The sequence below is a fragment of the Pseudomonas tremae genome (assembly GCF_001401155.1).
In the GTDB taxonomy this organism is placed as follows: Bacteria; Pseudomonadota; Gammaproteobacteria; order Pseudomonadales; family Pseudomonadaceae; genus Aquipseudomonas; species Aquipseudomonas tremae.
This window is the reverse complement of record NZ_LJRO01000079.1, coordinates 135,591-193,261: the sequence shown is the minus strand read 5'-3', so window position 1 is coordinate 193,261 and position 57,671 is coordinate 135,591. Positions and strand designations below refer to the sequence as shown.

Here is a 57,671-nt window from a genome sequence, read left to right as displayed (position 1 = left end):
ATTACCTGCTGGCGGCGCTGCGCGGCAGCAAACAGAAAATCATCGTGTTTCTGGTCACCGTCTCAACGCTGGTCACGGTGTTCGGCACGCTGATGTACGTAATCGAAGGCCCGGAGCACGGCTTCACCAGCATCCCCAAAGGCATTTACTGGGCTATCGTGACTCTCACCACTGTCGGCTTTGGCGACATCGTGCCCAAGACGCCGGTGGGTCAGATGCTCTCGTCGCTGGTGATGATCATCGGCTACTCGATCATAGCCGTGCCCACCGGGATATTCACCGCAGAGCTGGCCAACGCCATGCGCGGCGAGCAGTTGAAGCATGATTGCCCGGTCTGCTCGAAGAACTTCCACGAGCATGGCGCTGCGTTCTGTTCGCGCTGCGGTAATCAATTGTTTCCAAAAGTAGAGCACAAGGCATAAGCAAAGACGTTTTCAGTCTTTAAACAGCAGGCGCGATACTGATAGTGTCGCGGCATTACGCCATCAAGCTTCATCAAGACAATCTCAAGGACCCTGCAGTGAACAGACTCTTCGCCGCTTCGCTACTGGCCGCCAGCCTGGCTTTTGCCAGTGCTGCCCAGGCAGCCCCGACGCTGCTCAACGTCTCTTACGACGTGATGCGTGATTTCTACAAGGACTACAACAGCGCCTTCCAGAAACACTGGAAAGCCGAGAAGAACGAAGACGTGACAGTGCAGATGTCGTTTGGCGGTTCCAGCAAGCAGGCGCGCTCGGTCATCGACGGTCTGCCGGCCGACGTGATCACCATGAACATGGCCACCGATATCAATGCGTTGGCCGACAACGGCAAACTGGTGCCCGATGACTGGGTCACGCGCCTGCCGAACAACAGTGCGCCTTTCACTTCAGCGACTGTGTTCATTGTTCGAAAAGGCAACCCCAAAGCCCTGAAAGACTGGCCCGATCTGATCAAGGACGGGGTCGAAGTCATCGTGCCTAACCCGAAGACTTCAGGTAATGGCCGCTATACGTACCTGTCGGCCTGGGGTTACACCCTGAAAAACGGTGGTGACGAAGCCGCAGCGAAGAAGTTCGTCGGGGACCTGTTTCGCCATGTGCCGGTGCTCGACACCGGCGGTCGTGGCGCGACCACCACGTTCATGACCAACCAGATCGGCGATGTACTGGTTACCTTCGAGAACGAGGCAGAGATGATCGCTCGCGAATTCGGGCGCGATCAGTTCGAAGTGGTCTATCCGTCCGTGTCGGCAGAAGCCGAGCCGCCGGTGAGCGTGGTCGACAAGGTGGTGGACAGGAAAAAATCCCGCCCACTGGCCGAGGAATACTTGAAGTACCTGTGGTCGCCGGAAGGCCAGGAAATTGCTGCCAACAATTACTTGCGCCCGCGCGATCCGCAAGTTCTCGCCAGGTTTCAGGATCGTTTCCCTAAAGTAGACTTCCTCTCAGTCGAGAAAACCTTCGGGGACTGGCGCACCGTACAGAAGACACACTTCATCGACGGTGGTGTGTTCGACCAGATTTATCCGGGCAAATAAACCGCCCACGCGATGCAAAAACGGCGACCCATCAGGTCGCCGTTTTCATTTGCAGGCTTGAATCAGTTGCTGAACTGTTTGCCCAGCCCGGCCGGAACGCCGCTGGCGTCGGTCGCCTGCCAAGGGCCGTTGGGGCTGGTTGCCCAGCTCCAGCCATTGTTCCACTGATAATAAGTGCGCTGGCGATAGAACGTATTGGGCTGACCATCCATCACGTACACGCCCAGGCGCGCATCCCAATGGCTCCCACCGCCCGGAGGCGGCGCGAAGCTGGCCGAGGTTTTAGGGGCGGCAGGCGGCGCCTGGACAGGCTCCTGCGGTGCAGTGGCTGGACGCGGTGCGCCAGGCTGCTGAGCGCCCGGCATAGTCGGAATCGGTTCCTGGCTATGGGGCGGTGCCGGATGCTGGACTGCGCAGGCACTCAGGCCAACGACCAGACCCAACAAGGTAATGCGTGCGGTACGGTACATAAGCGATTTCTCTAGTTATCCGGACTGTCGATGGTCAACACCTGCTGTGCCTCGGTACTGCTGGCCAGAGGCTGACTGCGGCCGACCCACTCACCGGTAGTTGGCTGGCCTGCGCGAGACACCCGCGCAACCAGTTGGACTTGCGGAAAGTTAGACAGTTTCAGTGACGACAACATTGCGTCGGAATCACTCAGCTCGACCTCGGCAGGCAGGTCGGCCACCGTGATGCGCTTGACCGCCAATGGCGCGGGCGGACCATTGATTGCCCGGGCAAAAATGAACACGCTGTCACCTGGCTGCACCTTGCCCTCAAGCGATGCGGCCAGCCTGACGCGTACCCTGAGCGAGTGTGCCTTGACCGGCGTGCCTTGTTCGGCAAGGTTTTGTCTGGCGCGAGCAATACCACCTTCCAGCGCCGAGCGCGATGCATCGTCTGCGGGTAACGCTGCCAGCAGCCGGGTCCAGTAATCCGCTGCCACTTGATAGCGCTGCGTTTCAAACGCGGCGATCCCCAGCAGGCCGAGGCTGATGACTTCGTTGGGATCGGCCTGCAGCGCCTCGTCGGTCAGTGCCTGCACCTGCGGAGTGAAGTGTTTGTCGCTGGCGAAATAAAGTGCCTGCGCCCACTGACCGAGCAGCTCTGGCGATCTTCCGGCCAGCGCAACTGTCCGCTCGAATACCCGCGCAGCGTCACCGGGACGATTTTGCGCAAGGTAGCTGCGCGCCAGAAAATACAGGTTCTCGGCAGAGTCCGGCTGCGCCTGCACGCTACGCTCCAGGCGCCGGGTCATGTCGGCCAGCGAGGTCGGTGGCCTGGCGAATTCACGGCTCAACTCGACCCGGTCACTGGCCCCCAGGCTCAGGTAAACCGCCAGGCCGAGCACAGGCACCAGCGCGGAAGCCAGCAACAACGGCGGCCTGCCCAGGCTCTGCGTGCGCACGGGTTCTGCGCCTTCGGTATCGGCCAGCAGCTCGCGAGCGGCCTCGGCACGTGCATCCTGGCATTGCTCGAGCGACAAAACGCCCTGCTCGTGCTGAGCCTGCGACTCGGCCAAACGCTCCTGATAAAGCGCGACGTTCAGCGCGGTGCGATCTTCTTCACGCTGCGCGCGCTGGCCGTGCAGCACAGGAATCAGCAGAACGCCCAGCGCCACCAGCAAGAGCAACGCGATTGCTACCCAGAAATCTATCATGAGCGGTGCTCGTCGAGCAGTCTGGCAAGCCGCTGCTGCTCGTCTTCGGACAACGCCGTCCCTTGCGCAGGGCGCTGATTGCGACGACGCACGACGATAAAGCCGATCACCACAACGCCGCCGAGCAGAAGAACGGCAGGGCCGAACCAGAGCAGCCACGTGCGTGCACTGAGGCCCGGTTTATAGCGCACGAAATCGCCGTAGCGTTCGACCATGAAATCGATGATCTGCTGGTTGCTCTGCCCTTCGCCGAGCATGCGGTAGATCTGCTTGCGCAAATCAGCGGCAATCGGCGCATTGGAGTCGGCAATGTCCTGATTCTGGCATTTGGGGCAACGCAGCTCTCGGGTCAACTCGCTGTAGCGCGTGCGCTCGGCGTCGTCACGGAAGGTGTAGGCGTCAATCGCTGCCTGGACAACACCGCAAAACAACAGGCTGAGCAGAACCACAGGCAGGCAGCGTTTCATGGCTTTGCCTCATCAACCAGCGCCTGATAACGGGCAGCCAGTTTTTCACGCCAGACCACGTCATCGATAACGCCGACATGCTTGTAACGAATGATGCCCTGACGGTCGATCAGAAAGGTTTCCGGCGCCCCGTACACCCCAAGATTCACGCCCAAAGTGCCGTCCTGGTCACGAATATCGAGCTGATAAGGGTCGTGAAAGTCCTTGAGCCATTTGATCGCATCGGCATTTACGTCCTTGTAGTTGATGCCATAAATCAGCACGCCCTGCTGCGCAAGACGCTTGAGCAGCGGATGCTCGACACGACAGGCCACGCACCAGGTGCCCCAAACGTTAACCAGCGCGGGTTTGCCCAGCAGGTCCGCACGCGTCAGCATTTTTTCGCTCTGCACTTGCGGCAACGAGAACGACGGGAAAGGCTTGCCGATCAGCGCCGAAGGCAGCTCGGCGGGGTCGAGATACAGACCGCGATACAGAAGCGCTGCCACGCCAAGAAACAATGCCAGTGGCAATAACATGATCCAGCGTTTCATAGTGCCGCTCCCGACAGGCCCAGTGCCTCGCGCACCTTGCTTTTGACCCGGGTGCGATAACGCCTGTCCAGCGCTGCCAGCACCCCGCCCAACCCGGTCAACAGTCCGCCGAGCCAGATCCAGCGCACGAACGGCTTGACGTGAACCCGCACAGCCCAGGCACCGTTGCCCAGCGGTTCACCCAATGCCACGTAAAGATCACGGCTGAAACCGGCGTCGATGCCCGCTTCGGTCATCACCGACTGCTGGACGCTGTACAGGCGCTTTTCCGGGTGCAGCTCGGTCAGCGGCACACCGTTGCGCAACACGCGAACCGTGCCGCGATCCGAGGTGAAATTCGGCCCTTCATAATGCGTCGCGCCCTCGAACACAAAAACGTAACCGCCCAGTTGCGTAGACTCGCCAGGGGCCATGCGCAGGTCGCGCTCGGCGCTGTTCTGGCTGGATAACACCACGCCCAGCGCGCACACCACGATGCCCAGGTGCGCCAGTTGCATGCCCCAATAACTGCGGGTCAGGCTGCGCGCGCCCTTGAGCAGCCCCTTGTGGCGCGTCTTGTCGAACAGATCGCGAAGCCCGGCCAGCAGCACCCACGCGGCAAGCATGAAGGTCGCCAGCACCGCCCACCGGAAATCGCCCATGAGCAGCCCGGCGATCACAGCCAGCAGCGCACTGCCGATCAGCACCGGGGCAAGCATGCCCAGCAGCCATTTCAGCGGCGTGTCCTTCCAGCGCACCAGCACGCCGACGGCCATGACCGCCAGCAACAAGCCCATCAAGGGCACGAACAGGGCGTTGAAATACGGCGGACCGACCGACATCTTTGCGCCACTCATGGCATCGATCACCAGCGGATAAAGAGTGCCGAGCAAAATCATCGACGCCGCAACCACCAGTAACAGGTTATTGCCAAGCAGCAATGTCTCCCGCGACCACAGGCCGAAGCCGACATGGCTTTTTACCACTGGCGCACGCACCGCGAACAGGGTCAACGAACCGCCTACCACGATCAGCAAAAACATGAGGATGAACACACCACGCGCCGGGTCAGAGGCAAACGCATGCACCGAAGTCAGCACACCGGAGCGAACCAGAAAAGTACCCAGCAGGCTCAGGGAAAACGCCGCAATCGCCAGCAGCACCGTCCAGCTCTTGAACACCCCGCGTTTTTCCGTGACCGCCAGCGAGTGGATCAGCGCCGTGCCGACCAGCCAGGGCATGAACGAGGCATTCTCTACCGGGTCCCAGAACCACCAGCCGCCCCAGCCCAATTCGTAATAAGCCCACCATGAGCCCAGGCTGATACCGACGCCGAGAAAGGCCCAGGCGACCAGCGTCCACGGTCGCGACCAGCGTGCCCAGGCGGCATCGAGGCGACCGCCGAGCAGCGCAGCGATGGCAAATGCAAAGGCGACCGAAAACCCCACATAGCCCATGTACAGCATCGGCGGATGCACGATCAGGCCGATATCCTGTAGTAACGGGTTGAGATCGCGGCCGTTGGCGGGCATTTGCGGCAACAGACGCGCGAACGGGTTGGACGTGAAGATCAGAAACGACAAAAAGCCCAGACTGATCATGCCCATCACCGCCAGCACCCGCGCCAGCATTACTTGCGGCAACTGTCGGGAAAACACCGACACGGCGAAGGTCCAGCCGCCGAGAATCAGCGCCCAGAGCAGCAGTGAGCCCTCATGCGCGCCCCATACGGCGCTGAACTTGTAGTACCACGGCAGCGCAGTGTTGGAATTCTGCGCAACATAGGCGACGGAAAAATCGTCGGCCATGAACGCGTAGGTCAGACAACCGAAGGCAAAAATCAGAAAGCCGAACTGGCCCCACGCTGCCGGACGCGCCAGGCTCATCCATAACCTGTCGCCACGCCATGCACCGATCAGCGGAATGATCGCCTGCACCAGCGCAAAGCAAAGCGCCAGAATCATCGCCAGATGGCCGAGCTCGGGAATCATCGGTCTGCCTGCCTTGCGGGCGCATATGCTGCTGGCGCCTGACCGTTCTCGCGCAAAGCTTTGGTCACCTCGGGAGGCATGTACTTCTCGTCATGCTTGGCCAGTACTTCGTCGGCAACTACCACGCCTTGTGCATCGAGCTTGCCCAGCGCCACGATGCCCTGCCCTTCGCGAAACAGGTCGGGGAGGATGCCGCGATAGGTAATGGTCACCGACTTGCTGAAATCGGTGACTACAAAACGCACGTCCAGCGAATCCGCCGAGCGCTGCAACGAGCCCTTTTCCACCATGCCACCGGCACGGATACGTGTATTCAGTGGCGCCTCGCCATTGGCGATCTGACTCGGCGTATAAAACAAATTGATGTTTTCCTTCAGCGCGCTGAGGGCCAGGCTCAGGCCCAGGCCAACACCGATGAGCACGGCGAAGATAATCAGCAGACGCTTTCTGCGCAGCGGGTTCACGGTCGGCGCTCCCGTTTCAAACGATGCGCCTGTTGCTTCAGATAACGCTGCCGCGCCAGAACCGGCAGCAGCACGTTGATCAGCAGCACCAACGCACACAAGCCGTAGGCCGACCAGACGAACAGCCCGTGCCGACCCATGGCGAGAAAGTCGCTGAATGACTCGAAATTCAAGGCGTGTGCTCCGGCTGCGCGGTGGGCTGCCCCAGACTACGCATTACCTCAGCCCTGGCCCATTGGGTCCGTGACTCGCGACGCAGCACTTCAAGCCGCATGCGCAACAGCAGCACTACGCCGAAGAAACAGTAGAAACCTAATGTGGTGAATAGCAGCGGCAGCCACATCTGCGCAGGCATGGCCGGTTTTTCAGTGAGGCTGAACGTGGCGCCCTGATGCAGGGTATTCCACCACTCCACCGAGTACTTGATGATCGGGATATTCACCACGCCGACAATGGCCAGCACTGCGCAGGCCTTGCCGGCGCTGTCGCGATTACCGATGGCATTGCCCAACGCAATCAGGCCGAAATAGAGAAACAGCAGAATCAGCATCGACGTCAGCCGCGCATCCCAGACCCACCAGGCGCCCCACGTCGGCTTGCCCCAGATCGCTCCGGTGGCCAATGCCAGCGCGGTCATCCATGCACCGACGGGCGCGGCGGATTGCAGCGCAACATCAGCCAGTTTCATCTTCCACACCAGCCCTACCACACCACACACTGCAAGCAACACATAGCAGGACTGGGCCAGCATTGCGGCAGGCACATGGATGTAGATGATCCTGAAGCTATTGCCCTGCTGGTAGTCCGGTGGTGCGAACGCCAGACCCCAGATGATGCCGATGCCAAGCAACAGGCAGGCGGATACGCTCAGCCACGGCAGCAGGCGTGTGCTGATCCGGTAGAACCCTTTCGGCGAGCCGAGCGTATGAAACCAGGCCCAGCCGATGCTGCTTTTAGTGACGTCGCTTTTCATCAGGTGTTTCCAGGGTTTTGCAGGGCATCGGCAGTAACGATACCGAAACCTTGATTATTCACCGACGCTGATCTTCAGGCCGGCAGCTATTGCAAAGGGTGTCAGGGTAATCGCCAGCACGGTGAGGCTGCCCAGCCATAGCAGATAGCCAGTTGCGGGCATGCCTTGCATGGCAGCTTGCAGGGCGCCGCTGCCCAGAATCAACACCGGGATGTACAGCGGCAGGATCAACAAGGCGAGCAACAGCCCGCCGCGCTTCAACCCTACTGTCAATGCGGCACCGACAGCGCCCAGCAGACTGAGGACCAGCGTACCCAGTAGCAGCGAAAGCATCAGCACCGGCAGGCAATCGCCCGGCAAACCAAGCATCAAAGCCAGCACGGGCGACAACAGTACCAGCGCCAGCCCGGAAAAAACCCAGTGTGCCAGCACTTTGCTCAGCACCAGAAGCGCCAGAGGGTGCGGCGAAAGGACCCACTGCTCCAGCGAGCCGTCCTCGAAATCACTGCGAAACAGCCCGTCCAGCGAGAGCAGCACGGCCAGCAGTGCCGCGACCCAGACCAGTCCGGGCGACAAGGTTTGCAACAATTGCATCTGCGGGCCAATGGCCAGCGGAAACAGGGCGATCACCAGCGCGAAGAATACCAAAGGGTTGGCCAGTTCGGCCGGGCGACGCGCCAGCAGTCGGGCCTCTCGGACCATCAACAGAACAAAGACGCTGTTCATGCGGACCACTTCGCCAGATCCAGACTGCGATAGCCAGCAGGCACGTGGCTCAGCACGTGGTGGGTGGTGATTACAACCATGCCGCCCTGTTCACAGTGTTTTGCCAGAAGCGTCTCAAGCTGGAGGATGCCCTCACGGTCGAGCGCGGTGAACGGTTCATCAAGTACCCACAACGCAGGACCGGGCAGATACAGCCGTGCCAGCGCCACCCGACGCTGCTGCCCGGCCGACAACGTGTGACAGGGAGCGTCCTCGAAACCTGTCAGCCCGACCGAAGCCAGCGCCTGCAGAATGTCGTCGGCACTGGCCGACCGATGCAATGCACACAGCCATGTGAGGTTCTCTAGCGGCGTGAGCAGTTCCTTGAGCGCGGGGGCATGGCCAATCCACAACAGATTGCCTGCCGCTGCTGCCCGCTGCCGGTGCAGCGGCTGGCCATCGAGCAGCACCTGCCCGGCGGTCGGCAACATCAACCCGCACAACACCCGCAACAGGCTGGTCTTGCCGCTGCCGTTGGGGCCGCTGACCTGCAGCATCTCACCGGCACGCAATTGCAGATCAAGGTGCTCGAACAGCACTCTCCAGTCCCGCTCACACGCCAGCGCCGTTGCTTGCAAAAATGGGGGGACCGGGATCATCAAGCGCTTCCAGTGCTGTTGCGTCGCGAGATGTACCAAAACAGGCACATACGGAGTGAAAGAGGGTTCAAGTCGGGATTGATGCAGCCGTTACATGAAGAGAAGTTAATGGCGGCCAGCCCGGTTTTGGCCGGTATTATACATGCGAGTCCTGTTATCAAAGGGGCAATTTCCTCAGGTCGATATTTCAATGACAGGCGACATCACCAGCGTTCCGGCGACAACCCCCATTACGACATTACTGCGCGCCGGCGTCTCGCCTGCGCAAGTGCTGACCCTGTTGCATTCTTCGGAAAACCTGATCCCCAAGGGCGAAACTGTCGATGCCGAGGTGTTGACCCTCAAGCAGGTCAACCAGAACTTCCAGCTGCTGCTGCGCCTGGTGCTGGCCAACGGCACCCAGACCAACCTGCCGGTCAGCAGCAGCGTACCGTTCACTCCCGGCAGCATGTTGCAAGTGGCGCAGGCGTCGTCCAACGAATTGACCCTGAGCCTGCAACAGATCAACAACGCGCTGAAAAACTCGATGACCAGTATCGATACTCAGCGATTGCCCGCTGGCACGCTGGTGCAGGGCAAGGTACTGACCAGTCAGGAACTCAGCCAGGCGGTCACTCAGGCCACCATACCCAACCCGGCCACGGCGACGCCCGTTTACCGTTCCATCGTCATGCTGCTCAACACTGCGCTGGCAGGGTCCAGCCTGACCATAGAAAGCCCGCAGCCATTGACGGTCGGCAGTCTGCTCAGCGCTCAGGTGCAAGGCAGCCAGGCGTTGAATTTCGTCGCCCTGCCCAGCCGCTTCGATCAACTGGCGCTGGCTCAGCAACTGACCACTCAACAAAACCGCCAGGGCTCTCTGGAAAACCTGATCAGCACCTTGCAAAACCTGCAGTCAGCCAGCCCGGCCAATGCCGGCGGCACTGGTAACTCGGGAATCAGCGCCCCACTTCAGGCCAGCATCAACCAACTGCTGAACGACCTCCCCGACATCGAGCAGATGAGCACCCCGAAAGGCGTCGCTCAGGCACTCCACGCCAGCGGCGTGTTCATGGAAGCGAAACTGCTGGCCGGACTGAACCCGATGCAAGCCCCGGACATGAAGGCCAATCTGATGCGCCTGATTGGCCAGATCCTGCCGGGTCTGCCGGAAAACCAGTCTTATGGCGCAGCGGCGGCCTCCAATACCCTGGCCCGGGCCATGCCCAATGCGATTCGCTATGCGCTCGGCACCTTGGGGATGGTCGCGGCGCGCACTCAGCCAAGCAGCTTTCCCCTGCCGTCGCGCATTGTCGGTGGCGGCGAGAAGGAAGACGATCTTGAAATACTCCTCAAGCTGGCTGCCGCGGCTGTTTCACGACTGCAAAGCCATCAGTTGGGCGGTCTGGAACAGACTCGCACCAACGCCGATGGCACTCAAGTGACCACCTGGCAGCTGGAAGTGCCGATGCGCAATGCCCATGACATCGTGCCGTTGCAGGTCAAGGTACAGCGTGAAGACAAACCTGACCCGGAAACCGGCGAAGAGCGCGAGGGCATCGAGATCACGGATAGCCGTGAAAAGCTCTGGAAAGTCGACCTGGCTTTCGACCTCGAACCGCTGGGGCCGATGCAGGTAAACGCGCAGTTGCTGCGCGGTACGCTGTCCAGCCAGCTATGGGCCGAGCGCCCGGAGAGCGCAGCCTTGATCGAACACGAATTGGGCCATTTGCGTGAGCGTCTTGTTGCCTGCGGTCTTGCCGTCGGCGAGCTGGCTTGCAGCCATGGCGTTCCGCCACAAGGCCCGCGCACCGCCCTTGAACAACGCTGGATCGACGAGAACGCCTGATGTCCCTACCCGATCATGTCCCGCGCCAGGCTATTGCCCTCACCTATGACGGCCAGCAGGCACCAACCCTAAGCGCCAAGGGCGACGACCAGCTAGCCGAAGCCATCCTGGCAATCGCCCGGGAATACGAAGTGCCGATTTACGAAAACGCCGAGCTGGTCAAACTGCTGGCCCGCATGGAGCTGGGCGACAGCATTCCCGAGCCGCTGTATCGAACAATCGCCGAAATCATTGCCTTCGCCTGGCACCTGAAAGGCAAGTTTCCGGCTGGTCAGGACCCCGACGCACCGCCTGTGGAGCGGGATATTACGGCGCGCTATTGATCAGCAGATCAACTGAGCCGCATCACAATGCGATCGGCTTGCGCCCGGCAAACGAGTGCGCAAGGGTGCCGCCGTCAACCAGATCCAGCTCGCCACCCAGCGGCACGCCATGAGCAATGCGCGAGGCAACCAGGCCCTTGTCATTGAGCAACTGCGCAATGTAATGCGCAGTTGCTTCGCCTTCCACAGTCGGGTTGGTGGCCAGGATCACTTCGGTGAAAGTGCCTTGGCCGGCAATGCGCTCCATCAATTGCGGAATGCCGATGGCCTCGGGGCCAAGACCATCAAGCGGCGACAAATGGCCCTTGAGCACAAAATAGCGACCTCGATACCCCGTCTGCTCCACCGCGTAGACATCGGTCGGCCCTTCGACAACGCACAGCAGCGTATCGTCGCGACGCGGATCGGCGCATTGCGGGCAGAATTCCTCCTCGGTCAAGGTACGGCAAGAGCGACAGTGGCCGACGCCATCCATCGCCTGCCCCAGCGCCAGCGCCAGCCGGGAGCCGCCGCTGCGGTCGCGCTCCAGCAGCTGCAACGCCATGCGTTGCGCGGTTTTCTGACCGACGCCCGGCAGCACGCGGAAGGCATCGATCAACTGGCGAATCAGGGGGCTGAAGCTCATGGAGAAAAATCCGACAAAAACACAAGACGCGGTTTATACCCGCGCGTTGCTGTGAGCGTCAATTGAGGTATTCGATACTGCGACCAACAGCGCATAACCTATGGCGTTGATTGGCCTTTCAAAGCAGTCTCCAGAAACTCCGTCAGAGTCTGCACGCGAGCGCTGCGATGCTTGCGCAACGGCACCAGCAGGTTGATCGGAGCACTGGCCAATTGCCAATCGGCAAGGACACGTATCAGGTCGCCTCTGGCAATCGCATCGCTGACATCCCACTGCGAACGCAGCACGATCCCCTGCCCCTGCTCGGCCCAGCGTCGGGCAACCGAACCATCGTTGCTGAGCAACGCAGGCTGGACGCGCAGGGTCTTTTTCATCTGCCCCTTGCTCAGGTGCCAGAGGGTCACGTCCTCGTCGTTTTCGCGGATGCAGATGCAGCGATGAGCAGACAACTCTTCAGGCGTCGAGGGAGCGCCATGCTGTTCGAGATAAGCAGGGCTGGCGCACAGCCAGCGGTGGTTCTGGGCCAGAGGCCTGGCGATCCACAAGCTGTCATTCAGGTTGCCGATGTGAATGACCGCGTCGCTGTCATGACGATCCGGCCACGGCGTTTCGCGCAGGTCGAGGTGCAGACACAGCTGCGGATGCAGTTTGGCGAAGCGCGACAACAACGGCGCAATGCGTTGCCGACCATAACCGAACGGCGCCGCCAGGCGCAGGGTGCCCACCAGACGATCATCGCGCTGCCTGAAGGACTCGGGCAACGCCTCCAGTTGCTCCAGCAGGTGCGCGCTCTCCCGGGCAAACCGCTCGCCATCGGCCGTCAGGCTCAGCCGTCTGGCGTCGCGATTGGCCAGGGTGATGCCCAATTGCGTCTCCAGTTTGCGCAAGCGCATCGACAGCGCAGGTGGCGATACGTTGAGAACCCGGGCAGCAGCGCTGAGGGATTCACAACGCGACAGAGTCACAGCCAGGCGCAAGTCTTCGATGGCAATCATTCAGTTCAGCTTAAGGATTGATGAAGCCTCATTGAAGCACAGCTTCATTCCCAACACGTAAAGTGCTGCTCGTACCCAGTCACACGAGCCTCGCCCATGTCAGCCTTTCTGTCCTCTGTGTCCTCTCTTGATACGCCGGTTGCGCTGCTTGATGTGCCGCGCATGCAGCGCAATATCCAGCGCATGCAGCAACGCATGAATGAACTGGGCGTGCGTCTGCGCCCCCACGTCAAGACCAGCAAGTCGCTGCCGGTCATTCAGGCGCAGATCGCCGCAGGCGCCAGTGGCGTGACGGTTTCGACGCTGAAGGAAGCGGCGCATTGCTTCGCCGAAGGCATCAATGACGTGTTCTACGCCGTCGCCATCGCGCCCGGCAAGCTGCATCAGGCACTCAAATTGCGAAGCGACGGTTGCCGGCTGAGCATTTTGACCGACAGCGTGGTTGCGGCGCAGGCCATTGTTGCCTTTGGTCAGCAACACGACGAGCGCTTCGAGGTGTGGATCGAAATCGATTGCGACGGTCACCGCTCCGGGCTGGCGGTCGAGGACAGCGCACTGACAGAAGTGGCGAAAACACTGGTCGAAGGCGGCATGCAGCTGCGTGGCGTCATGACCCACGCGGGCTCCAGCTACGACCTCGACGCACCTGAAGCTTTGCAGGCCCTGGCCGAGCAGGAGCGTTTGCTGTGTGTCCGCGCCGCCGAGCGCATTCGCAACGCCGGGCTGCCCTGCCCGGAGGTCAGCATCGGCTCGACACCCACCGCGTTGTCTGCGCAGAGCCTGGAAGGCGTGACCGAGGTGCGTGCCGGTGTGTATGTATTCTTTGATCTGGTGATGCACAACATCGGCATATGCCGGGCGGACGAACTGGCCCTGAGCGTGCTGACTACGGTCATCGGCCATCAGCAGGAAAAAGGCTGGATCATCGTCGATGCAGGCTGGATGGCCATGAGCCGGGATCGCGGTACTCAGCGCCAGCGTCAGGATTTCGGTTACGGTCAGGTCTGCACCGATACCGGCGAATGGATCGATGGCGCGCGGGTGACCGGGGCCAATCAGGAACACGGCATCATCACTCTGGCGGCAGGCGAAATTGCCGACATCAGCGAACGTTTCCCCATCGGCAGCCGGCTGCGCATTCTGCCCAACCATGCGTGTGCAACTGGCGCGCAATTTCCGGACTACCACGCTTGTGACGCCGATGGCGCCATTCACACCTGGAGTCGCCTGCATGGCTGGTGATATCGAGCTGATCGGCACAACTTCGGCCGCAGCACCCGGCGGCCACTATGCTCAGGCGGTGCTGCATGAGGGCATCCTGCATGTCTCCGGGCAACTGCCGGTGCGCGCCGACGGCAGCCACAGCGTTGACGAACCGTTTGAAATTCAGGCCGCCCTCGCGCTGGACAATCTGATTGCCATTCTACGCGCGGCAGGCTGCGGCCCGGATGACCTGCTCAAGGTAACGGTTTATGTCGCAGGCATCCGGCACTGGCCTGCATTCGATCGTATCTACGCGGGTTATCTGGGCGAACACCGTCCGGCACGCGCCGTGGTGCCGGTCCCGGAGCTGCATCATGGCTACCTGATCGAGATCGAAGCCGTGGCGCGGGCCGCACGATGAAGAGTCTCGGGAACACGGGCGTTCGGTGACCCTGCTGGAACGTGACTATATCGGTCAGTCCACTTCGGCAACGTGCGCCGCCAATGAGCGCAGGCAAGCTGATTTGAGCCAGACCGACCCCCCAACCTGTTTTCAAGGAGACGCCCATGCCCGCCAAGTCAGAATCCCCTTATCAGTACCGTCCGGTGACTGCCGCAGACATTCCGGCTGCGCACGCCCTGTCGGTTCATCTCAAATGGCCGCATCGCGAAGAAGACTGGGCGATGGTCCAACGCACTTCGCAAGGCTTTGTCGCCGTGTGTGAGGGGCAGTTGGTCGGCGTAGCCTTCACCTGTCATCAGGGCGACTGGTCTTCGATTGGCTTGGTGATTGTCAGCGACGAGCATCAGGGCAAAGGCATTGGTCGCCGCCTGATGAACCTGTGCCTGGAAGCGACAGCGCCGCGTACGCCGATCCTCAATGCCACAGAGCTGGGTGCGCCGCTTTATCAAAGCCTTGGCTTTGTCGACTTTGCGCGGATTCAGCAGCATCAGGGCATCCCCGACCTATCCCGACAGCACACCCTTGGCGATGGTGGCCAGCTTCGTAAACTTGGTTCCGCCGACCATCCCGAGCTGATTCGCCTGGCCAACGCAGGCAGCGGACTGGACCGTACTGTTGTGCTAACCGACCTGTTGCGTGACGCCGAGCAGGCAGTCGGCATCGAGCATTACGGACAGTTGCAGGGCATCGCCCTGCTGCGACGCTTTGGACGCGGGCATATCATCGGCCCGGTGGTCGCCCAGACTGTCGAACAGGCTCAGCAGTTGATCAGTCACCTGCTGCGGCAGATCCCCGACCTTTTTGTGCGCTTCGACATTCTTGCCGACTGCGGACTGGCGCCGTGGCTGGAAAGCCTGGGCCTGCCCTGTGTCGACCGGGCGCCGCGCATGGTGCTGGGCACGCCTCCGCTGATCAGCCCGGAGGTGCAGCAGTTTGCGCTGGTGACCCAGGCCATTGGCTGATATCACAGCGAATTACGAGCCGAAACAGGTCCGCAAGGTCAGCGGGCTGCATACAGCAGATTATTCTTTGCAGCCCTCAAGTTCGGCGTTTTTTATCCACACTGCTTTGTTAGCTTATTGATATCAAATCACTATTGCTCCAGGGAGCCCGCTGGATGACCACTCAGCCCTTGAACAGCCACTGCGTCGATCCGAACACCTCGCAGAAGTTTTATATCGACGGTCACTGGTGCGCCCCGCTCACCCCGGCCAGCATTCCTGTGGTCAACCCGGCAACCGAGAAAGTCGTTGCGCATGTCGCCAGTGGCACTGCCGCCGATGTAGATCGTGCAGTGGCAGCAGCGCGTGCGGCTTTCGCGAGCTGGTCCGGCACCTCAGCGCAAGTCCGTGCGCAGTTCATCGACCGCATCCATAAGCTGATCATCGAACGCAAGGAAGAACTGGCACAGGCGATATCGCTGGAAATGGGCGCATCAATCAGCTCTGCACGCGCCATGCAGGTGCCGCTTGCTGCCGAGCATGTGCGGGTCGCGCGTGACCTGCTGGCGACTTACCGCTTCCAGACCGTCGAAGGCAGCACAGCCATCAACCGCGAAGCGATCGGCGTGTGTGGGCTGATCACGCCGTGGAACTGGCCGCTTTATCAAATCACCGCCAAAGTCGCGCCGGCCATCGCGGCGGGTTGCACTGTGGTGCTCAAACCCAGCGAACTGTCGCCGCTGAGCGCGCTGCTGTTCGCGCAACTGGTGCATGACGCCGGCTTGCCACCGGGAGTATTCAATCTGGTCAACGGCAGTGGAGCGGAAGTCGGTGGTGCTCTGGCGGCCCACCCTGACATCGACATGATTTCGATCACCGGTTCGAACCGCGCAGGCGCACTGGTAGCGCAAGCCGCTGCACCGACCGTCAAGCGAGTCACTCAGGAACTGGGCGGCAAGTCCCCAAACATTCTGCTTCCTGATGCCGACTTCGCCAAAGCCGTGCCGCCTGGCGTGATGGCGGCCTTTCGTAATGTCGGCCAGTCATGCAGCGCACCGACGCGGATGATCGTGCCACGGGAGCGTCTGGCAGAGGTAGAAGCGCTGGCCGCCGCGACGGCAGCGTCCATCATCGTCGGTGATCCGCAAGCAGAGCGCACGGTGCTGGGGCCTATCGCCAATGAGGCACAGTTTCATCGTGTGCAGGCAATGATTGATGCAGGAATCAGCGAGGGAGCGAAGCTGGTGTGCGGCGGGCCGGGTCGTGTGCCGGGTCACGAGCAGGGCTTTTTCACGCAACCGACGGTGTTCTCTGAGGTGGACTCATCGATGCGTATCGCCCAGGAAGAGATCTTCGGTCCGGTGCTGTGCCTGATTGCCTACGACACGATCGATGAAGCGGTCGCCATTGCCAATGACACGGTTTACGGATTGGGTGCACATGTTCAGGGCCAGGACCTTGAACAGGCCCGTTCGGTCGCTTCGCGCATTCGCGCCGGCCAGGTCCACCTGAACTACCCCAACTGGAACCCGATGGCGCCGTTCGGCGGTTACAAACGCTCGGGCAATGGCCGCGAATATGGTGTGCATGGGTTCGAGGAGTATCTGGAGATCAAAGCAATTGTGGGGTTTGGCACGGTTGGTTGATGCATTTATTGCTGCCATGTAGCGTTCAGCGTCTTGCACAAGCCCGCTCTTGATTCTGGCCGTAGGCCGTGGGAGTGAACTTGTTCACGAAAGGGCCAGTATCATCACCAAAAACGCGGCGTCTGAAACACCGGCTTCGCGAGCAAGCTCGCTCCCACGCCCTTCGGGCAGAAGCCTGAACGCCCCATTTTCCGGGCATTCCAATACGATGATCGGTCCGCGTGATAATGCACTCCGTGACGCTCCGCGTCACACCAGGGCTCTGCGACGTCAGTGCCATCGTTATGAGAAAGCGCTTTTCCTTTGTGTGCAGTGCCTGCAAGGCAACGCAGGACGTGGCAAAACCCCGCGTATTGACGCGAGAATCAGTTCGGCTCATGCACAAGAAACCCGGACAGAAAAATGCCAGGCTCCAGGCCTGGCATTGATCCTCGCGCAAACAACCTTCAGAACGGCAGCTTCATGCCCGGTGGCAGCTGCATGCCGGCGGTCATGGAAGCGGTCTTGTCCTGGCTGGCCTGTTCGATCTTGCGCACCGCATCGTTAACGGCAGCGGCGATCAGGTCTTCCAGCACTTCCTTGTCTTCCTGCATCAGGCTGTCATCCAGATTGATGCGCTTGACGTCATGACGACCGGTCATCACCACACTCACCAAGCCTGCGCCCGATTGACCGGTAACTTCTGCGTTGGCCAGTTCTTCCTGCATCTTGGCCATTTTTTCCTGCATTTGCTGCGCCTGCTTCATCAGGCCAGCCATGCCACCTTTCATCATGGGATATCTCCTCGAAAATGGATGGTTCGTTTGCACGGCGCCAATCGCGCCAAATCTCGGTTATTGGGCCTGCACTGCAGGCGGATCAACAGGCTTGATCGTATCTTCCCGGATCACGGCACCAAACTGTTGCAGCATCTGCTGGATGTACGGGTCGGCCTGGATCGAGGCTTCAGCCTGTCGCTGACGCTCGGCACGCAAGCGTGAAGCTGCCTGAGCAGGGGTTTCTTGCTCGGGCTTGATCAGCTCGATACTCAGATTGATCGTGCGACCATGGTACTGGTTCAACGCATCGTTCAGACGGCGCTGCTGCGTCGAGTTGAACAGCGCGCTGTGCGCCGGATCCAGGTGCAACAGCCAGTCATCGCCCTCGACCGATATCAGGGTGCAGTTGGCAGCGATGCTGCCGGTCATGCCGGAAACAGGCAGTTTCGGAAACACTTCCAGCCATTCGGCGGCAAGACCGGTGGCGGGCATGGCCGCAGGGGCCGGCTCTGGCTCGACAGCTTCAAGCTCGACGACGCTTTCATGCGCCAGCTCATCAAGATAACTGTAGGACGCCGGGTCGATATCGATGTCCGGTTCGACGTAATCGTCGTCTGCCGGCGGCTCATCTTCGCGGTCCATCGGCGCAGCATTCACGGATGCAGACAGGTAGGCCGAATCCGGGATGGCTTCGTGCATCGCTGAGGCAGCATGCTCTTCGACCGCCGACTGCGAGGCCTCGGCCTCAGGCGCGTCCGGTACCGGGCTGGCAGGCGCGGGGCTGGGCATCGGCGTAAGGTCTGGCTGCGCAGAGAGCGTTTCCAGAACAGGCTCGACCACAGGGTCCGCTTCTGCAGCGGGCTCGGCTTCGGCAGCCGGCGCCTTGGGTTCATTCCACGGCAGATCGACTTCTTCGACCGGCTCGGCTTTCTGTTCGGGATCGGCTTTCGGCACTGGCTGCGCCGCTGGCGTAGCGTCGGCCTTCACCGGAGCGGCGGGCGGCACGGCCTCGAAAGCGGGGTCTGGAGCGGCCATGACTGGCGCTACCGGAGCCGCCGATGCAACAGGTGTCGCATCCGCCACTGCTTTGCGGGAATCAACCGTGGCCTGGCTGATCCCCACTGGCTTTAGCGGTTGTCTGGGCGCGTCCTCGCTGTCAGCTGGGCGGAATGCCAGCATGCGCAACAGCACCATCTCGAAACCGCCACGCGGATCAGGGGCCAGCGGCAGGTCGCGACGGCCGATCAGGCCCATCTGGTAATAAAACTGCACGTCTTCGGCCGGCAGCGCCTGGGCCAGCGCCAGCACGCGATCACGGTCGCCATGGCCGTTATCGACGCCTTCGGGCAGCGCCTGGGCGATCGCCACGCGGTGCAGCACGTTGAGTATTTCCGAAAGCACCCCGCTCCAGTCAGGCCCCTGCTCGGCCAGATGACGCACAGCCTCCAGCACACCTCGGGCATCGCCTTCGAGCAGCGCCGTCAGTACATCAAACACCTGGCCGTGGTCCAGCGTACCGAGCATGGCACGCACATCGGCAGCCATGACCTTGCCTTCACCGAAGGCAATCGCCTGGTCGGTGAGGCTCATGGCATCGCGCATCGAGCCATCTGCGGCGCGCCCAAGCAGCCACAGGGCGTCGTCTTCGAACGGCACATTCTCGACACCCAGCACATGGGTCAGGTGTTCGACCACACGCTCGGGCGTCATGTTTTTCAGAGAAAACTGCAGGCAACGCGACAGAATGGTCGCCGGCAACTTTTGCGGATCGGTGGTCGCGAGGATGAACTTGACGTACGGCGGCGGCTCTTCAAGCGTCTTGAGCAAGGCGTTGAACGAGTGACTCGACAGCATGTGAACTTCGTCGATCAGGTAGACCTTGAAACGCCCGCGACTTGGCGCGTACTGCACGTTATCGAGCAGCTCGCGAGTGTCTTCGACCTTGGTACGGCTGGCGGCGTCGATCTCGATCAGGTCGACAAAGCGGCCTTCGTCGATCTCCTTGCACACCGAGCAGGTGCCGCAAGGCGTCGAGGTAATACCGGTTTCACAGTTCAGGCACTTGGCGATGATACGCGCAATAGTGGTCTTGCCGACGCCCCGTGTGCCGGTGAACAGATAGGCATGGTGCAGGCGCTGACTGTCCAGCGCGTTGATCAGGGCCTTCAACACATGAGCCTGGCCGACCATTTCGCGGAACGAGCGCGGACGCCATTTACGTGCTAGAACCTGATAACTCATTGAAAACCGTCGCGACTGGTAAGCGGAAGACCGCCAATGCTAGCCGAGCAGGGGCAAAATTGCATCCGGTGTCCGTCTCTATTGTGGCTAAGCTGGCTAAATGAATGAATTGAAGCGCTATATCCTGGCCCTTGCCTTGACTGTGCCTTTGCGAGCGATCGTGACGGGGCTGCTCTTCTCATCCGCGCAAACCAGCCATGCAGGGCAGCCGCCCTTGCGCTTTGCGATCAATGAAGGCTGGAGCATGCCGATGATCCACATCACCGACTACCAGCCAGAAGCCGGCATTCTGTTCGATATCACCCGAAGCCTGGTCCAGCATGTGGGCAGGGAGGCCGAATACCACGTAATGCCGCGCCTGCGCATTCAGGCTGCGCTTGAGAATAACGAGGTAGACATCTATTGCTACGGCTCACAGGCGTGGTACCCGGACCTCTCAGGAGATTATCTCTGGAGCCTGCCGATCCTTTATCAGCGCGACTGGCTGGTTGCCTCCGCAGAAACCGCTGCGGGCCCTTATCCCGAGCAGTTCGACAATGAAACCGTTGGCACCGTATTGGGCTACAACTACCCCGCCCTGCAGCACCTGTTTGACAGTCACCGCCTGAATCGCGAAGACGCACGCACTCAGAAGCAGGCGCTGGGCAAACTGATTGCCGGACGTTACAACTACGCGGTCACCAATGAATTGATCCTCGAGTGGACCAATCGCAGCCTGCCTGTCGGCAAGAAGCTCAAGCCTGTTGCGATGATCGCCGAGCAACCGGCAGCCTGCCTGATCCGCGACAACCCGGACCTGCCAGTGAGCAGGATTCTGCGTACGCTGTTGCAAATGCGCATGTCGGGAGAGATCGAGCAAATTATCGACCACTACACCTCACAACTCGCTCATCAATAAGCCACACTGCCTTGTAGCAATCCCGTCACATTTCCTCGCTACCCTCGCCTGAAATCTTTGGTAACAAACTAACCAGCGCGAGTATTGGGCGATGAGCGATAGACCGGACGACGAAGACACCAACGAAAACCCCAGCCGCCGTCGTTTCCTCGGCGGGATGGCAGCCTTGGGCGCAGGTGTCACGCTCAGCGGTTACGTATCAGCCCATGAGAAACCGCCGCTGGCTGCGGACAACGAACGGCATCATCTGGCCGGCCCGGCACTGGACCGTGCGCTGCGTGAAAACGTCAAGACCGTGGTAGTGATCTACGCCGAGAATCGCAGTTTCAATAACCTGTTCGGGGATTTTCCGGGGGTTCAAAAGCCTCTTTCCTCGGTCAGACCTGCCGATTACCAGCAGCGCGACCGTGATGGCAAGCTGCTGGACAAACTGCCTCCCGCTTGGGGCGGCGTTCTGCAGGTAGGGCCGCAGACCGTCGACGGCGTGACGTACCCGGTTGGCGTGCAGTTTCAGGAAAACCTGCCCAACGCGCCCTTCCCGCTCAAAGGCCCGAACGCTGAAGACCTGCCATTGAGCCTGGTGACGCGCGATCTTTGGCACGTCTTCTACCAGAACCAGATGCAGATCAACGACGGCAGGAATGATCGTTTCGTCGCCTGGGCGGATGCCGGCGGCCTGACCATGGGCAACTACGCGCAGACTCAATACTCCCTGCGCCTGTGGGACGTCGCCAAGGAGTTTGTGCTGTGCGACAACTTCTTCCAGGGCGCATTCGGCGGCTCGTTTCTCAACCATCAATACCTGATTTCCGCCACGGCACCGATTTACCCGAATGCCGCAGAGTCTCCAGCCAAGACGCAGATCGCCACCCTGCAAAGCTTCAATCCCCATGACACACGCCTGAAACCGCTGGACAATTCACCGGCCAGCGCAATGGAGGGGCCACCGCAGTTCGGCCCCAGCGCAATCACGCCAGATAACTATGCGGTCAACACAATGGCGCCGCCTTACTGGCCGACCTGGCTGCGCGATCCGCAGAACCCCGATTACTCCAAGCCGGACCTGCCCAATGTGCTGGTCCCGCAAAGCCACGAGCACATCGGTGACAAGCTGTCGAAAAGGAATGTGGACTGGGCCTGGTACGCCGGCGCCTGGCAAGTGACGCTCGATGAGTTCAAGGACTCCACCGGTATCCCGAAAATCCCCAACTTTCAGTACCATCACCAGCCGTTCAACTACTTCAAGCAGCAAGGGCCACAGAACCCGACAGAGCGTAAGAAGCGCTTGCGTGACGGCGGCTTGGGTGACGAATCGAGCACCAACCGCTTCCTCGCCGATGCTGAAGCCGGCAAGTTGCCTGCCGTGACCTTCTACAAGCCACAGGGCAACCTGAACATGCACGCCGGTTATGCAGACGTAGCCTCGGGCGATCGGCACATCGACCGGGTGATCAAGGTGCTGCGCGAAAGCCCGCAGTGGGACAACATGGTGATTGTCGTGACGGTCGACGAGAACGGCGGCTGGTGGGACCACGTAGCGCCACCGAAAGGCGATCGCTTCGGCCCCGGCACACGTGTTCCGGCACTGGTCATTTCACCCTTCGCGCGCAAAGGCAAGGTGGATCACACGGTTTATGACACCGCCTCCATCCTGCGTCTGATTACCCGCATCCACGGCCTGGAAAAGCTCGACGGCCTGAAACGCCGCGATGAAGCGATGGTTGCACGCGGCCAGACGCCCATGGGCGATCTGACCAACGCACTGCACTTCCCTGCCTGACACTGCCTCACGCGTTCGCGTCGGCAGCCTCCAGCGCAGTCGGTCGCGCGCTCTTCACAGGTGGCAAGGACGCCACGTACACCGTGCGGGACGGGAACGCGAAGCGCACATCCAGCTCGGCAAAGGCTTCCATGATGTCGAGATTGATCGCCTGCTGCACATCCATGTAGACGTTGTAACTGGGGTCGAGGACGATAAAAACGGTCTCGAACTCCAGTGATGTTTCGCCAAAGCCACGGAAATGCGAACGATCAAAGCGCGCCAGCTTCTGCGCATTGATGATCGCCTCGACCTTCTTCGGCACTTCGCGGATCTGGTCGACAGAGCAGTCATATGTCAGCCTGAACTCGAAGACAATGCGCCGCTCCTGCAAGCGTTTGTAGTTCTGAATGGTGTTGCTGATCATGTCCGCGTTGGCCATCACGATCTGCTCGCCGCCCAGACTGCGAATGCGCGTGGTCTTCAGCCCGATATGCTCTACCGTACCCGCCAGTTCTCCCACGACGATGAAGTCGCCGATCTCGAACGGCTTGTCCACCGCGATGGACAACGACGCAAACACATCGCCCAGAATGTTCTGTACCGCCAGCGCTACTGCGATGCCGCCAACCCCTAGGCTGGCCACGAACGCCGTGATATTGACCCCGACGTTGGACAGCATGGCCATGACCACCGTGGCCCACAGCAACACTTTCGCCCCCCACAGACTCAAGGTCGCCAAAGCACTGCCCTGAAACGTCCCGTTTGTGTTGTGGCGGACGAAATAGCGCTGCAGCGCCAGCGCAATCGCCCTATTGGCCCACAGCCCGACCTGCAAGGCCGCGACCACGAACCACAGGCTGCTGACCCGCCCTAGCCAGCGCTCGGGCAGATCAAGCATGCCTACCCCGATCAGAATCGACGCCAGCAACAACAAGGTATTACTGGTGCCCGACAATACCTGGATGACGATGTAGCGCATATGCGTGCTGGGCGCCGCGGGTTGCGAGCGCATCTTTCTCAGCACAAAACCAATGACACCCCGGACCAGCACGAAGCTGACAGTCGAGGCAATAACTGCCAGCACCCAGTTGGCGAGCGAAATGCCCAGAAATTGCGAGTCTGTGAAAAATCTGATGATGTCCTGTTCCATCCGGCCCCCGGCTCCAATGCTGCGAGACGCCTGACCGAAAGCCCGTGACACCCGCAGCGACCTGAATTGCCCCTTGCCGTAAAACGGTTTCAAGCGACGCGTAGGAGGTTAGGTTACGCAGGGTGTCGAGGGTTCAGCCGGATTCTGATCACATCACGAGGGGAATGAACCGAGGTGTTGCCATTGCCCCGCCAAAACAGTGCAGCCACCCGGCAACTTGCCAACTCATGCACTGCTTGCGTGCTTACTCACGCCGGATGGGTAGACAGTACCTTCTGACCAACGCACTACGGTGCTTATACAAGTACTGTTGCCCACCAACTAACCAGATAAATAACAAAGTCTGAACACTCATAAAAGTCATTGCACAGCTTGTTTTCAGTGAAATAATGCGTCGCTTTATTAAACACAGAATGGATTCGATCATGCTGTCCGTGTCGTCGGCGCTTTCCAGCTTTTTACATACTCGCCATATCGCCAACGCCACCTTTCATTTCAGTGAAATACCTTCTGCCGAACTACTTGATTCGATTGTCCGCTGGTTCGATCAGCCCAAAAGCAAATCTCGCAAGCGCATAAGCGGCCAGTTGCTGGCTGGCAGCACACGACTGTTCGCCAAATCCCAGTTGCTCGACAGCCTGAAATCGCGCTGGCGTGTCACGCTCGGGCGCCAGACAGCGGGCGGCCGCTACGACTGGGCCGTAGAAGAGTTGTACAACATGCTGGCAGCCAGCGAGCGCGGCATTCCCTCTCACTCGATAGTCGGTTTTGGCTATATTCGGCGCGGCGTGGGCCTGGTGCAGGAAACACTTCTACTGACCGAACTGCTGGACGACTACACCGACGGACAGGCTTGGCTGGAGTGCAACCCGACGCGAGCACACTGGTTTGTGCAACAGGCACTTGAACTGTTACGCAAGAGCAATGCAAAGAGCATCTATCACATGGGCGTTTCGGCATTTAACATCACGCTTAACGAAAAGGCTGTCGAGCCGATGAATCTGATCGACATGGAAAACTGCTTTGTCGAGCCACTCGTTATCCCACCGAAACCCTCGCCTTTCAGATAGGGTTTCTGTATCGCCGTAACCTGTATAAGTTCATCACCGAAGCCGAGTACGACACATTGGTTTATTGCGCCCTTGCTAGGAAAACTCTGGATGTGAGCCGCTTCAACGCGTTCTATACACCGTGCAAACGATGAAAACATCGTGCGCAAGGAGCGCCGCCGTATTTTTCCAGAAGGCAAACTTCATCTGAACTAATAGGCATGGACAGGCAGACGTTACAGTAGCTCGCTTGGCGGGCTTGCGAGAGTCGCCGCGCAGAACTTTTCCGCTGATGCGCGAAAGCTTCACCGGAATTCGGTGCGGAAAGGTTGGGCAAAAAAAGTTTTTGAGCAAGAAGAGTTTTTGCGAGCAGACCTTTTCGGGAAAAGGATCTGTAGACAGGTGGTGCCCCCACCAGCCACACCCCGGCACACAATGTTCCCGCTGTGGCTGCTTCCTTCCGGATCTGACCAGGTTCACGGGTAATCGTTGCGGGGGGACCGATGGGGTCACCATAACGACACTCACCAGTTGGCGAGCCGCGCCATTGTACCGGTCTGGCGCGAGTTTACAACCGTTGCCTCCGATAAAAATTTCGATAGGGCTCAAGCACTTGTGTGCAGGGGGCCGGAGCCGGAATTCACCTTCGCGGAAGGCGCAGCAAATCCTCGAAACACCCCGCGCTGATCATGTACCCTGCCCGCCTCAACAATAATCAGCCAGCAGGTTGCTCATGCAGACTCGATTGGTCGGCTACGAAGATCTCAACCCAACCCAATGCCAACAGCTGGAGCAGCTTGAGGTCACGCAGGAGCAGATACAGTTCTCCGGCGACATCTACACCGCGCTCAATACCCTTTTGGTCAACCCCAACTCGAACGTTCGTGGCTTTGTGCTTCTGGCGGACGAGCAGCCGGTGGGCTTTTTTCTACTCAAGCGTGGCGACTGCCTTCCGGATTGGGCTCAGCAAGAGCTGACTGCGACCCTGCACGCGTTGCAGATCGACCGCCGTGAACAGGGCAAAGGTTTGGGCAAGCTGTGCCTGCAGGCACTGCCTGCGGCGCTGGCCCTGAAATGGCCGGACATCACTCAACTGATGCTCTCGGTGGACGCAGACAATGGCGCCGCCATCGGGCTGTATACGGGCCAGGGCTGGGTGGATACCGGTGAGGCGTATCGTGGCCGGATCGGTTTTGAGCGCAGGCTGACGCTGAAGCTCTGAGAGACTGCCTGAACAAGCGCCCGACACCGGCTGTGTCGGGCGCTGCAGCTCTTATTGGGCCAGCAGAACCTCGTCGGCCTTGCCGCCTGCATCCTGAATCACCAGATGAATGAAGTGCAGCTTGGCGATGACTGCTGGCGGCAGCACAAATGGATAGAAATCCGGCTGGCCCATGCTGCGTGACAGCTCGTTGAGCATGCTCGCCAGCTCGATCCAGGCATTGACGAACGACAGGAACGCCGGCCCACCCGGATGCTGTGGGTCGTAAAGGACATCCAGCGGGAACGGCTGGTAATCGAGTTCCATCTCGCGAGCGCTCATGCCGAAACCCAGCGCGGTGTCGACCGCATCCATCATGTGCAGATAGTGAGCCCAGGTTTCGGCCCAGTCTTCCCAAGGATGCATCGTGGCGTAAGCACTGACGAAGCTTTCCTGCCAGTTATCGGGGGCGCCATTCTTGTAGTGGTGATCCAGCGCATCGGCATAGCTGGCGCGCTCGTCGCCGAAAAGGTTGCGGTAGCCGTCCTGCCAGCGGGTGTCGGCAATCAATCGGTCCCAATAGTAGTGGCCGACTTCATGGCGGAAGTGGCCAAGCAACGTGCGATAGGGTTCGTGCATCTGCACACGCATTGCTTCGCGGTGGGCATCGTCGGCTTCTTCGATGTTCAGGGTGATCAAGCCATTGGCGTGGCCAGTCGTCGGCAGCTTGCCTTCCAGATCCACACCGACAAAATCGAAAGCCAGGCCGGCTTCTTCGTCGATGCTCTTGGGGATGACTTGCAGCCCCAGAGAAATCAGTTGCGCGACCAGACGGCGCTTGGCGGTCTCGACCTTGCGCCAGCGCTCGCCGTTTTCAGCGATGGATTGGTCGGGGATCGTGCGATTGAGGCTGCAAGCGACACAAAACTCGCCAGCATTGTGCTCCGGGAACAGCCAGTTACAGGCTGCGGCCGTGTCGAGGTTGGCGCAACGTCGGTACAGGCCGACACCGGGCTCGTCACTCAGGCGCCAGACAGTGGGCGCTGGCCCTGCTTCAAGCGTCGCGACGCGGCCCTGCTCAGGCAGATAACCCAGCGCCGCCGAACACGCCAGGCATTGGGAATTGGGGAAAAACACCGACTGGCCGCACGTGCATTGCCAGACCTTGCTGTTACGTTTGGATTCGCCGATAAATGGGGCGGTAATGCGTGAACTGAGTTGTTCGAAAAAGCGATACATGGCGATCTCCCGTTGATCTTGCATGGACTAGATCATGCTGACGCTTCAGGGGTTCAAAAATATTATCGAACGGCATGGATGATAGGGTTGAAGGCGTGTTCATGGGCCATGAACGGTGCGCATCAAGCATGTGACGCAGAGCGTCACGAACGGCATTCCCACGCTGGAGCACAGGAACGATAAAGCGCGCGCCTGAACACTTGCCGCGCCCACACACAGCTGCAGGCATGCCGCTCCGGAGGCTCTGCGTCTGCTCTAGACGCGCGGCATGACTGCGATGTCAGTCAACCGCCACGCCCAGTTCGGTCAGGCGCTTGAGCAGTGCGTCTTCGTCCAGCACGGTCAGGCCCAGTTCGTTGGCTTTGGTCAGTTTCGAACCAGCGCCGGGGCCCGCGACCACGGTGTGGGTCTTCGCCGATACCGAGCCGGACACCTTGGCACCCAGGCTTTCGAGTTTTTCCTTGGCGACGTCGCGACTCATGCGCTCCAGGGAGCCGGTCAGCACCCAGGTCTGGCCGGCCAACGGTAAGCCCTCGACGGTTTTCTTCTCGCTGCGCCAGTGCATGCCAAAGTCCTTGAGCTGGGCTTCGATGGCGCGGGCGCGCTCGGCGTTTGCGCTGTCATCAAAGAAGTCGCGGACCGACTTGGCCTGCTTCTCGGGCAGCGCCTGACGCATATCCAGCCAGTCGGCGCCGATGATTGCTTCCAGCGTGCCAAACTTCTCGGCCAGCTTGAGCGCAGCGCCCGGCCCTACCGATGGAATGTGCAGCTTGTCTATCAGCCCTTCCAGAGTAGTGCTGGCCGCAAATTCGGCCCCCAGCTCACCCTGATCCTGAAGCTGCAGGCCGCATTCGCCCAACAGTGCATCAATTACGTTGCGATTGTGCTCGTCCTCGAAAAAGCTGTGAATCTCGTAAGCGACCTCCAGGCCGACATCCGGCAGGTAGGTCAGAACTTCCGGCAGCGCCTGTTTGACACGATCCAGCGACGCCAGCGAACGCGCCAACACCTTGGCCGTCTCTTCGCCTACATCCGGGATGCCCAAGGCATAGATGAAGCGTGCAAGGGTCGGCTGCCTGCTGTCGGCGATTGCCTTGAGGAGCTTGTTGCTGGAGATTTCGGCAAAACCTTCAAGATCGATAATCTGTTCGTATTTAAGCTTGTACAGATCGGCAGGCGAACCAATGAGTTTTTCATCGACCAGTTGCTCGATGGTCTTGTCGCCCAGACCCTCGATATCCATGGCACGCCGCGACACGTAATGAATGATTGCCTGTTTGAGTTGCGCGCCACAGGCCAGACGACCAACACAGCGATATACCGCCCCTTCAGAGACGGTTTCCTTGCCCTTGCTGCGCTTGATCAACTGCGTGCGCTCGACATGCGAGCCACACACAGGGCAGGTCTGCGGCACCTCGACCGGTCTAGCGGTGTCTGGACGACGCTCGGCAACCACCTGCACCACTTGCGGGATGACGTCACCGGCTCGGCGAATGATCACGGTATCGCCAATCATCAAACCCAGCCGCGCCACCTCGTCCATGTTGTGCAGCGTTGCGTTGGCGACCATGACCCCGGCAACCTTGACCGGCTTGAGACGTGCAACGGGCGTGACAGCACCGGTGCGCCCCACCTGAAACTCGACGTCCAGCAGTTCGGTCAGCTCTTCCATGGCCGGGAATTTGTGGGCAATGGCCCAACGTGGCTCACGAGCCCGAAAACCCAGTTCGCGCTGCGCAGCCAGGTTATTGACCTTGAACACCACGCCATCGATCTCGTAGCTCAGCGTCAGACGTCGCTCGCCGATGTCGCGGTAATAGGCCAGGCATTCCTCGACGCCATCCGCCAGTTTCAACTCGCGGCTGACCGGCATGCCCCACTTCTTCAGCGCATTCAATACGCCGATATGGGTGTCGGCGATTTCCGCCGAGGTCTGGCCCAGGCCATAGCAGCAGAATTCCAGCGGACGATTGGCGGTGATCTTCGAGTCGAGCTGACGGAGGCTGCCGGCAGCGGCATTGCGCGGGTTGGCGAAAGTCTTGCCACCCATTTCCAGCTGGCTGGCATTGAGCCGCTCGAAACCGGCCTTGGACATGAACACTTCACCGCGCACTTCCAGTACATCCGGCCAGCCCTTGCCTTGCAGCTTGAGCGGAATATTGCGCACCGTGCGCACATTGACGCTGATGTCTTCGCCCGTCGTGCCATCGCCACGCGTTGCACCGCGCACCAGCGCTCCGTCGCGGTACAGCAGGCTGACTGCCAGGCCGTCGAGCTTGGGTTCGCAGCTGTACTGCACCTTGCCGCCTTCGCCAAACAGATCACCGGCAGGCAAATCCAGGCCCTCGGTCACTCGGCGGTCGAACTCACGCAGGTCGTTTTCTTCAAACGCGTTGCCCAGGCTGAGCATGGGCATTTCGTGACGTACCTGGGTAAAAGCCGACAAGGCTGCGCTGCCAACCCGCTGAGTGGGCGAGTCCGGCGTGACCAGATGCGGGTTTTCGGCCTCGAGGGCCTTGAGTTCATGAAACAGGCGGTCGTATTCGACATTCGGGATGCTGGGTTCGTCCAGCACGTGATAGCGATAGTTATGCTGATCCAGCTCTGCACGCAGTTCGAGGATTCGGGTTTCGACGGCCTTCATACGGGTGTTCTCTCAAAAAGCAAAAAAGCAGCCGAGGCTGCTCATCCGTTGGTTCTGTTCTGTTCCAGTCCGGCCCCCGCAAGGCGCGCCGGGGCGCTCCTGACAAGGGGCTGGTGCATTGACGCTTAACCGCGACGCTGGGTCAGCGCACGGCGCTCGAATTCAACGATACGCTGGCGGTAATGCTCTATGGTCTGCGCGGTCATCACACTGCGCTGGTCGTCTTTAAGTTCGCCGTCAAGCTCGTGAGCCAGTTTGCGAGCAGCAGCCACCATGACATCAAACGCCTGCTTTGGATGACGTGGCCCAGGCAGACCCAGGAAGAAGCTCACTGCACGGGTGCTGAAATGGTCGATATCGTCCAGATCGAATACGCCTGGCTTGACAGCATTGGCCATCGAGAACAGCACTTCGCCGTTGCCGGCCATGCTCTCGTGGCGATGGAAAATGTCCATCTCGCCGAACCGCAGACCGCTTTCAAGGATGTTCTGCAGCAACGCCGGGCCTTTGAAACCGCCTTCGCTGCGGGAGATAACGCTGATGACCAGTACTTCTTCGACCGGTGGCAGGTCCTTGTCTTCGGTGATGCGCTGGGCGGGCTTGTCGTCCGGGAAGTCGTCGTCGCGCGCTGTAAACAGGCTCGGGCCGTCGATGTCCAGGTTCAGGTCGCCCTGCTGAGGCTCATCCTTGCGCTTTTTCTCGTTGCTACGTTTTTCGCCGCGCTTGTTGTCACGCGGACTCGCGCTCATCGACGGCAGGTCATGCTCATCGAGCTGCGGTTCTTTGTGGGTGTCCAGCACACGAGGCGGCCCCAACACTTCTGCAGACGCGGGCTCTTCTTCATCCGGAAGGTTGGAGAAGCTTCGGTCCAGCCTGAATTTCAGTTTGCCTTTGCCGCCGCGCATACGGCGCCAGCCATCAAAAAGAATACCGGCAATGACTATTATGCCGATGACGATCAGCCACTCGCGCAGACCGATTTCCATGTAATCCAGTGCCTCTAATGAAGAAATCTGAAAATAAGGGCCTAAACCCCTTTAATACGTGGTGCCAAGTCCATGTTCTGACTGGCATTTTGCCCACGCTGAAATAAAAAAGTGGTCACTAAACTAGCACGACCAAAGGTAACTTTACACCGTCCGTTACGTCTCTTTACTGCACAAAGTGCCATCTAGCGCACAACCGCTGCATTTTCTTGCCTTTTCACACCCGTTTAGCCGATCGAGCAAGCGTTGCTCAGGCATCCACCAGTGCCATCGCTTCTTCCACATCAACGGCCACAAGCCGCGAACAACCGGGCTCATGCATCGTCACCCCCATCAGTTGATCGGCCATTTCCATGGCGATCTTGTTGTGGGTGATGTAGATGAACTGCACCGTTTGTGACATTTCTTTCACCAACCGCGCATAGCGGCCGACGTTGGCATCATCCAGCGGAGCATCAACCTCGTCCAGCATGCAGAACGGCGCGGGGTTGAGCTTGAAAATGGCAAAAACCAGCGCCAGTGCAGTCAAGGCTTTCTCCCCACCCGACAGCAGATGAATGGTGCTGTTCTTCTTGCCGGGTGGGCGCGCCATGATTGTCACCCCTGTATCGAGTAAATCTTCGCCCGTCAGTTCCAAATAAGCCGAGCCTCCACCGAAAACTTTCGGGAAAAGTGCCTGAATTCCGCTATTTATCTGATCGAAGGTATCCTTGAAGCGATTGCGGGTTTCCTTGTCGATCTTGCGAATGACGTTTTCCAGCGTGTCGAGCGCCTCCACCAGATCGGCATCCTGTGCATCCAGGTAGCGTTTGCGCTCGGATTGCTGTTGATATTCGTCGATGGCCGCGAGGTTGATCGCGCCCAGCCTCTGAATACGTCCAGCGATGCTTTCCAGTTGCTGCTCGGCGGCCTGTTCGCTGGCCTCCGGGGTCAGCGTGGCAAGCACACCGTGCAAATCGTAGCCGTCTTCATGCAACTGGTCCTGCAACGCAGTGCGGCGCACGGTCAGTGACTGCCACTCCAACCGCTGCTGCTCAAGCTGGCCGCGCAGCAACTGTGACTGCTGCTCAGCCTGGGTACGGCGCTTCTCTGCTTCGCGCAATTCACGGTCGGCGTCTTCCAGAGCGTTCTTGGCGATGCGCATTTCGTCATCGACCACCATGCGTCGCTCCAGCAACTCTTCGAGTTTGAGGCGCAGCTCTTCGAGCGGTGCCTCACCCTCCTCCAGGTTCAGGCTCAGTTGCTCGCGTTTTTCCGTCAGCCTCTCGGACTGCATGCGCAAGCGCTCCAGCGCCTGACGCGTCGAATCATATTGCGCCTTGATCGAACCCAGACGCACTGCCAGTTGGTGGCTGTGATCCTTATGTTGCCGCGCGTCCTGACGTATGCGGTCCAGACGCTCACGCAGTGAGTCGCGCTGAGCCTGGAGCACTTCGCGCTGCTCGGTGTCCTGTGCCATGGCGTCCAGCGCGTCCTGCAATTGCAGGCGCGACTCGCCAAGCTGCTCATGCTCCAGCGTGCGCTGCCCGGCAAGTTCGGCCAGCTCTTCGTCCAGACGCGTGCGACGCAGCGTCAACTGCTCGACTTTTACCCTGGCCGCAGAAAGTTGCGCCTTGAGTTCGCTCTGTTGACGGGTTTCGTCCTGCAGACGGCGGCGCAGTTGCTCACGTGCTTCTTCCTGTTGCGACTGCTGTTCGCGCAGGCTCAGCAACTGCTCCTCCAGCGTTGCAAGCGTCGCTTCGCGCTCGTCACGCTCCAGCCCAAGCTGCTGCAGTTCCTGACCTCGCGCCAGCACGCCGCTCTGCGCTTCGCTGGCACGCCGCACCCGCAAAAAATGCCGCCCGACCCAGTAACCGTCGCGACTGATGAGGCTTTGTCCGGCGCTCAACTGCGGCCGACGGGACAGCGCCTCGTCCAGATCTTCGACCGGGATAACCTGCCCCAGCCAAGCCGACAGATCGACCGTGCTTTCGACTTTTTCGAGCAAACTGCCCGGCACACGCACGGTGTCGGCACTGGCACTCAGCAAGCGCAAATCACCTTGTTCGAAGCCTGCAAGGTCGAGCCCGGCAAAGTCATCGACCAGCACTGCCTGCAAATCGGCGCCCAGTACAGTCTCTACGGCCAACTCCCAGCCAGCCTCGACGCTCAGGCCCTCGGCCAGTCGCGGACGTTCGGCCAGCTGTTGATCACGCAGCCACTGCGCGGTGCCGGTGTCGGGATCAAGTGCTGCCTGCTGCAAGGCCTCCAGCGAAGCCAGTCGGCCGTTCAGCCGCTGCAACTCACCCTGCGCCTGCTGCTGCGCCTGGCTGGCGTGCTGCAAGGCCTCGCGCAGTTGCTCCAGACGCTCGACAGCCTGCTCTTCGCCCATGTGCAGCTCTTCGAGGGTCAGGTCACGGGTGGCGAGGTCTTCGCTCAATTGAAGAATGGCCGCGTCTTCAGGGTCAGCGGCGAGCAACTGGCGCTCCTCGGACAGACGTCGCTGACGCTCCGCCAGTCGCTCGATGCTCTGTTCCAGTTGCTGAATACGCGATTGCTGAACCTGCGCCTGGCGCTGCGGCTCGGCGGACTGCTGGTTGAAGACGTCCCATTGCTCTTGCCAGTTTTGCATGGCGGCTTCGGCATCTTCCAGCGCGATGGCTGACTCCTCGGCGGCGGCGCTGGTCATTTCCTGCTCGGGCTCGAGCATTTCCAGCTCTTCGCCAAGGGTGGCGAGCAACGTTGTGTCGTGCCCCAGATGGGATTCGGTTTCCTGCCGGGCACGCTCAGCCTCGCGCAGGTCGTCCTGCAACTGTCGCAGCCGCTGTTGGCCGTGCTGAATGCTCTGCTCGACGCGGGCGATATCACCACCGACCGAATAGAAGCGCCCCTGCACCAGATTAAAGCGTTCGGACAGGTCATGGTGCCCGTCGCGCAGCCTCTCGATGCTCGCATCAGCGCTGCGCTGATCAGCCACCAAGGCTTCGAAACCGACTTCCTGATTGCCGATTACTGCCTCGCGCTGGCCGACCTGCTCGTTCAATGCCTGCCAGCGAAGCGCCGAGAGCTGCGCTTTCAACTGCCGCTCTTCGGCCTTGTATTCCTGATATTTCTCGGCGGCTTGCGCTTGCCGGTGCAGACGCTCCAGCTGGCGCTCCAGCTCTTCGCGAAGGTCAGTCAGACGCGCAAGGTTCTCGTGCGTACGACGAATGCGGTTTTCGGTTTCCCGACGCCGTTCCTTGTACTTGGAGATCCCGGCAGCTTCTTCAATGAAATTGCGCAGGTCTTCGGGCTTGGCTTCGATCAGCTTGGAGATCATGCCCTGCTCGATGATCGAGTAGCTGCGCGGCCCGAGGCCCGTGCCAAGGAAGATATCGGTAATGTCACGACGACGGCATTTGGTGCCGTTGAGGTAATAGCTGTTCTGGCTGTCGCGCGTCACTTTGCGGCGGATCGAAATTTCCGCGTAGGCGGCGTACTCGCCCACCAGTGTGCCGTCCGAGTTGTCGAAAACCAGTTCGATGCTCGCCTGGCTGACCGGCTTGCGGCTGGTGGATCCGTTGAAGATGACATCGGTCATCGACTCGCCGCGCAGGTTCTTGGCCGAGCTTTCGCCCATAACCCAGCGCACGGCGTCAATAATGTTCGATTTGCCGCAACCATTGGGGCCGACAACAGCCGCCATGTTGCTGGGGAAGTTCACCGTGGTGGGGTCGACGAAAGACTTGAACCCCGCCAGCTTGATGCACTTCAGGCGCATGGCGTCAGTCCGCCGCCAAGGCAGACAGCACGAGCTGACAACTGCGCTGGCAATAGTTGGTCAGCACCACGCGAATTTTCGCTTTGTCACGCGCGATCACGGCAGCAAACAATTCATCGAACAGCGCCAGATAATCGCTCATCTCGGCCTTGCGCTGCTCAAGAGCCAGAAAATAGCTGCGGCTCATGGAGGGCTGCAGGTTCTCGACGGTTTCCTGAAGATAGGGGTTGTTGGCAAACAGATAGGCTGCGCGCATCACATTAAAGCTCTCTTCGACGAACGTCTTGGCGTCCTGCTGCTCGAAACTGGCGCGCAGACGCTGCTGTATCTGCATGAACGGGAGCAGATCATCATCGGCCTGCCAATGCTCGACTACCGAATTGGCCAGCAAAATGTACAGTTCGCTCATCAGGTTGCACAGGCTGGTGACATTGTGCGCATTGAGCACCGTGACCTGAGCACCACGGCGCGGCAGGATCACCACCAGATGGCGGCGCTCCAGAATCAATAATGCCTCGCGCACGGAGCCACGACTGACGTTCAACGCCTGCGTGACTTTCTGCTCCTGAATTCGCTCTCCAGGCTTGAGCTCACCGCGAATGATCCGCTCGGCAAGATGATGAGCAATTTGCTCAGCGAGGCTGTCCGGTGCCTTGAACGTCATGACTATCCTTCAAAAAAACCAGTTCTGCATGCAAGCGGCGAAGTGTATCTCACCCTGCGTGGATGGCGCAGGGCCATAGCTGCAAAAACTGGCACGAATTAAGCAAAAACCTTGCACATTCCTTCTATTAACAACCAGTCGCTGAAAACTCATGATCAATGAGTCGACGAAAACTCTGACTTCCTGACTTCGGAGTCAGAAAAAAATTGACCCCATTGGCAGAGCTGATAGATTCATCGACATGTCTGATGACAATAAATGCGAGGGCTTTGCGCCGTGATTCAGTTCCTTTTGAACCAAGAGCTAAAAACCGAGCGCACCCTGAATCCGAACATGACCGTGCTGACCTACCTGCGTGAGCAGGCACACAAGCCCGGTACCAAGGAAGGTTGCGCCAGTGGTGACTGTGGCGCTTGCACTGTGGTGATCGGCGAGCTGCAAAGCGATGCCGACGGTCAGCCACAACTGCGTTACCGCAGTGTCAATTCATGCCTGACTTTCGTCGCCTCCCTGCATGGCAAACAATTGATAAGCGTGGAAGACCTGAAACATCAGGGCCATTTGCACAGTGTGCAGAAGGCAATGGTGGAGTGTCATGGCTCGCAATGTGGCTTCTGCACGCCCGGGTTTGTGATGTCGCTGTTTGCGTTGCAAAAGAACAGTCAGCAGGCCGATGCCCATCAGGTCCATGAAGCCCTGGCCGGTAACCTGTGTCGCTGCACGGGGTATCGTCCGATCCTTGCCGCTGCCGAGCAGGCTTGCGGCGAGCAGTTGCCTGACCAGTTCGATCAACGCGAAGGCCAGACAATCGAGCGCTTGCGCGCGATCACACCTGACAGGACCGGCGAACTGAGCGACGGCGACAAACACTGCCTGATCCCGCTGACCGTGGCTGATCTTGCCGACCTGTATCACACTAACCCAGAAGCTCGCCTGTTAGCGGGCGGCACCGATCTGGCGCTTGAAGTCACGCAACTCCATAAACCGCTGCCCGCCCTGATCTACGTCGGGCACATCGCCGAAATGAAGCGTGTCGAACGCTTCGAGGACCGCCTGGAGATCGGCGCAGCGACGCCACTGACCGATTGCTACACCGCGCTCAAAGCCGAATACCCGGATTTCGGCGAGCTGCTGCAGCGGTTTGCTTCACTGCAGATTCGTAATCAAGGCACGCTGGGCGGCAACATCGGCAACGCTTCGCCCATAGGTGACCCCCCGCCACTGCTGATCGCACTCGGTGCTCGGGTTGTGCTGCGCAAGGGTACTGTTCAACGCACGCTGGCGCTGGAAGATTACTTCATCGATTACAAGGTCACCGCCCGCCAGGCAGGCGAGTTCATCGAACGAATTATCGTCCCGACTGCAAATCCTCGGCACATATTCCGTGCTTATAAGGTATCCAAACGGCTGGACGACGATATTTCCGCAGTTTGTGCGGCGTTTCGCCTGACGATAGAAGATGGCGTGGTAAATGACGCTCGCGTTGCATTTGGCGGCATGGCAGCGATCCCGAAACGCGCAACGGCGTGCGAGCAGGCGCTGACCGGCCAGCCCTGGAACAATGAAACCCTGGAGCGTGCCTGTGCTGCGCTGGGTGACGATTTCACTCCGCTGTCGGACTTCAGAGCCAGCAAGGAGTACCGTTTGCTGAGCGCTCGCAACCTGTTGCGCAAGTATTTCATCGAACTGCAAAAACCAGCCTTTGCGACGCGGGTGACTGACTATGTCTGATCACAACCCGCCGCTGACACAAGCCGACATGCTTGCGCTGTTTCAACAAGGCCTCAGCACCGGCGTCGGTCGTAGCGTAAAGCACGACAGCGCCGACAAGCATGTGTCGGGTGAAGCCGTTTATATCGACGACCGCCTTGAGTTTCCCAATCAGTTGCATGTGTATGCGCGGCTGTCCGACCGCGCCCATGCGCGCATCATCAGCATCGACACATCGCCCTGCTACGCTTTTGCAGGCGTACGAATTGCGATCACCCATGCAGACATTCCGGGCCTGAAGGACATCGGCCCGCTGCTGCCGGGCGACCCGCTGCTGGCCATCGACAAGGTTGAATTCGTCGGCCAGCCGGTGCTTGCCGTTGCTGCACGGGATCTGGACGTAGCACGCCAGGCCGCCATGGCCGCAATCATCGAATACGAAGACCTGGAGCCCGTGCTGGATGTGGTCCAGGCGCTGCGCCAGAAGTATTTTGTGCTCGACAGCCATACCCACAAACGCGGCGACTCTGCAACGGCGCTGCAAGGCGCAACCCATCGCTTGCAAGGCAACCTGCACATCGGTGGTCAAGAGCATTTTTATCTGGAAACCCAGATTTCCTCGGTCATGCCGACTGAGGATGGGGGCATGATTGTCTACTGCTCGACCCAGAACCCTACGGAAATCCAGAAGCTGGTGGCCGAGGTACTGGACGTGCCGATGAACCGCATTGTGGTCGACATGCGGCGCATGGGCGGAGGCTTTGGCGGCAAGGAAACCCAGGCAGCCAGCCCGGCGTGCCTATGCGCGGTGATTGCCCGCCTGACTGGGCAGCCGACCAAGATGCGCCTGCAACGCTTCGAAGACATGCAGATGACCGGCAAGCGCCATCCGTTCTACATCGAGTACGACGTAGGCTTTGATGATGAAGGTCGCTTGCAAGGCATAGAGCTGGACCTGGCAGGCAATTGCGGCTACTCGCCAGACCTGTCGGCCTCGATTGTCGACCGCGCGATGTTCCATGCCGACAACGCTTATTACCTGGGCGAAGCCACGATCAACGGCCATCGCTGCAAGACCCATACGGCCTCGAATACCGCCTACCGCGGCTTCGGTGGCCCACAGGGTATGGTGGCCATCGAAGAGGTCATGGACTGCATCGCCCGCTTCTTGGGCAAGGACCCGCTGGCGGTGCGCAAGGCCAATTACTATGGCAAGACCGAACGCAACGTTACTCATTACTACCAGACCGTCGAGCACAACCTGCTAGAAGAAATGACTGCCGACCTGGAACAAAGCAGCCAGTACGCGGTGCGTCGCGAGGCCATTCGCGCCTTCAACGCCGACAGCCCGATCCTGAAAAAAGGCCTGGCGCTGACCCCGGTCAAGTTTGGCATCTCGTTCACCGCCAGCTTTCTCAACCAGGCGGGCGCGCTGATTCATATATACACCGACGGCAGCATCCACCTGAACCACGGTGGCACCGAGATGGGTCAGGGCTTGAATACCAAGGTCGCGCAGGTCGTGGCAGAAGTGTTTCAGGTCGATATCGACCGCATCCAGATCACTGCCACCAATACTGACAAAGTGCCGAACACCTCGCCGACGGCGGCGTCCAGCGGTACCGACCTGAATGGCAAAGCGGCGCAGAATGCTGCCGAAATCCTCAAGCAGCGGCTGATCGAGTTTGCAGCGCGGCATCATGAGGTGGCAGAAACCGAGGTCGAGTTTCGAAATGGCCATGTGCGGATCGGCGACATGGTCCTGCCCTTTGCCGAGCTGGCTCAGTTGGCGTGGATGGGCCAGGTGTCGCTGTCCAGCACCGGTTACTACAAGACGCCGAAGATTTTCTATGACCGCAGTCGGGCGCGTGGCCGGCCGTTCTATTACTACGCGTTCGGGGCCGCCTGCGTCGAGGTGATCGTCGACACCCTGACCGGTGAATACAAGACCTTGCGCACTGACATCCTCCACGATGTGGGTGCGTCGCTGAACCCGGCCATCGACATCGGTCAGGTCGAAGGCGGCTATATCCAGGGCGCTGGCTGGCTGACCACCGAGGAGCTGGTGTGGAATGACAAGGGCAAGCTGATGACCAGCGGCCCGGCCTCTTACAAGATCCCCGCGGTTGCCGACATGCCGCTGGACTTGCGCGTCAAGCTGGTCGAAAACCGCAAGAATCCGGAAGACACCGTGTTCCACTCCAAGGCCGTGGGCGAACCGCCGTTCATGCTCGGCATTGCCGCCTGGTGTGCAATCAAGGATGCAGTGGCGAGCCTGGGAGACTATCGTCATCAGCCGAACATCGATGCCCCGGCGACTCCGGAAAAAGTGCTCTGGGGCTGTGAGCAGATGCGTCGAAACAGCGATCCGCGTCGCTCAACAAACGGGCGTTCCGAGCCGATCGTTGCCAGCGCCGCACAGGCCTCTACGCGAGCAAGCGAAGCGTCGTCTTCAGATGTCCCGGATTCCCCTGTGGGGGCGAGCTTGCTCGCGAAGGCGCCCGGCCTGGATCACTCCGTTCTGGAGCAGAAATGACTGACTGGATCAGCGCCCTGGCCGAGCTACAGGCCCGCAGCGAACCTGGCATTCTAGTGACGATCATCGAAGAGCTGGGCTCGACGCCACGCAACGCCGGCTCGAAAATGGTGGTTTGCGCCGAGCGCATCTACGACACCATCGGTGGCGGGCATCTGGAATACAAGGCCATGGAAATCGCCAGGGAGATGCTTGCCAATGGCACCCGGCAGACCCGCCTGGAACGCTTCAATCTGGGTGCAAGCCTGGGTCAGTGTTGCGGCGGCGTGAACGTGCTGTTGTTTGAGCCGATGGGCGAACCGGTTGCGCAGATCGCCGTATTCGGCGCGGGGCATGTCGGTCGCGCGCTGGTGCCGTTGCTGGCCACTCTGCCCTGCCGAGTACGCTGGATCGATAGCCGTGAGCACGAATTTCCCGATCCGATGCCGGACGGTGTGCTGAAAATCGTCAATGACGAGCCGGTCGATGAAGTGGCGCAGTTGCCTGTCGGCACTTACTGCATCGTCATGACTCACAATCATCAGCTCGACCTGGAACTGGCCGCCGCCATTCTGAAGCGTGCAGACTTCGGCTACTTCGGGCTGATCGGTTCGAAAACCAAACGCGTCAAATTCGAGCATCGGCTGCGTGAACGGGGCTTTGACGCCAGCCTGCTGCAGCGCATGCGTTGCCCGATGGGCCTGGCCGAGGTCAAAGGCAAATTGCCCGTGGAAATAGCCGTGTCCATCGCAGCCGAGGTCATCGCGACCTACAATGTCAGCTTTGGCCAGCCAAGTGCCAATGTGAAACCTATCGCCAGATTGCTGCCCGCCTCGCGGCGCAGCCAGTCGCAATGAGATTGCCATGAGTTCAGTTGTCAACCGCAAAGCCTACCGCGCCGCCATCGTCCACAGCATCGCCGACCCGGCGCAAGTGACCAGCGATGCTTCATATGAGTATTTTGCCGATGGGTTGCTGGTGGTCGAAGACGGAAAGATCGTCTCGGTGGGCCATGCGGCTGATCTGCTCGACAGCCTCGGCAGTGATGTCGAGCTGGTCGAATATCAGGACGCCCTGATCACACCGGGCTTCATCGATACCCACATTCACTTGCCGCAAACTGGCATGATCGGCTCCTACGGTGAGCAATTGCTCGACTGGCTCAATACCTACACGTTCCCCTGCGAAAGCCAGTTCGCTGACGCCGAGCATTCAGCGCAGGTGGCAGACATCTTCATCAAGGAACTGCTGCGCAACGGCACCACCACGGCGCTGGTGTTCGGCAGCGTCCACAAGGAGTCGGTGGAGGCGTTTTTCAGCGCAGCGCAGGCACTTGACCTGCGCATGATCGCCGGCAAGGTCATGATGGACCGCAATGCACCGAACTATCTGGTCGATACACCAGAATCCGGTTATGCCGACAGCAAGGCGCTGATCGAGCGCTGGCACGGCAAGGGTCGCCTGAGCTACGCAGTCACCCCGCGCTTCGCGCCGACCAGCAGCCCGGAGCAGTTGAGCCTGGCCGGCCAGTTGCTGACCGAATACCCCGGCCTGTACATGCAGACCCACATCAGCGAAAACCTTCAGGAGATCGAGTGGGTCAAGGCCCTGTTCCCCGAGCGCAAGCACTATCTGGACGTCTACGATCACTTCAACCTGTTGAGCGAACGCTCGGTGTTTGCCCACGGTGTACACCTGTGCGACGAACAGTGCGCGCGACTGGCGCAGGCTGGCTCGGCTATCGCATTCTGCCCCACCTCCAACCTGTTTCTGGGCAGCGGCCTGTTCAACCTGCCGATGGCCGAGAAGCACAAGATCAACGTCGGCATGGGTACTGACGTGGGGGGCGGAACCAGCTTTTCGATCTTGCAGACACTTAATGAAGCCTACAAGGTCATGCAGATGCAGGGCGCACGACTGAGCCCTTTAAAGTCGCTGTATCTGGCGACACTGGGCGGCGCACGCGCGCTGCGTCTGGAAGACAAGGTCGGCAGCCTCAAGCCTGGCAACGAGGCCGACTTCCTGATACTGGATTACAACGCCACGCCGCTGCTGTCGTACAGACTGAAACAGGCGAAAGACATTGAAGAGATTCTGTTCGTACTGATGACGATTGGCGATGACCGGACGGTGAAGCAGACCTGGTCGGGTGGACGACTGGTGCATGACCGAGGTTGAACCGAGTGCGATTGGCTATCGTGCCAATGGGCTGGCATGCATTTCTGGCCGCTCTGCGTCCGGTCTTAAGCGTGAGGAACGAGAGGTTTGCGGATAAGCAGCCTCAACGCACCGGTCTTTTTCTGCTCAGTACATGCGAGAACACGGCGTGCAGGTCATCCGAAGCGCTGCTTTCGTCGAGGTTGAGTTTGCTGCTGATGTGGTCCATGTGATGCATCATCAGCTCGACTGCCAGCGGCGCGTCGCGTGCTTCGATCGCGTCGATCAACTGGTTGTGTTCGTCGTATGAGCAGTGCGTGCGGTCGCCGGTTTCATACTGGGCAATGATCAGCGATGTCTGCGACACCAGGCTGCGCTGAAAACTGATCAACGGTGCGTTCTTCGCCGCCACCGCCAGTTGCAGATGAAACTCGCCGGACAGGCGAATACCGGCCCCCCGATCACCGCGAGCAAAGCTGTCGCGCTCGTCGCTGACCATCTGCCGCAGTTCGGCCAGTTGCCTGGCAGTGGCGTGTTCGACAGCCAGTTCGGTAATGGCCTGCTCGACCATGCGCCGGGCGAAGAACACCTGACGTGCCTCTTCAACACTGGGGCTGGCAACCACTGCGCCGCGATTGGGACGCAGCAGCACGACACCTTCATGGCCCAGCCGCGACAGCGCACGGCGAATGATGGTGCGGCTGACTCCGAATATCTCACCCAGCGCCTCTTCGCTCAGCCGGGTGCCCGGCGCCAGGCGCTGCTCGAGGATTGCATCGAAAATATGTTCATAAACGATATCGTCCTGAGTAACGCTGCGACCGCTGTCGAGGCTGCGCGGCTGTTTCTTGAGAGGCAGGGACTGATCGTTCATGAAGGCTCGTGCGAAGAGGTTACGGCGTCGGTGCTGGCGCATTGTACACAGGGCAGCCACAGCGGCGGCTCAGGAAACGCGCCTGTAAAAAAGCCCGCAGTGTGGGGCGGGCAAGAGGTCAGCTGCCTCTGTAGGTCGAGTAGCTGTAAGGCGAGATTAGCAGCGGAACGTGAAAGTGTTCCTGACCTGCATCAATGCCGAAGCGCAGCACTACTTCATCGAGAAATGCAGGCTCGTTCAGCGTCACGCCTCGCGCGCGGTAGTAATCGCCCGCCTGAAAGTGCAGTTGATAAACGCCAGACCGGTAATCATCGCCTTGCAGCAAAGCCGCGTCACAGCGTCCGTCACTATTAGTCGCGACGCTGACGATGTGCAGCAGTTGCTGATCTTCAACCCGATACAAGTCAATACGGATGCCACTGCCCGGACAGCCATGTGCGGAGTCCAGCACGTGTGTGGTCAATTTGCCCAAAACTTCGCCCCTTGCATCCCGTGAGTGTGAAAAAGCGCACCAATGAAGTGCCCGGCATCGTTCAATTGCAACCGATTAAGACAGTTTTGAAAAATCCTGTACACCCAAAAATGATCAAGACGCTTCGAACACCTTCCCCCGACAACCGGGAAAAGCCGACTTCAGCGAAGCCAAGGAAAATTATCAGGTTTTTTGGTTTTAACTGACCAGTCAGGCAGGTTTCTTGCTTTAGTGTCTGTCAATGATGCCGCCCTGGTGAAGAAAAGTTCAGAGTTACAACCAGCAAAACAAATTGTATACAATCTTTACCCTGCACTGCCTCGCCTGCTTCTGGCATTGCACTTGATATCACGCACATAAGGAAGCTTGCAGTGAGCGCTGACTACCCACGCGACCTGATCGGTTACGGCAGCAACCCGCCTCACCCTCGATGGCCGGGCAATGCGCGCATCGCTTTGTCTTTCGTGCTGAATTACGAGGAAGGTGGCGAGCGCAACGTCCTGCATGGCGACAAGGAATCCGAAGCCTTTCTGTCCGAGATGGTCGCTGCGCAGCCACTGCAAGGCCAGCGCAACATGAGCATGGAGTCGCTGTACGAGTACGGCAGTCGTGCTGGCGTTTGGCGCATTCTCAAGCTGTTCAGGCAGCTCGATATTCCCCTGACCATCTTCGCCGTCGCCATGGCGGCGCAGCGTCACCCGGACGTGATCCGCACGATGGTCGCTGACGGTCATGAAATCTGCAGCCACGGCTATCGCTGGATCGACTATCAGAACATGGACGAGGCCGAGGAGCGGGAACACATGCGCCAGGCGATTCAGATCCTGACCGAGATCAGCGGCGAACGTCCGCTGGGCTGGTACACCGGGCGCACCGGACCGAACACGCGGCGGCTGGTCATGGAAGAAGGCGGCTTTCTCTACGATTGCGACACCTACGACGACGACCTGCCCTACTGGGAGCCGAACAACCCAACCGGCAAAGCTCATCTGGTGATCCCCTACACGCTGGACACCAATGACATGCGCTTCACCCAGGTGCAGGGCTTCAACAATGGCGAGCAGTTTTTTCAGTATTTGAAAGACGCTTTCGACGTGCTGTATGCCGAAGGTGACGACGCGCCGAAGATGCTTTCCATCGGTTTGCATTGTCGCCTCATAGGCCGCCCCGCGCGCCTTGCCGCCCTCAAACGCTTCATCGAATACGCCAAAAGCCACGAGCAGGTCTGGTTCGCTCGACGCGTCGATATCGCACGCCACTGGCACAGTGAACATCCCTTTACTGACAAGGCGGCACTATGAACGCGTTACCGCATTTGAAACCATCGACTCTGAGCCGCGACGCATTTGTAGCAACATTCGCCGATATCTACGAGCACTCACCCTGGATTGCGCAACAGGCGTTTGACCAGGGCGCAGGCCCGGAGCTTGATCAGCTCGACACACTGCATGCACGCATGAGCGATATCCTGCTGCGTGCCACCCACGAGCAGCAACTTGCGCTGATCAATGCTCACCCGGACCTGGCAGGCAAGGCTGCCGTCCGGGGCGAGCTGACTCAGGCGAGTACCGATGAGCAGGCGGGTGCAGGGATCCACCTATGCACGCCTGAAGAGTTTCAGCGTTTTACCGAGCTGAACGAAGCTTACAAGGCGCGCTTCGGCTTTCCGTTCATCATGGCGGTCAAGGGCAGCGACAGACACAGGATTCTCGCGGCGTTCGAGCAACGCATCCACCACTCGCCCGAGGCCGAGTTCGCTTGTGCCTTGGCCGAGATCAATAAGATCGCACTGTTTCGTCTACAGGCGCTTCAAGCGTCGCAGTCATAACCGTATTCAGAAGGCAGACAAAAAGCATGAAAGTTTACGCCGCACCGTTCGAGAAGTTCGTGAACCTGGCCGACGCACGCCTGGGCACAAAGATCCTGTCGGTCACCGATGACTGGTTCGCTGATGCCAATCGACTGTTCCAGCCAACTCCCGCGGTCTGGAAAGAAGGTGTGTTCGACGACAACGGCAAATGGATGGATGGTTGGGAATCGCGTCGCAAGCGTTTCGAAGGCTATGACAGCGCGGTGATTCGCCTGGGCGTGGCAGGCACGATAAAAGGCGTGGACATCGACACCTCGTTCTTCACCGGAAACTTCCCGCCTTCGGCTTCGCTGGAAGCGTGTTTTCTAGCCGCTGGCGAACCGGACGAAAACACTGCGTGGACCGAAGTGCTGCCGTCGGTAGAACTGCAAGGCAACAGCCACCACTATCACGAGATCAGTCACGATCAGCCATTCAGCCATTTGCGCTTCAACATCTACCCTGATGGTGGCGTAGCGCGCCTGCGGGTGTACGGCGTGCCGCATCGCGATTGGTCGAAAGTCAGCGAAGACGAACAGATCGACCTGGTTGCCGCGCTCAATGGCGGCCGTTCAATTGCCTGCTCGGACGAGCATTACGGCAGCATGAGCAACATCCTCAACCCGGGCCGTGGCGTGAATATGGGCGACGGCTGGGAAACCGCACGCCGTCGTACACCGGGCAACGACTGGGTCATCGTGGCGCTAGGGCATCAGGGCGAAGTCGAAAAAGTCATCGTCGACACCCTGCACTTCAAGGGCAACTACCCGGACAGCTGCTCGATTCAGGGCGCCCTGGTCAAGGGTGGCACCGACAACCAGATAGAAACTCAGAGCCTGTTCTGGCGCGAACTGCTGCCAAGCCAGAAGCTGACCATGCACGCCGAGCACGAGTTCGCCGAGCAGATCAAAGCCATCGGCCCGATCACCCACATCCGCCTGAACGTATTCCCGGACGGCGGTGTGAGCAGGCTGCGGGTGCTGGGCAAGGTGTCCAGATAAAACGCAACGGGAGGCAGCAACAGGCAAAAGACATTCCCGCGCTCTGCGTGGGAATGCAGTTCTGGACGCTCTGCGTCCGATCCAGGATGTGTGGTTGTGCGTAGAGTCGTGACGCCGGGCATTGGCACGATAGCCATGAGTATGAACATGCAAATGACTAACTCCGAAACCATTAAAGAAGAATCCGCATGCGCAAACTGACAATCGAGCCACTGACCAAGGAAGCCTTTGCGCCATTCGGTGATGTCATCGAAACCGACGGCAGCGATCACTTCATGATCAACAACGGTTCGACCATGCGCTTTCATCGTCTGGCCGAGGTTGAGACGGCGCAACCGGATGACAAAGCGATCATCAGCATTTTCCGCGCCCAGGCGCTGCAGATGCCGTTGACCATCGGCATGCTGGAGCGCCACCCATTGGGCAGCCAGGCGTTCATCCCGCTGCTCGGCAAGCCCTTTCTGATCGTGGTCGCGCCGGTTGGCGACGCGCCTGAGCCAGAGCTGACGCGCGCCTTCGTCACAAACGGCAGACAGGGCATCAATTACCATCGAGGCGTCTGGCACCATCCGGTACTGACGATCGAAAAACAGGATGACTTTCTGGTGGTTGATCGCAGTGGCTCCGGCAACAACTGCGACGAACATTACTTTGTCGAGAGCCAGCGGCTGGTGCTCGACCCAAACCCGCTGGAAGGGTAAGAACCGTGCTGGCACATCTGATGGAATGGCTGAACCTGGGCGTGCGCTGGATTCACATGATTGTGGGTGTCGCCTGGATCGGCGCATCGTTCTACTTCGTCTGGCTCGAGAACAACCTCAATCGCAGCAACCCTCGTGACGGGCTGTCGGGCGACCTGTGGGCGATCCACGGCGGCGGCATCTATCACTTGGAAAAATACAAGCTTGCGCCACCGACCATGCCGGAGAACCTGCACTGGTTCAAATGGGAAGCCTATTCAACCTGGCTGTCGGGGGTTGCACTGCTGTGTGTGGTGTTTTACGCCAACCCGACACTGTACCTGCTGGCACCTGGTAGCAGCCTGAGCGGTGCCGAAGGCGTGCATATCGGTCTGGGTTCGTTGTTCGTTGGCTGGTTTGTCTACAGCTTTCTGTGCGACTCGCCACTGGGCAAACGCCCCGCGCTGCTGGGCGTAGTGCTGTTTGTGCTGCTGGTCGCGGCAGCCTACGGTTTCAGCAAGATATTCAGCGGCCGTGGTGCCTATCTGCACGTGGGCGCGATCATGGGCACCATCATGGTCGGTAACGTGTTTCGCATCATCATGCCGGCGCAACGCGCATTGGTGGCCGCCATTGCCGAGAACCGCACCCCGGACCCAAGCCTGCCGGCCAAGGGCCTGCTGCGTTCGCGGCACAATAATTACTTCACCCTGCCGGTGCTGTTCATCATGATCAGCAACCATTTTCCAAGTACTTATGGCAGTCAGTACAACTGGCTGATCCTGGCCGGTATCGCGCTGCTGGCTGTGCTGGTGCGGCACTATTTCAATACACGGCATGACAGTCACCGATTCGCCTGGACCCTGCCGGTCGCCGCGCTGGGCATGCTTTGCCTGGCGTATGTCACAGGCCCCGAACAACCGTCCGCGAAGATCGTCTACCAGCCGCTGCCGGGTACCGCCGTGGGCGGTCACCGGGCCGACGAGAAGCCTGCAGAAGCGGTGGCTCCGGCCGTCCAGGCAGAACCTGCCAAGGTTGCCGATGCGGATTTCACCAAGGTGCATGAGGTAATCCAGCAACGCTGCTCGGTCTGCCACTCGGCCAACCCCACCAGCCAACTGTTCAGCGTCGCCCCGGCAGGGGTAATGTTCGATACGCCCGAGCAGATCCGGCAACAGGCACCCCGCATCAAGGCACAAGCGATTACCGCGCCCATCATGCCGCTGGGCAATATCACTCAGATGACCCAGCAGGAGCGTGATCTGGTAGGTGCATGGATCGATCAGGGCGCGCACATCAACTGACCCAATCAGGCGTTTGCCCTGTTTTCGCTCCAGGCGCCCTGCCCTGAAGCACTTGAGCTGGGTGATGCGAGTCAGTATCCTCCGCCGCCGCTGCGAAACTGCACCTTCACCTGCCCTTACATTGAATGTGCCCGGACAGCCAACTGGCTGACTGAGCACTCAGGGCCCTGTCGGCTTGAAAAACCACTTAAAACCGACACTCTCAGCATCGGCCTGGAGATTAGTTGAATTTTTTCATGGGTTGGCGCAGCTCTTGCTAACAACATAAAACTGACCAGACAGACAAATTATCGCTCCACCAGACAAGGCGTCACTTACAGAACGCCAGTCTGCAAAATCATGATCCATATCAAGGGACCCACCGCATGAACCGTACGTTTTCCAGCGTGTTACTGGCCAGCAGTCTGCTGTCCGCCGCACCCGTCATGGCAGGGGATATCTTCCAGTGGCAGAGCAATAGCCTCACCTATCTCAATGGACGAGACTTTGCTGTGAATCCGGAAAATCAGCAGACTTTCACATTCGAGCATGCGGACAGCTGGAAATACGGCGATAACTTCTTCTTCGTCGACAAGATCTTCTACAACGGCAAGAAAGACGCAACGGCTGGCGATAACACCTACTACGGCGAGTTCTCGCCACGGCTGTCGCTGGGCAAGATCTTTGGTCAGAAGTTTGAATTCGGGCCGATCAGCGATGTGTTGATCGCTGCAACTTACGAGTTTGGTGAAGGCGATAACGAGTCGTACCTTATCGGTCCGGCCTTTGACTTGAAAATCCCGGGCTTCGACTACTTCCAGCTGAACTTCTACCAGCGCCAGACCGAAGGCAATCGGCCGGGTGACGGCGTATGGCAGATTACTCCAGTCTGGTCCTACACCATTCCCGTCGGTAAATCGGACGTGCTGATCGACGGGTTCATGGACTGGGTGGTGGACAATGACAAGACCTCACGTGGCACTTACCACTCCAACCTGCACTTCAACCCGCAGATCAAGTATGACCTCGGCAAAGCACTGAACTACCCGGAACGCCAGCTCTATGTCGGTATCGAGTACGACTACTGGACCAACAAATACGGCATCAAGGATACAAGCTCCTTTGATACCGATCAGAACACCGCGAGCTTACTGGTGAAAGTGTTTTTCTAAGTAAGTGACCGAGTGATACATACCTCTTGAGATACGCGTAGAACGGGCATCTACCCGGAGGGCGGGGGGCGTAGGAGCTTCAGGAGGTTACGACGGCTGCGATGGGCTGCGAAGCGGCCCTGAAAACAGTTTTACTGCCGGTTCCCGGCAGATCGCGGACAAGTCCGCTCCTACAAAAATAAAGAGGTCGCGGACAAGCGATGCATCGCCCGGTCCGCGCCCACAACCTGCCTCTGTCACGACGCCCCTTACGGTTACTCCCTCGCCGCTTTCCAGAGCTTGCCGATCAGTGTCACGACCAACACCAGCACCGCACCGGCAATAATCCCTGCGACAGCATCGATCAGCGTCGGAACAACCAGCGACAGACCGCCTACAGCACCCTCCGCCGCTTCCGTCACGCCTTCGACCCAATGGTGAACGAACGGCAGGCCGTGAACCAGAATCCCGCCACCGACCATGAACATGGCCGCAGTACCGACGATCGACAACACCTTCATCAGCACCGGTGCCAGCCATAACAAGGCACCGCCGACCTTCTGCGCAGCCACGCTTGCGGTCTTTTTCAGGTACAGACCCAAGTCGTCAAGCTTGACGATACCGGCCACCAGGCCATAGACCCCGACGGTAATCAATACCGCAACAATAACCAGCACGCCGACCTGGTCCATGAACGGACGGGCCGAGACAACGCCCAATGCCAGCACGATGATTTCTGCCGAAAGAATGAAGTCAGTGCGAATCGCACCCTTGATGCGCTCCTTCTCGAACGCGACCATGTCCACTGATGCATCTGTAGCCGCTTGCTTGCGTTGGTCGTGTTCCTCACCGGTTTCAGGATGCAGCCATTTATGGGCAATCTTTTCGAAACCTTCGAAACACAGAAACGCGCCACCGACCATCAGCAGCGGCAGAATCGCCCAGGGCGCGAAGGCGCTGATCAACAACGCGGCTGGCACCAGAATCGCCTTGTTGAGCAATGAACCTTTGGCGACCGCCCACACCACCGGCAGCTCACGGTCCGCCGTCACGCCGGTGACTTGCTGGGCATTGAGGGCCAAGTCATCGCCCAGCACGCCTGCGGTCTTTTTGGTGGCCAATGCCACGTCATCCAGCAGGGTCGCAATATCGTCAAGCAGGGTAAGCAAGCTTCCAGCAGCCAAAATGAAAATCCTTGAGCAAATAAAAAGAAACGGCTTTATTGAATCACGCACCGGCGTCAATCGTGTTGCATCAACCAACTCTGACCCTTGTCAGACGCGAACGTTTGACGCTGACAATGCCAGGCCAGAAACTCCCGGTCTGTCAAATCGGCAAATGCGTGGTCGACAACACCTGACGCAGGCCCATGAACGAACGGATCTGCCTGACGCCCGGCAAGTACAGCAACTGTTCGGCATGCAGGCGGTTGAAACTCTGGCTGTCTTTAGTGCGCAGCAGCATGAAGTAGTCGAACTCGCCGGTGACCACATGAAACTCCATGCAGCCGGAGACTTTCTGCGCTGCTGCTTCAAATTGTGCAAACGAGTCCGGCGTGGAGCGATCCAGCACTACGCCGATCAGCACCACCATGCCTGCATCAAGTACATCGCCGTTGAGCAGCGCGACAACACCTTTGATGACCCCTGCCTCCTTCAACCGTTCGACACGCCGCAAGCAGGCTGGCGGGCTCAGTTTGACCTTCTCGGCAAGTGCGACATTGGAAATCGAGGCGTCACGCTGCAGCGTCTTCAGGATAGCGCGGTCGATCCTGTCCAGCAGCGGCGCCATAACGGCACCGGACTTCCTGGCACTTTCATTTATTGCTTTCATTATTTATTTCACAGAATAAAAACAGGTTTGCTGGCAAAGACACTAACCATAATTTTGCAGATATACAATTCTTTGCAACCACGATTACCGGGGGATTTTCTATGATGTGAGCCATGCCAAGCACACCGTTCAAACGTCGAACCTCAAAACTTCGATGCCTGGATCAACTCATCAACGGAGACCCGACATGAACCTCAGCAAGTTCAAACGCTACCCTCTGACTTTCGGCCCTTCACCCATTACCCCTCTGAAACGCTTGAGCGAGCACTTGGGTGGCAAGGTCGAGTTGTATGCCAAGCGTGAAGACTGCAACAGCGGCCTGGCATTTGGCGGCAACAAGACCCGCAAGCTGGAATACCTGGTGCCTGAAGCCATCGAAGGTGGGTACGACACGCTGGTGTCCATAGGCGGCATCCAGTCCAATCAGACTCGTCAGGTGGCGGCTGTCGCGGCGCATCTGGGCATGAAATGCGTGCTGGTGCAGGAGAACTGGGTCAATTATTCCGATGCGCTGTATGACCGGGTCGGCAATATCGAAATGTCGCGCATCATGGGCGCCGATGTGCGCCTGGACTCGGCCGGCTTTGACATCGGCATCCGCCCGAGCTGGGAAAAAGCCATGGCCGACGTGGTTGAAAGCGGCGGCAAACCGTTCCCGATTCCCGCTGGTTGCTCCGAGCATCCCTACGGCGGGCTGGGTTTTGTGCGCTTTGCCGATGAAGTGCGTCAGCAGGAAGAAGAACTGGGCTTCAAGTTCGACTATATCGTGGTCTGCTCGGTGACCGGCAGCACCCATGCAGGCATGCTGGTCGGCTTCGCTGCCGATGGCCGTGCGCAGCGAGTCATCGGTATCGATGCCTCGGCCAAGCCGGACAAAACCCGCGAACAAATCCTGCGCATTGCTCAAAACACCGCAAAGCTGGTCGAGCTTGGCCGTGAAATCACCGCCGAAGACGTGGTACTCGACACCCGCTACGCCTACCCCGAATACGGCCTGCCCAACGAAGGCACCCTGCAAGCCATACGCCTCTGCGCCAGACTCGAAGGCGTACTGACAGATCCGGTCTACGAAGGCAAATCCATGCACGGCATGATCGACATCGTGCGCAACGGCGAATTCCCCGAAGGCTCGAAAGTGCTCTACGCACACCTCGGCGGCGTCCCGGCGCTGAATGCGTATAGCTCTTTGTTCAAGGACGGTTGAGGCGCACTCGCGCCCAGCTTAAACCCGAAAATGCTTCTGCATCGCCTGCGCCAGCAGACTCACGGCCTCATCTGTCTTTGACGCGGGCGATCGCAGAAAGACGATTTCATGCTCGGCGATATCGGGGAGGTCATCGAGCAGCCGCATGGCATCGCTGACCGCGCCTCGATCAATGAGGCTGATCGCCAGCCCCGCCTCGACGCATGCCTTGATCGCCTGATTGGACGGGCTTTCAAGTACCACACGGGCCTTGCGGCCATTCTGGTCCGCCGGTGACGATGCTCTGGGCGTGGGCGATGTTCGGTGAGCCGCTGTCCTGACAGATAGCCGGAGGCATGGCGGTTTCGGGGTTTGGGGTGTGGATGGTTGTGCGGGCAGAAGCCCGACAGAGTGCCTCGTGACGGCGTCACGAGGCACTCTGTTTTGGAAGGTTAAATCCTGAAGCGCGCAACCATGCTCTGCAGATCGCTGCCCAAGCGGGCCAGTTCGACTGTCGACGCTGCGCTCTGCTCGGTCGCAGAGGCCGACTGATCGGCGATGTCGCGAACACTCAATACGCTGCGGTTGATTTCGTCCGTCACCGAGCTTTGTTGCTCGGCGGCAGCGGAAATCTGTTGGCTCATCTGTTCAATAGTACTGATTGACTGGTTGATCTCCACCAGTGCCTGTTCAGCCTGGCGGGCCAGAACCACAGTACCTTCGGTGCGTTGCAGGCTGGCGTCCATCAGGCCCGAAGCGGCGCCGGTGCCTTGTTGCAAGGTCAGGATCAGCGCTTCGATTTCAGTGGTCGAGTTCTGAGTACGCTGGGCCAGCGAGCGAACTTCGTCGGCTACTACCGCAAAACCACGGCCCTGTTCACCGGCACGTGCAGCCTCGATGGCCGCGTTGAGTGCCAGCAGGTTGGTCTGTTCGGCGACAGCTTTGATCACGTCGATGACACTGCCGATCTTGCCACTGTCTTCAGTCAGACGCTGCATGGCCTCACCGAGCTGCTTCACTTCACCGGCCAGTTGACCGATTTCACGTGTAGCGTGCTGCACCACACTGCTTCCGTGGGCCGCACGCTCGCTGGCTTGCTTGGCCGCCCGCGAAGCATCTTCGGTATTGCGCGCCACTTCCTGCACGGTGGAAGCCATCTGGTTCATGGCGGTCGCCACCTGATCCACTTCGGTCTTCTGCAAGGAAACACCGGCACTGGTCTGCTCACTCACGGCAGACAACTCCTCGGCCGCTGTAGCAATTTGAGTGATACCGTTGCCGATACCACCGATCAGACTGCGCAGGGAAACGGTCATGTGCTGCATGGTGTTCTGCAACAGGCCCAGTTCGTCCTGACGGGTCGTGCTGATGTCATGAGTCAGATCACCGTCGGCGATACGACGCGCGGCGATGACTGTGTCATTCAATGGCGCGGTGATCTGGCGGGTGATCACGAATGCAGCAAAAATGCCGATCAGCAGCACGACCACCGCCACACTCAACAGCTGCATGACAGCAGTGTCCTGCTCTTTTTTGGCACTGATTACCTGCTGGGTCGCCAAATCGTCTGCACGAGCAGCGGTCGCAACAGACTGCTGTTGCAAATTGCCTCGTATCTGGTCGGTCTGCTGAAGCATTTCCGAGATCGAAGTCATCAGCACTTTGTATTGTTTTAATGCAGCCAGCGCAGCATCTACTGAGGCATTCGCCTCGACAGGCAACTGGCTGCGGGCGGCACCCACCTGAGCGATCAACGCGTCAGCCGCGTTATAAGTGGCCTGACGATTATCAGCAGAAGGGATACTCAGGTAGCGACGAAATACCAAACGGAAATTAGTCATGCCATTGCGCAGGTCGCCAGCGATCTTGACCTGTTTGATGCCGGTTTCATCCGGCACACGCAAGGTGTCGTCAATGGTCTTGTTCAGCAGGTTCTCGAAAGTGGCACTGACATCATCGGACACTTTGATGATGGGTTTCAGCGCATCATCGACTTTCTGGTTGATGCTGACCAACTGTTCGAACGTCTGCTTCAGCCCGCCGACTTGCTCCTTGATGCCTCGCAGTTTTTCCAGGTTGCTCGACACCACAAATACCCGCAGCCCATCATCGACGCTGCGATTCAGCGTATCCAGTGCGCTTGAGTAAGTCTGCACACCTGCTGGGCTAGGGCCTGTGGCGTAGGCTTGTGCAGCGATACGCGCGCTCAAAACGTCAGCCTTGATCTCGGCGACCTTGCTACTTTTGCCCATGCGTTCGATCAACAGGTTAGTGCTGGAGTAACCGATGGCCGTCACCGTCAATACACCCAGCAAAATAGCCGCGAAGCCCAGCCCGAGCTTCTTGCTGACTTTCAAGTTGTCCAACCATTTTGCGCTCATTACGTGTGTGCCTTTGATTTTTCGTGATTCCTGTGAATCGGCGCAGCGCAGGTTAACTTGATAGCTTTATTGAGATTGATTAAGCAGACAACTGCAGACAGGTGCCGTGCACACCCCGTATTCAGGGCCGCTACCGGCCTCATTAAGATTTATTTATCTGACCTGAAACACATGTTTCAGATGACCGGTGGCAGGGAGACATACGCCCGGACCGCTTCAAATTTGCAGCAAACGCATGAACGTCATTTTGCTCACCATCATTAATACAATCACGAACATGCCTGAAAAACCGGCAATGCCGAGCCAGAACCATAGACGGTAAAGCGCTTGAAACTGATCATTGATGAGTGCGCCTGCCTTGACAGCGTCCTCGGCCATTCGCTGAAGACGATGTTGCAGAATCAGCACGGGTAACCACAACATGCCTACGCAGACAAAAATGATCAGGGACGTAATGATCCAGTCAGTCAAAAGCGACATGCCCGCCAGACGGGCCATCGCATAGCCGGTGATGATCTGAACAAAACCTGCCGGTGTGGTAATCCACGCGTCGAAGCGCACCACCGTTCTAGCAACATGAGCAATGACCACCGGATTACCACTCCTGCTCGCCGCAATCAGATAGAGGTAGGAGCCCATGCCAAAGCCGAACAGGAAAATCGCCGCGATGACGTGCAGGTATTTCAGGCCGATATAAAGCAACGTCAGACCCCCGCAGGCTCAAAATGCACATCGAGGCAAATGTCTGACGGCTCGTTGATCGCCGCCAGGTACTCGTCAACGCTGACCTCCCCGACACAGGCACGCGCCCCTGGCTGCGGACGATAGCCAGCTGCCATTTTTATACTCAGGGCGACGGCGGCGCAGCTGGGGATTTCGGGGCCTTTGTCGTTGAGCGCGGTCAATTGCGCACGCATCTGCAGCGGTCGACCGTCTAGCCCCTCTCCGTCGACATCGATATACATGGCGCTTTTTCGATCACCCAGATGTTCGAAGCGGGTCCCCCAGCGGTGCAAGCGCACCGCCCACGGCGCAGGGTCGCGGACCAGTCCAAGACGAACGGCCAACGCCAGCAACCAGGTCGCAATCACACCCGATTTGAGCCCCGAACCCGCCTTGAAACTCAGGCTCTGCGCCGCATAACGCGTGGCAAAGACATCGATATCCGGCGCATCGACATTGGCCAGCAAGCGAGTGCCCATGCCAGGCAAGCGCCGCAGGGTCAAATCCATCCAGCCGGACACCTCATGCACTTGGCCAGCCTTGAGCTGCCTGATGGGCTTGCCAGCGTAGGCCAGCACGCCAAGCACGGTGGAAACCCCAGGCATTTTCGCTGCCGACGAGATGCCGTGCGCTATCGAATCGATGCGCAGAAAACGTTGACGATGCTGGTCGATGATTGCTGCCGAGAGCGTGGGCACCGAACTGCACCCGCTCAGCAGGCTGACACCCGCCTCGCGAGCGGCAGTGTCGAGGGCGGAAATGCCGGAGACGAAGGTCCGGCAGTCCGACAGGTCGCAGTAATTGACCCCGGCATCGATGCAATGCTGCGCCACTGCGTAGGACTGTCCCTGAAAAGGCCCGGCCGTATGAATCACCAGATCAATGCCCAGCCTCCGAAGAGACTCGCTATTGCCAGCCTGCATGATATCGACGCACCAGCTCTGGCAGGCGTTGCCACCATGCGTCTGCAATTCGGCGAGCTGCGTTGCCAGCTTGTGGCTGTCACGACCTGAAGTAACCAGCTCGATACCCGGCGTGTTCACCAGATGGTTGCAGATCAGCCTGCCGAAGTTGCCGTAGCCACCGATGACCAATACCCGAAATGCCATTTATCGTCCCTGACGTCCTGAAAATAAGATGGGCCCATGCTGCCGAGCGTCATAGCAATGGAATTTGCGTGCATTATTGATCATTGGGTGCAGGCCGGGTAAAAAACCCTGTGCCTTTTCTGATCCTTCAAGGAGCAATGGATGCTGGAGTTAAACACCGAGCGGCTTTATCTGCGGACGATGGTCGTTGACGACTGGCCGCTGTTCCTCAGGCTGCACTCGGAACCGCAGACCATGCAATATGTGTTCGGTGAAATCGAAGAGGAACAGATCCGCAAAGGTTTCAATCACCGGCTGCCTGAGTGGGGGCCTGAGTCAGAGCACTGGCTGTGCCTGGTGGTCATCGACAGGCACAGCGGCGTGGAGCTGGGTGTCAGCGGCTTTCGCATCATGTCGCCACGGCATGCGGAAGTGGGTTACCTGTTGTTGCCTGAGCACCAGGGCAAGGGATATGGCACCGAGTCGCTGCGCGCAGTCATCGACTATGCCGCCGCCATCGGGCTCGACTCACTGGAGTCGACCGTGACCGACGGCAACATCGCCTCGTGCAAAGTGATGGATAAATGCGGTTTCACCCTGGAACGCCGCGTGCCGCATGCTTATCAGATCGGCGAGCAATGGTTCGATGATCTGATCTACGACCTGCAACTCCGGGCCTGAAACCCGGTGCCCGGCCAGCCTGCCTCACGCCGTGGGCCGGCCGCCCAGAATCGTGACCCGCTCGCCATAGCGCGAGTGTGGAAAGTAGTCCCAGACGGCATGGTGCTGGGTGCAGCGATTGTCCCAGAACACCAGCGTATTGGGTGCCCAGCGCACTCGGCAACTGAGGCTCGGTTCGCGAGCGATCAAGTCATAAAGCATGTTCAGCAGGGTCCGGCTCTCGTCAGCGGACAATTGCACAATGTGCGAGGTGAACCCGGAATTGACGAACAGGGTCGGTCGCCCGGTCTCTGGATGGCGGACGACTACCGGATGCTCGCTCTTGGGTAGATTGGCGGGCGGCGTGTAGCCTTTCCAGGGAATTTCGCCGTCATGAATGGCGGTCAGCTGGCCGAGAAACTGCTGCATGGCAGGCGAGAGCATTTCAATCGCCAGGTGCATGTTGGCGAACAGCGTATCGCCGCCAGTGCCGATCGCGGGCGTCTCTTTGACATACAGCATCGAGCCCATCGAAGGCTCCGCATCGGCCGTACCGTCGGTGTGCCACAACTCACCGGCGACAAAACGTGACTGGGCATTGGCGCGCACCACGACCAGTTCAGCATCATCGCCGTCGATATCTTCGACCGGCAAGGCCCGCAGCGGGCCGAACAGGCGACCGAACGCTTTATGCTGCTCCACCGTCATGTGCTGATCGCGAAACACCAGCACATGATTCTCGAGAAACGCCCTGCGGATTTCCGCCAGCTGTGCCTCTTGCAGCGGTTGCGACAGATCGACAC

General features: G+C 59.3%; 52 protein-coding genes, 1 other RNA gene and 3 pseudogenes (2 of these 56 cut by a window edge). 25 read left to right on the top strand and 31 right to left on the bottom strand.

Annotation, left to right across the window (positions count from 1 at the left end):
• Positions 1-422, top strand: partial view of an ion transporter gene (locus ALO43_RS06405; RefSeq protein WP_005890319.1) — the 3' portion only. It extends 412 nt beyond the left edge of the window; 422 of the gene's 834 nt are visible here — the last part of the coding sequence; its start codon lies off the left edge, out of view; it ends in the stop codon at positions 420-422.
• A gap of 98 nt (positions 423-520) precedes the next feature.
• A complete protein-coding gene (locus tag ALO43_RS06400; protein WP_024671096.1) occupies positions 521-1,519 on the top strand; it encodes a sulfate ABC transporter substrate-binding protein in 999 nt (332 codons plus the stop codon).
• Between the two features lie 62 nt (positions 1,520-1,581).
• On the opposite strand, the gene ALO43_RS06395 is transcribed toward ALO43_RS06400, so the two are convergent.
• The 10 genes from ALO43_RS06395 to ccmA are packed head-to-tail and all read right to left on the bottom strand — an operon-like array spanning position 1,582 to position 8,953.
• Positions 1,582-1,989 (bottom strand): hypothetical protein, encoded by a 408-nt coding sequence (locus tag ALO43_RS06395; RefSeq protein WP_024671097.1) that lies wholly within the window; start codon positions 1,987-1,989, stop codon positions 1,582-1,584.
• A gap of 11 nt (positions 1,990-2,000) precedes the next feature.
• Positions 2,001-3,182: a c-type cytochrome biogenesis protein CcmI gene (ccmI, locus tag ALO43_RS06390; RefSeq protein ID WP_024671098.1), complete on the bottom strand. Its 1,182-nt coding sequence runs from the start codon at positions 3,180-3,182 to the stop codon at positions 2,001-2,003.
• Entirely contained in the window at positions 3,179-3,649 is a 471-nt protein-coding gene (locus ALO43_RS06385) for a cytochrome c-type biogenesis protein (RefSeq protein ID WP_024671099.1), read from the bottom strand. The genes ccmI and ALO43_RS06385 overlap by 4 nt, the downstream gene beginning before the upstream one ends.
• Entirely contained in the window at positions 3,646-4,182 is a 537-nt protein-coding gene (locus ALO43_RS06380) for a DsbE family thiol:disulfide interchange protein (protein WP_005890307.1), read from the bottom strand. Before ALO43_RS06380 ends, ALO43_RS06385 begins: the two co-directional genes overlap by 4 nt.
• Complete coding sequence (locus tag ALO43_RS06375; RefSeq protein ID WP_024671100.1) at positions 4,179-6,152, bottom strand: heme lyase CcmF/NrfE family subunit; 1,974 nt, start codon at positions 6,150-6,152, stop codon at positions 4,179-4,181. The genes ALO43_RS06380 and ALO43_RS06375 overlap by 4 nt, the downstream gene beginning before the upstream one ends.
• Positions 6,149-6,616 carry a cytochrome c maturation protein CcmE gene (ccmE, locus tag ALO43_RS06370; protein WP_005890303.1) on the bottom strand — a complete coding sequence of 156 codons (468 nt, stop codon included), beginning with the start codon at positions 6,614-6,616 and terminating at the stop codon, positions 6,149-6,151. The genes ALO43_RS06375 and ccmE overlap by 4 nt, the downstream gene beginning before the upstream one ends.
• A complete protein-coding gene (gene ccmD, locus ALO43_RS06365; protein WP_005890302.1) occupies positions 6,613-6,789 on the bottom strand; it encodes a heme exporter protein CcmD in 177 nt (58 codons plus the stop codon). Before ccmD ends, ccmE begins: the two co-directional genes overlap by 4 nt.
• Positions 6,786-7,589, bottom strand: coding sequence for a heme ABC transporter permease (locus tag ALO43_RS06360; protein ID WP_005890301.1), 804 nt, complete (start codon positions 7,587-7,589; stop codon positions 6,786-6,788). Before ALO43_RS06360 ends, ccmD begins: the two co-directional genes overlap by 4 nt.
• 54 nt (positions 7,590-7,643) lie before the next feature.
• Positions 7,644-8,315: a heme exporter protein CcmB gene (gene ccmB, locus ALO43_RS06355; protein ID WP_005890300.1), complete on the bottom strand. Its 672-nt coding sequence runs from the start codon at positions 8,313-8,315 to the stop codon at positions 7,644-7,646.
• A complete protein-coding gene (gene ccmA / locus ALO43_RS06350) occupies positions 8,312-8,953 on the bottom strand; it encodes a cytochrome c biogenesis heme-transporting ATPase CcmA (RefSeq protein ID WP_024671103.1) in 642 nt (213 codons plus the stop codon). Before ccmA ends, ccmB begins: the two co-directional genes overlap by 4 nt.
• Before the next feature lie 190 nt (positions 8,954-9,143).
• On the opposite strand from ccmA, the gene fliK reads away from it, so the two are divergent.
• Together fliK and ALO43_RS06340 are read left to right on the top strand one after the other, a co-directional pair.
• Entirely contained in the window at positions 9,144-10,781 is a 1,638-nt protein-coding gene (gene fliK / locus ALO43_RS06345; protein WP_054997259.1) for a flagellar hook-length control protein FliK, read from the top strand.
• Positions 10,781-11,104, top strand: coding sequence for an EscU/YscU/HrcU family type III secretion system export apparatus switch protein (locus ALO43_RS06340; protein WP_053479636.1), 324 nt, complete (start codon positions 10,781-10,783; stop codon positions 11,102-11,104). Before fliK ends, ALO43_RS06340 begins: the two co-directional genes overlap by 1 nt.
• A 22-nt stretch (positions 11,105-11,126) precedes the next feature.
• Here the strand turns inward: ALO43_RS06340 and recR are convergent, their stop codons facing one another.
• Positions 11,127-11,729, bottom strand: coding sequence for a recombination mediator RecR (recR, locus tag ALO43_RS06335; protein ID WP_005890295.1), 603 nt, complete (start codon positions 11,727-11,729; stop codon positions 11,127-11,129).
• 98 nt (positions 11,730-11,827) lie between these two features.
• Positions 11,828-12,724 (bottom strand): LysR family transcriptional regulator, encoded by an 897-nt coding sequence (locus ALO43_RS06330; RefSeq protein ID WP_054997258.1) that lies wholly within the window; start codon positions 12,722-12,724, stop codon positions 11,828-11,830.
• 96 nt (positions 12,725-12,820) lie between these two features.
• On the opposite strand from ALO43_RS06330, the gene ALO43_RS06325 reads away from it, so the two are divergent.
• The 4 genes from ALO43_RS06325 to ALO43_RS06310 all read left to right on the top strand — a co-directional run bounded on the left by ALO43_RS06325 (position 12,821) and on the right by ALO43_RS06310 (position 16,977).
• Positions 12,821-13,966: a DSD1 family PLP-dependent enzyme gene (locus ALO43_RS06325; protein WP_053479634.1), complete on the top strand. Its 1,146-nt coding sequence runs from the start codon at positions 12,821-12,823 to the stop codon at positions 13,964-13,966.
• Complete coding sequence (locus tag ALO43_RS06320) at positions 13,956-14,348, top strand: RidA family protein (RefSeq protein WP_005890289.1); 393 nt, start codon at positions 13,956-13,958, stop codon at positions 14,346-14,348. The genes ALO43_RS06325 and ALO43_RS06320 overlap by 11 nt, the downstream gene beginning before the upstream one ends.
• Before the next feature lie 146 nt (positions 14,349-14,494).
• Positions 14,495-15,352, top strand: coding sequence for a GNAT family N-acetyltransferase (locus tag ALO43_RS06315; protein WP_054997257.1), 858 nt, complete (start codon positions 14,495-14,497; stop codon positions 15,350-15,352).
• A 155-nt stretch (positions 15,353-15,507) separates the two neighbouring features.
• Positions 15,508-16,977 (top strand): aldehyde dehydrogenase family protein, encoded by a 1,470-nt coding sequence (locus ALO43_RS06310; protein ID WP_053932466.1) that lies wholly within the window; start codon positions 15,508-15,510, stop codon positions 16,975-16,977.
• 446 nt (positions 16,978-17,423) lie between these two features.
• Here ALO43_RS06310 and ALO43_RS06305 read toward each other — a convergent pair whose 3' ends face one another.
• On the bottom strand, positions 17,424-17,750 hold the full coding sequence (locus ALO43_RS06305) for a YbaB/EbfC family nucleoid-associated protein (protein WP_002552818.1): 327 nt from the start codon (positions 17,748-17,750) through the stop codon (positions 17,424-17,426).
• Between the two features lie 60 nt (positions 17,751-17,810).
• Positions 17,811-19,976 (bottom strand): DNA polymerase III subunit gamma/tau, encoded by a 2,166-nt coding sequence (gene dnaX / locus ALO43_RS06300; protein ID WP_054997256.1) that lies wholly within the window; start codon positions 19,974-19,976, stop codon positions 17,811-17,813.
• A 100-nt stretch (positions 19,977-20,076) separates the two neighbouring features.
• On the opposite strand from dnaX, the gene ALO43_RS06295 reads away from it, so the two are divergent.
• Both ALO43_RS06295 and acpA read left to right on the top strand, forming a co-directional pair.
• Positions 20,077-20,874: a substrate-binding periplasmic protein gene (locus ALO43_RS06295; protein WP_053479632.1), complete on the top strand. Its 798-nt coding sequence runs from the start codon at positions 20,077-20,079 to the stop codon at positions 20,872-20,874.
• 91 nt (positions 20,875-20,965) lie between these two features.
• Positions 20,966-22,654 carry an acid phosphatase gene (gene acpA / locus ALO43_RS06290; protein ID WP_054997255.1) on the top strand — a complete coding sequence of 563 codons (1,689 nt, stop codon included), beginning with the start codon at positions 20,966-20,968 and terminating at the stop codon, positions 22,652-22,654.
• A gap of 7 nt (positions 22,655-22,661) precedes the next feature.
• Here acpA and ALO43_RS06285 read toward each other — a convergent pair whose 3' ends face one another.
• Positions 22,662-23,786 (bottom strand): mechanosensitive ion channel family protein, encoded by a 1,125-nt coding sequence (locus tag ALO43_RS06285; RefSeq protein ID WP_024671110.1) that lies wholly within the window; start codon positions 23,784-23,786, stop codon positions 22,662-22,664.
• A gap of 425 nt (positions 23,787-24,211) precedes the next feature.
• On the opposite strand from ALO43_RS06285, the gene ALO43_RS06280 reads away from it, so the two are divergent.
• Positions 24,212-24,856 carry a lipopolysaccharide kinase InaA family protein gene (locus ALO43_RS06280; protein WP_053479631.1) on the top strand — a complete coding sequence of 215 codons (645 nt, stop codon included), beginning with the start codon at positions 24,212-24,214 and terminating at the stop codon, positions 24,854-24,856.
• Positions 24,857-25,244: 388 nt separating this feature from the next.
• Here ALO43_RS06280 and ffs read toward each other — a convergent pair.
• An RNA gene (gene ffs, locus ALO43_RS28380) (signal recognition particle sRNA small type) lies at positions 25,245-25,341 on the bottom strand.
• A 227-nt stretch (positions 25,342-25,568) separates the two neighbouring features.
• Here ffs and ALO43_RS06275 point away from each other — a divergent pair.
• The gene (locus ALO43_RS06275; RefSeq protein WP_024671111.1) at positions 25,569-26,057 is read left to right on the top strand and encodes a GNAT family N-acetyltransferase; all 489 of its coding nucleotides are present in this window, start codon (positions 25,569-25,571) and stop codon (positions 26,055-26,057) included.
• A 51-nt stretch (positions 26,058-26,108) separates the two neighbouring features.
• On the opposite strand, the gene ALO43_RS06270 is transcribed toward ALO43_RS06275, so the two are convergent.
• The 5 genes from ALO43_RS06270 to ALO43_RS06250 form a co-directional block, all read right to left on the bottom strand.
• Complete coding sequence (locus ALO43_RS06270; protein ID WP_024689612.1) at positions 26,109-27,275, bottom strand: zinc-binding metallopeptidase family protein; 1,167 nt, start codon at positions 27,273-27,275, stop codon at positions 26,109-26,111.
• A 280-nt stretch (positions 27,276-27,555) separates the two neighbouring features.
• A complete protein-coding gene (gene ligA / locus ALO43_RS06265) occupies positions 27,556-29,919 on the bottom strand; it encodes an NAD-dependent DNA ligase LigA (RefSeq protein ID WP_054997254.1) in 2,364 nt (787 codons plus the stop codon).
• A gap of 125 nt (positions 29,920-30,044) precedes the next feature.
• The gene (zipA, locus tag ALO43_RS06260) at positions 30,045-30,905 is read right to left on the bottom strand and encodes a cell division protein ZipA (RefSeq protein WP_005890270.1); all 861 of its coding nucleotides are present in this window, start codon (positions 30,903-30,905) and stop codon (positions 30,045-30,047) included.
• 250 nt (positions 30,906-31,155) lie between these two features.
• Positions 31,156-34,644 carry a chromosome segregation protein SMC gene (gene smc, locus ALO43_RS06255; RefSeq protein ID WP_054997253.1) on the bottom strand — a complete coding sequence of 1,163 codons (3,489 nt, stop codon included), beginning with the start codon at positions 34,642-34,644 and terminating at the stop codon, positions 31,156-31,158.
• A gap of 4 nt (positions 34,645-34,648) precedes the next feature.
• A complete protein-coding gene (locus ALO43_RS06250; protein WP_005890739.1) occupies positions 34,649-35,308 on the bottom strand; it encodes a GntR family transcriptional regulator in 660 nt (219 codons plus the stop codon).
• 276 nt (positions 35,309-35,584) lie between these two features.
• Here ALO43_RS06250 and xdhA point away from each other — a divergent pair, with 276 nt between their 5' ends.
• Genes xdhA through guaD form a run of 4 tightly spaced genes read left to right on the top strand, consistent with a single transcriptional unit; the run spans position 35,585 to position 41,711 of the window.
• Positions 35,585-37,039, top strand: coding sequence for a xanthine dehydrogenase small subunit (xdhA, locus tag ALO43_RS06245; RefSeq protein WP_054997269.1), 1,455 nt, complete (start codon positions 35,585-35,587; stop codon positions 37,037-37,039).
• A complete protein-coding gene (gene xdhB, locus ALO43_RS06240) occupies positions 37,032-39,554 on the top strand; it encodes a xanthine dehydrogenase molybdopterin binding subunit (protein ID WP_054997252.1) in 2,523 nt (840 codons plus the stop codon). Before xdhA ends, xdhB begins: the two co-directional genes overlap by 8 nt.
• Positions 39,551-40,390 carry a xanthine dehydrogenase accessory protein XdhC gene (xdhC, locus tag ALO43_RS06235; protein ID WP_005890732.1) on the top strand — a complete coding sequence of 280 codons (840 nt, stop codon included), beginning with the start codon at positions 39,551-39,553 and terminating at the stop codon, positions 40,388-40,390. The genes xdhB and xdhC overlap by 4 nt, the downstream gene beginning before the upstream one ends.
• 7 nt (positions 40,391-40,397) lie before the next feature.
• Positions 40,398-41,711 (top strand): guanine deaminase, encoded by a 1,314-nt coding sequence (gene guaD, locus ALO43_RS06230; protein ID WP_005890730.1) that lies wholly within the window; start codon positions 40,398-40,400, stop codon positions 41,709-41,711.
• Between the two features lie 103 nt (positions 41,712-41,814).
• On the opposite strand, the gene ALO43_RS06225 is transcribed toward guaD, so the two are convergent.
• Together ALO43_RS06225 and uraH are read right to left on the bottom strand one after the other, a co-directional pair.
• Entirely contained in the window at positions 41,815-42,564 is a 750-nt protein-coding gene (locus ALO43_RS06225) for a GntR family transcriptional regulator (protein WP_005890728.1), read from the bottom strand.
• A 118-nt stretch (positions 42,565-42,682) separates the two neighbouring features.
• Positions 42,683-43,036, bottom strand: coding sequence for a hydroxyisourate hydrolase (gene uraH / locus ALO43_RS06220; RefSeq protein WP_005890726.1), 354 nt, complete (start codon positions 43,034-43,036; stop codon positions 42,683-42,685).
• Between the two features lie 371 nt (positions 43,037-43,407).
• Here uraH and puuE point away from each other — a divergent pair, with 371 nt between their 5' ends.
• From puuE to ALO43_RS06190, 6 genes are all read left to right on the top strand, one after another.
• Positions 43,408-44,337, top strand: coding sequence for an allantoinase PuuE (puuE, locus tag ALO43_RS06215; protein WP_005890724.1), 930 nt, complete (start codon positions 43,408-43,410; stop codon positions 44,335-44,337).
• Positions 44,334-44,864, top strand: a complete 531-nt coding sequence (gene uraD / locus ALO43_RS06210; protein WP_005890721.1) for a 2-oxo-4-hydroxy-4-carboxy-5-ureidoimidazoline decarboxylase — start codon at positions 44,334-44,336, stop codon at positions 44,862-44,864. Before puuE ends, uraD begins: the two co-directional genes overlap by 4 nt.
• Positions 44,865-44,890: 26 nt before the next feature.
• Entirely contained in the window at positions 44,891-45,886 is a 996-nt protein-coding gene (gene alc / locus ALO43_RS06205; protein WP_005890716.1) for an allantoicase, read from the top strand.
• Between the two features lie 188 nt (positions 45,887-46,074).
• Positions 46,075-46,587, top strand: a complete 513-nt coding sequence (locus tag ALO43_RS06200) for an ureidoglycolate lyase (protein WP_005890713.1) — start codon at positions 46,075-46,077, stop codon at positions 46,585-46,587.
• Positions 46,588-46,592: 5 nt separating this feature from the next.
• Entirely contained in the window at positions 46,593-47,870 is a 1,278-nt protein-coding gene (locus ALO43_RS06195; protein WP_005890709.1) for a urate hydroxylase PuuD, read from the top strand.
• Positions 47,871-48,235: 365 nt separating this feature from the next.
• Positions 48,236-49,021: an outer membrane protein OmpK gene (locus ALO43_RS06190; RefSeq protein WP_024671122.1), complete on the top strand. Its 786-nt coding sequence runs from the start codon at positions 48,236-48,238 to the stop codon at positions 49,019-49,021.
• A gap of 254 nt (positions 49,022-49,275) precedes the next feature.
• Here ALO43_RS06190 and ALO43_RS06185 read toward each other — a convergent pair whose 3' ends face one another.
• Both ALO43_RS06185 and ALO43_RS06180 read right to left on the bottom strand, forming a co-directional pair.
• Positions 49,276-50,184, bottom strand: a complete 909-nt coding sequence (locus tag ALO43_RS06185) for a DUF808 domain-containing protein (RefSeq protein WP_024668849.1) — start codon at positions 50,182-50,184, stop codon at positions 49,276-49,278.
• Between the two features lie 142 nt (positions 50,185-50,326).
• Positions 50,327-50,833: an Lrp/AsnC family transcriptional regulator gene (locus ALO43_RS06180; RefSeq protein ID WP_024668850.1), complete on the bottom strand. Its 507-nt coding sequence runs from the start codon at positions 50,831-50,833 to the stop codon at positions 50,327-50,329.
• A gap of 187 nt (positions 50,834-51,020) precedes the next feature.
• On the opposite strand from ALO43_RS06180, the gene ALO43_RS06175 reads away from it, so the two are divergent.
• Positions 51,021-52,037, top strand: coding sequence for a 1-aminocyclopropane-1-carboxylate deaminase (locus ALO43_RS06175; protein ID WP_054997251.1), 1,017 nt, complete (start codon positions 51,021-51,023; stop codon positions 52,035-52,037).
• Positions 52,038-52,055: 18 nt separating this feature from the next.
• Here the strand turns inward: ALO43_RS06175 and ALO43_RS06170 are convergent.
• Positions 52,056-52,298 (bottom strand): annotated as a pseudogene (locus tag ALO43_RS06170) (LysR substrate-binding domain-containing protein); the annotation flags it as partial.
• 5 nt (positions 52,299-52,303) lie between these two features.
• Here ALO43_RS06170 and ALO43_RS29970 point away from each other — a divergent pair.
• Positions 52,304-52,438: pseudogene (locus tag ALO43_RS29970) on the top strand (EamA/RhaT family transporter); the annotation flags it as partial.
• 30 nt (positions 52,439-52,468) lie between these two features.
• Here the strand turns inward: ALO43_RS29970 and ALO43_RS32055 are convergent.
• The 4 genes and pseudogenes from ALO43_RS32055 to ALO43_RS06155 form a co-directional block, all read right to left on the bottom strand.
• On the bottom strand, positions 52,469-53,173 hold the full coding sequence (locus ALO43_RS32055) for a methyl-accepting chemotaxis protein (RefSeq protein WP_371906700.1): 705 nt from the start codon (positions 53,171-53,173) through the stop codon (positions 52,469-52,471).
• Between the two features lie 201 nt (positions 53,174-53,374).
• Positions 53,375-54,268, bottom strand: a pseudogene (locus tag ALO43_RS32050) (methyl-accepting chemotaxis protein); the annotation flags it as partial.
• A gap of 345 nt (positions 54,269-54,613) precedes the next feature.
• A complete protein-coding gene (locus ALO43_RS06160; protein ID WP_005890687.1) occupies positions 54,614-55,099 on the bottom strand; it encodes a DUF2269 family protein in 486 nt (161 codons plus the stop codon).
• A 2-nt stretch (positions 55,100-55,101) separates the two neighbouring features.
• Complete coding sequence (locus ALO43_RS06155) at positions 55,102-56,229, bottom strand: saccharopine dehydrogenase family protein (protein WP_005890685.1); 1,128 nt, start codon at positions 56,227-56,229, stop codon at positions 55,102-55,104.
• Between the two features lie 141 nt (positions 56,230-56,370).
• On the opposite strand from ALO43_RS06155, the gene ALO43_RS06150 reads away from it, so the two are divergent.
• Entirely contained in the window at positions 56,371-56,889 is a 519-nt protein-coding gene (locus ALO43_RS06150; protein WP_005890683.1) for a GNAT family N-acetyltransferase, read from the top strand.
• A 24-nt stretch (positions 56,890-56,913) separates the two neighbouring features.
• Here ALO43_RS06150 and ALO43_RS06145 read toward each other — a convergent pair whose 3' ends face one another.
• Positions 56,914-57,671, bottom strand: partial view of a TauD/TfdA dioxygenase family protein gene (locus tag ALO43_RS06145; RefSeq protein WP_024668855.1) — the 3' portion only. The gene runs 112 nt beyond the window's last position; the window shows 758 of its 870 coding nt (coding positions 113-870); the start codon falls outside the window, past its right edge; its stop codon occupies positions 56,914-56,916.

Coding starts and splice junctions, on each gene's coding strand:
- ALO43_RS06395 (WP_024671097.1), bottom strand. CDS start 1,989: ATGTACCGTACCGCACGCATTACCTTGTTGGGTCTGGTCGTTGGCCTG.
- ccmI (WP_024671098.1), bottom strand. CDS start 3,182: ATGATAGATTTCTGGGTAGCAATCGCGTTGCTCTTGCTGGTGGCGCTG.
- ALO43_RS06385 (WP_024671099.1), bottom strand. CDS start 3,649: ATGAAACGCTGCCTGCCTGTGGTTCTGCTCAGCCTGTTGTTTTGCGGT.
- ALO43_RS06380 (WP_005890307.1), bottom strand. CDS start 4,182: ATGAAACGCTGGATCATGTTATTGCCACTGGCATTGTTTCTTGGCGTG.
- ALO43_RS06375 (WP_024671100.1), bottom strand. CDS start 6,152: ATGATTCCCGAGCTCGGCCATCTGGCGATGATTCTGGCGCTTTGCTTT.
- ALO43_RS06360 (WP_005890301.1), bottom strand. CDS start 7,589: ATGAAAAGCGACGTCACTAAAAGCAGCATCGGCTGGGCCTGGTTTCAT.
- ccmB (WP_005890300.1), bottom strand. CDS start 8,315: ATGAACAGCGTCTTTGTTCTGTTGATGGTCCGAGAGGCCCGACTGCTG.
- ccmA (WP_024671103.1), bottom strand. CDS start 8,953: ATGATCCCGGTCCCCCCATTTTTGCAAGCAACGGCGCTGGCGTGTGAG.
- fliK (WP_054997259.1), top strand. CDS start 9,144: ATGACAGGCGACATCACCAGCGTTCCGGCGACAACCCCCATTACGACA.
- ALO43_RS06340 (WP_053479636.1), top strand. CDS start 10,781: ATGTCCCTACCCGATCATGTCCCGCGCCAGGCTATTGCCCTCACCTAT.
- recR (WP_005890295.1), bottom strand. CDS start 11,729: ATGAGCTTCAGCCCCCTGATTCGCCAGTTGATCGATGCCTTCCGCGTG.
- ALO43_RS06330 (WP_054997258.1), bottom strand. CDS start 12,724: ATGATTGCCATCGAAGACTTGCGCCTGGCTGTGACTCTGTCGCGTTGT.
- ALO43_RS06325 (WP_053479634.1), top strand. CDS start 12,821: ATGTCAGCCTTTCTGTCCTCTGTGTCCTCTCTTGATACGCCGGTTGCG.
- ALO43_RS06320 (WP_005890289.1), top strand. CDS start 13,956: ATGGCTGGTGATATCGAGCTGATCGGCACAACTTCGGCCGCAGCACCC.
- ALO43_RS06315 (WP_054997257.1), top strand. CDS start 14,495: ATGCCCGCCAAGTCAGAATCCCCTTATCAGTACCGTCCGGTGACTGCC.
- ALO43_RS06310 (WP_053932466.1), top strand. CDS start 15,508: ATGACCACTCAGCCCTTGAACAGCCACTGCGTCGATCCGAACACCTCG.
- ALO43_RS06305 (WP_002552818.1), bottom strand. CDS start 17,750: ATGATGAAAGGTGGCATGGCTGGCCTGATGAAGCAGGCGCAGCAAATG.
- dnaX (WP_054997256.1), bottom strand. CDS start 19,976: ATGAGTTATCAGGTTCTAGCACGTAAATGGCGTCCGCGCTCGTTCCGC.
- ALO43_RS06295 (WP_053479632.1), top strand. CDS start 20,077: ATGAATGAATTGAAGCGCTATATCCTGGCCCTTGCCTTGACTGTGCCT.
- acpA (WP_054997255.1), top strand. CDS start 20,966: ATGAGCGATAGACCGGACGACGAAGACACCAACGAAAACCCCAGCCGC.
- ALO43_RS06285 (WP_024671110.1), bottom strand. CDS start 23,786: ATGGAACAGGACATCATCAGATTTTTCACAGACTCGCAATTTCTGGGC.
- ALO43_RS06280 (WP_053479631.1), top strand. CDS start 24,212: ATGCTGTCCGTGTCGTCGGCGCTTTCCAGCTTTTTACATACTCGCCAT.
- ALO43_RS06275 (WP_024671111.1), top strand. CDS start 25,569: ATGCAGACTCGATTGGTCGGCTACGAAGATCTCAACCCAACCCAATGC.
- ALO43_RS06270 (WP_024689612.1), bottom strand. CDS start 27,275: ATGTATCGCTTTTTCGAACAACTCAGTTCACGCATTACCGCCCCATTT.
- ligA (WP_054997254.1), bottom strand. CDS start 29,919: ATGAAGGCCGTCGAAACCCGAATCCTCGAACTGCGTGCAGAGCTGGAT.
- zipA (WP_005890270.1), bottom strand. CDS start 30,905: ATGGAAATCGGTCTGCGCGAGTGGCTGATCGTCATCGGCATAATAGTC.
- smc (WP_054997253.1), bottom strand. CDS start 34,644: ATGCGCCTGAAGTGCATCAAGCTGGCGGGGTTCAAGTCTTTCGTCGAC.
- ALO43_RS06250 (WP_005890739.1), bottom strand. CDS start 35,308: ATGACGTTCAAGGCACCGGACAGCCTCGCTGAGCAAATTGCTCATCAT.
- xdhB (WP_054997252.1), top strand. CDS start 37,032: ATGTCTGATCACAACCCGCCGCTGACACAAGCCGACATGCTTGCGCTG.
- xdhC (WP_005890732.1), top strand. CDS start 39,551: ATGACTGACTGGATCAGCGCCCTGGCCGAGCTACAGGCCCGCAGCGAA.
- guaD (WP_005890730.1), top strand. CDS start 40,398: ATGAGTTCAGTTGTCAACCGCAAAGCCTACCGCGCCGCCATCGTCCAC.
- ALO43_RS06225 (WP_005890728.1), bottom strand. CDS start 42,564: ATGAACGATCAGTCCCTGCCTCTCAAGAAACAGCCGCGCAGCCTCGAC.
- uraD (WP_005890721.1), top strand. CDS start 44,334: ATGAACGCGTTACCGCATTTGAAACCATCGACTCTGAGCCGCGACGCA.
- alc (WP_005890716.1), top strand. CDS start 44,891: ATGAAAGTTTACGCCGCACCGTTCGAGAAGTTCGTGAACCTGGCCGAC.
- ALO43_RS06200 (WP_005890713.1), top strand. CDS start 46,075: ATGCGCAAACTGACAATCGAGCCACTGACCAAGGAAGCCTTTGCGCCA.
- ALO43_RS06190 (WP_024671122.1), top strand. CDS start 48,236: ATGAACCGTACGTTTTCCAGCGTGTTACTGGCCAGCAGTCTGCTGTCC.
- ALO43_RS06180 (WP_024668850.1), bottom strand. CDS start 50,833: ATGAAAGCAATAAATGAAAGTGCCAGGAAGTCCGGTGCCGTTATGGCG.
- ALO43_RS06175 (WP_054997251.1), top strand. CDS start 51,021: ATGAACCTCAGCAAGTTCAAACGCTACCCTCTGACTTTCGGCCCTTCA.
- ALO43_RS32055 (WP_371906700.1), bottom strand. CDS start 53,173: ATGGCTTCCACCGTGCAGGAAGTGGCGCGCAATACCGAAGATGCTTCG.
- ALO43_RS06155 (WP_005890685.1), bottom strand. CDS start 56,229: ATGGCATTTCGGGTATTGGTCATCGGTGGCTACGGCAACTTCGGCAGG.
- ALO43_RS06150 (WP_005890683.1), top strand. CDS start 56,371: ATGCTGGAGTTAAACACCGAGCGGCTTTATCTGCGGACGATGGTCGTT.